We start from the raw sequence: 57,047 nt of genomic DNA, 5'->3' as shown, positions 1-57,047 counted from the left end.
AGCACGATGGCGGCGGCCGCGGCCTTCACCGACCAGCTCGGGTGGCCGCTGACCGCGTTCATGACCCCCGACGCCCACGTGTTCTTCGCGGGGACCTACTACCCGCCGACCCCCGTGGGTGCGCACCCCGCGTTCCGTCAGGTCCTCGGTGCGGTGCTCGACGCCTGGCGTGACCGACGGACAGAGGTGCACGCGAACGCATCGGCGATCGCGACGGCGATCCGGCAGGGGACGGCGGCGGCGACCGACGACGGTGGTGACGGCCGCGGCGGGGACGAGCCGAGCCTCCCGTCCGTCGACGCGATCCGGGGCGTGGTGGACGCACTCGCCCAGGGTGAGGACCCCGTCCACGGTGGATTCGGCGGCGCACCGAAGTTCCCGTCCGCGCCGTTGCTGGAGTTCCTGGCCGACGTCGCCGCCGATGGTGACGACGTCGCGGTGGGACTCCTCGAGCGGTCGCTCCTGGTGATCGCACGGTCGGAGCTCACCGATGCCGACGGTGGCGTCTTCCGGTACGCGACCAAACGCGACTGGAGCGTGCCGCACTACGAGCGGATGCTCTACGACAACGCGGGGCTCCTCGCGATCGCCCCACGAGACCAGGCGCGGGGCATCGCGGACTTCCTGCGCGACACGCTCCGTCGTGCGGACGGCGCCTTCGTCGCGGCGCAGGACAGCGAGTCGACGATCGACGGCCGCCGGGTCGAGGGCGAGTGGTACCGACTGCCCCTCGGCGAGCGCACGCGGTTCGACCCGCCTCCCCTCGACGACCAGGTCCTGACCGGGTGGAACGGCCTGGCGATCCGGGGCCTGGCGATCGCCGGTGCCCGGCACGGGGACGACGAGATGCTCGACCTCGGCCGCGCTGCTGCGGACGCCGTGCTGGCCGCCCACGTGCAGGACGGCCACGTGGTGGTCCGGTCGAGCACGCCTCGGGGCGTCTCGAGCGCACCGCCGACGATCGAGGACGTCGGGCTGCTCGCGGAGGGGCTCCTCGAACTCGCGCTCGTGACGGGCGAGGACCGGTACGCGTCGGCCGCACGGTCCCTGGTCGACGACGGGCTCGCGGGCGCCCTCGACGTCGACCCGGTGCTCGCGGCCTCGGGCACGGCGACCGGGGAGCAGCCGCAGACCGCACTCCGGTCGGGGACGATCGCGCTCGCGAACGCCAGCGTGCTGCTCGGTGCGCTCACCGGTGACGACCGCTACCGCTCCGCCGCAGGTCGTCTGGTCGCCGACCGCGCGCGCACCGGGACGACGCGGCCGCTCGGGCACGCGGACGCCCTCGGGGTGGCACTCAGCCTGCAGCGACCGTCACGGGAGGTCGTCGTGGTCGCTGCGGACACCCGGGTCCTCGGCGAGCTCCGGGCGATCGCGGCCACCGCGCGACGCCCCGGCTCCGTGGTCGTCGCCGTCACGCCGGAGCAGGCGCGCGCCTGGTCGGACGCCGGGTTCTCGCTGCTCGACGGCCGCGACGCGCTCGACCCCGCGGCGTACGTCTGCCACGACCACGTCTGCGCCCTGCCGGCCCGTTCGACCGAGGAACTGACCGCGCAGCTCGCGTCGAGCTGACCGCGGGCGGTATCCTGGAATGCTCATGTCTCCCACGCCGCTCGTCATCACCTACCCGCCCGAGCTGCCGGTCTCGCAGCGGCGGGACGACATCGCCGCGGCCATCCGCGACAACCAGGTCGTGATCGTCGCCGGTGCCACGGGTTCCGGCAAGACGACCCAGCTCCCGAAGATCTGCCTCGAACTCGGTCGCGAGCACATCGGGCACACCCAGCCGCGCCGCATCGCCGCCCGCACGATCGCCGAACGCGTGTCCGAGGAGCTCGGCGGCGAGCTCGGCGACCTGGTCGGGTACCAGGTCCGCTTCACCGACAAGGTCAGTGCGAACACCCGGGTCAAGCTGATGACCGACGGGATCCTGCTCAACGAGATCCACTTCGACCGCGACCTGAAGCGCTACGACACGATCATCATCGACGAGGCCCACGAGCGCTCGCTGACGATCGACTTCCTGCTCGGGTACCTGAAGCGGCTGCTCGTCCGGCGCCCTGACCTCAAGCTCATCATCACGAGCGCCACGATCGACCCGCAGTCCTTCTCGGCGCACTTCGACGACGCCCCCATCATCGAGGTCTCCGGACGCACCTACCCGGTGGAGATCCGGTACCGCCCACTCGTCGCCGACCAGCCCGCCGCCGACACCGACGCCGCAGCCGACGCTGACGACGACGAGACCGACTCGCGGACGGCCGACGCCGGCAGCAGCGCCGACGACCGTGACCAGCTCACCGGCATCACGGACGCGCTCGACGAACTCGCACGCGAAGCCCCCGGCGACGTCCTCGTGTTCCTGTCCGGCGAGAACGAGATCCGCGACGCCCAGGACGCCATCGAGGGCAAGCACTACCCCGGCACGGAGGTCCTCCCGCTGTACGGGCGGTTGTCCGCCGCCGACCAGCACCGGGTCTTCCAGCGCAGCGCCACCCCGGGCGTCCGGCGCCGCGTCGTGCTCGCCACGAACGTCGCCGAGACGTCGCTGACCGTCCCCGGCATCAAGTACGTCATCGACACCGGCACGGCCCGCATCTCCCGGTACTCGCCGCGCGCCAAGGTGCAGCGGCTGCCGATCGAGGCCATCTCGCAGGCCAGTGCGAACCAGCGCTCCGGCCGCGCCGGACGCACCAGCGCGGGCATCGCGATCCGGCTCTACTCGGAGGACGACTTCGACCGCCGCTCGGAGTTCACCGACCCCGAGATCCTGCGGACGAACCTGGCCGCCGTGATCCTGCAGATGATCAGTCTCGGCTTCGGCGACATCGAGGCCTTCCCGTTCCTGCAGCCGCCCGACTCCCGCGGGGTGAAGGACGGCCTCGACCTGCTCCGCGAGCTCCGCGCGGTGGACGCCGGCGGCGCGATCACGAAGTCCGGACGGCAGCTCACCCGCCTGCCGATCGACCCGCGCCTCGGTCGGATGGTGCTCGAGGCCGGCAAGCAGGGCGTCGGCCGGGAGGTCATCGCGATCGTCTCGGCCCTGAGCATCCAGGACCCGCGCGAACGACCGCTCGAGAAGCGCGCCCACGCCGACCAGCTGCACGCCCGCTTCGCGGACCCGACCAGCGACTTCCTCACCCTGCTCGGCCTCTGGAACCACATCCAGGACAAGCAGGACGAGCTGTCCTCCAGCGCGTTCCGACGCCTGTGCAAGGCCGAGTTCCTCAACTACCTCCGCATCCGCGAGTGGCAGGACCTGTACCGCCAGCTGTCCCGCGCCGCCAAGCAGGTCGGCGTCCACGTGGACAACGAGCGCAGGGACGACCCCGACGCCGTCCACCGCGCACTCCTCGCGGGGCTCCTCAGCCAGATCGGGCTGCGCGACCGAGAGAAGCGCGACTACCTCGGCTCCCGCAACACCCGGTTCGTGCTGTTCCCCGGCAGCGTGCTCGCGAAGAAGCAGCCAGACGCCGTGATGGCCGCCGAGCTCGTGGAGACCAGTCGGCTGTTCGCCCGGACGGCGGCGCGCATCGACCCGCTGTGGACCGAACAGCTCGCCGGTGACCTGCTCAAGCGCACCTACGGCGAACCGCACTGGGAGAAGAAGCAGGGGGCCGCGGTCGCGTACGAGCGGGTGACCCTGTTCGGCGTGCCCATCGTCCAGCGTCGACGGGTGCAGTACGCCCGCATCGACCCCGTGCACTCCCGCGAGCTCTTCATCCGGCACGCCCTGGTCGAGGGCGAGTGGGACTCGCAGCAGGCCTTCGACCGCGCCAACCGGACGCTCCGCAAGGAACTCGAACAGCTCGAGGAACGCACGCGGCGCCGCGACATCCTGCTCGACGACGAGACCGTCTACGAGTACTACGACGCCCGCATCCCCGCCGAGATCGCGACCACCCGCGACTTCGAGGGCTGGTGGCGCCGGACGCGGCGGGACCAACCCGACCTGCTGACGATGCGGCGCGAGGACCTGCTCGACGAGTCGGCAGCCTCCGCCGCCGAGGACGACACCGAGTACCCCACCCAGTGGCGCTCCGGCGACAACCGACTGGCGGTCCGGTACCGCTTCGAGCCCGGCGCCGAGGACGACGGCGTCAGCGTGCAGGTCCCGCTCGCGCTGCTCCCCCGCATGCGCGAAGAGGGCTTCGACTGGCAGGTCCGTGGGCTCCGCAAGGAACTCGTGAACGCGTTGATCAAGGCCCTGCCGAAGCAGATCCGCAAGAACGTCGTCCCCGCGGCGGACTGGGCGGAGAAGATCGTCGACGAGCTGCCGGACGACGCCCCCACGACACCGACCGAGAGCTTCCGGGCGACCCTCGCCAAGACCATCCAGCGCATGACGTACGTGCCGGTCACCGAGCAGGACTTCGACATGACGCGGGTCCCCGCGCACCTGCTGCCCACCTACGCCGTCGTCGACGAGCGCGGTCGTCGGGTCGAGGCCGGCAAGGACCTCACGGCCCTGCAGACCAAGCTCAAGGACCGCACGCAGGAGAGCGTCGCGCGGGCGACGCAGCAGGGTGGACGACGCTCCGGGGCCGCGAAGGTCGCAGACGCCGCTCCCGCCGGCCGGCTCGAACGCTCCGGGCTCGTGGCCTGGCCCGACGCGGACCTGCCGGAGGTGCTCGACACCAGGCAGGCGGGTGGCGTCATCCGCGCCTACCCCGCCCTGGTCGAGGAGGGCTCCGGCCCGAAGGCCACCGTCGGCGTGCAGCTCCTGGCGACCCCGGCCGACCGAGCGGTGCGCATGCCCGCCGGTGTCCGGCGCCTGGTGATGCTCGCGGTGCCCTCGCCGGTGTCCTACATCCAGTCGCACCTGACGTCGCAGGAGAAGCTCGCGCTCGCGGCCAGCCCCTACCCGTCGACGGCGGCGCTGTTCGACGACGTGCTCGCGGCGGTGGTCGACGCCGGCATCCGCGCCGCTCACCCCGACGGACTGCTCTACACGCGCGCCGCGTTCGAAGCCGTCCGCGACTCCGTGTCCGCCGGGGTCGTCGACACGATGTTCACCGCCGTGTCGGAGGTCGCCGCGGTCCTCGCCGCCCAGCGGAAGGTCGAACGCGCGATGAAGCAGGCGACGTCCATGGCGTTGCTCCCCGCGCTGAACGACATGCGGCAGCAGCTCGAGCGCCTGGTGTTCCCGGGCTTCGTCGCGGTGGCCGGGCTCGACCGCCTCCGCCGGATCCGCGTGTACCTGCAGGGGGTCGAGGCCCGCGTCACGAAGCTCCTGCAGAACCCCGGGCGTGACGCCACCTGGATGCGCGAGGTCTCGGTCGCGACCGGCCGGTACGAGGACGCGGGCGGCACGTTCCCGCCGGCCGTCGGCGCACACCCGGAGCTCGTCCACGCCAGGTGGATGCTCGAGGAGTTCCGGCTCAGCCTCTTCGCGCAGGAGCTCGGGACCGCCGAGACCGTCTCGCTGCAACGGATCACGAAGGCCCTGTCCGCCGCCAGCACCTGAGGACTACCCTCACCGGCATGATCGGCACCTTCGACGTCCTCGTCCTCGACTGCGCAGACACCCGCGCGCTCGCTCGGTTCTACGCGGAACTCCTCGGCGGCGAGGTCGTGGTGTACGACGAGGACTGGGCCGAGGTCGTGCTGCCGATCGAGGGCAACCGGCCGCTGCTCGCGTTCCAGCAGGTCGAGCACTACCGGGCGCCCGAGTGGCCCGGGCAGGACGTCCCCCAGCAGATGCACATCGACGTCAAGGTCGACGACCTCGACGTCGGCGAGGCAGCGGTCCTCGCGATCGGCGCCACGGCGACCGGGGCGGCGAAGGACAACGCCGGCATCGAGAGCTTCCGGGTGTTCCTCGACCCCGCCGGACACCCCTTCTGCCTGATCAACCCGACCGACTGACGCTGCCCGTACCCCGCCGCGCACGGGCCGGTCAGCCCCCGGTGGCATCGTCGCTGCCATGAGCACCACCGAGATCGACACCAGGTTCACCGAGCGCGTCGTCAAGCGCGCCGTCCAGAACGTCCGCGAGGGCGGCAAGCCCTTCGCGTGCCTCGTCGTCCGCGACGGCAAGGTCCTGGTCGAAGCCGCGAACCAGGTCGCGCAGTCCGGTGACGTGACGGCCCACGCCGAGATCTCCGCCATCCGTCTCGCCGCCGAGATGGGCATCACCGACCTCAGCGGCACGGACGTCTACGTCACCGCGTACCCGTGCCCGATGTGCCTCGGTGCGCTCTACTACGCCCAGCCCGACCGGGTCGTGTTCGCCGCGTCGCGGGAGCAGGAGTCCGAGCACTACGAGGACGGCAACCGGCTCATGACCCTCGACACCTTCTACGACGAGTACGCGAAGCCGATCAGCGAGCGCGCCCTGCACGCGGAGCAGGGGCCGAGCGAGGACGCCACCCTGCCGTTCCGCGAGTGGTCGGCCCGCCAGGACTGACGCACAGAGCCGGGCGAGCCGGTCGGAGTGCGACCCGCTCCCTCCGCCGTCCGGTCAGTCCGCCGTCGTGGTCGCGAGCCCCTCGACGACCTCGACGTGCGGCAACCCGGCCAGGACGGCGCCGGGCACGAACAGCTTCGCCCCGCGGACGCCCGCTCCGATGACGACCTCGGGTACCTCCGCCACGCGGGCGTCGACGTACACCGGCCACGACGACGGCAGCCCGATCGGCGTGATGCCGCCGTGCTCCATGCCGGTCATCGCCACCGCGTCGTCCATCGGCGCGAAGCTCGCCTTCCGCGCGCCGAGCAGCTGCTTCACGGTGCGGTTCACGTCCAGACGGGTCGACGCCAGCACGATGCACGCTGCGTACGTCAGGTCCTCGCCACGCTTGCCGACGACGACGATGCAGTTCGCACCGCCCTCGAGCGGGTAGCCGTAGGCCTCCGAGAACGCCGCCGTGTCGGCCAGGGCGGGATCGATGGGCGCGGCCTGGATCCGGCTCAGGACATCTGCGGGCAGGCGGACCAGGGCCTCCGCGACGGGGATCGCGAGGAAACCGGTGGCCACGAGGGCAGGGACACGCTCCAGACTCGGCATGCTTCCACCCTACGAGTGCCGCCCACATCGCCCAGTCAGCCGGTCAGCCGGCCGGTCCCGGCCGGTCTCAGCCGGTTCCGGCCGGTCGTGTCGGCCGACCAGCGGACGGGAGGCTCGTGACCAGCCCGCCCCGAGCCTCCCGTCCGGTGATGGGCCGGCCCCACCTCCGCCGACACCGCGTGGCAGGGTGGGCGCATGACCTTCGAGCAGCACGCACGCTCGTTCGGCGCCGCCGCCGACGCCTACGAGCGCGGACGCCCCGGCTACCCCTCGGCGGTCGCGGAGTGGCTCGCGCCGGACCCCGTGACGCTGGCCGTCGACGTCGGAGCCGGGACGGGCAAGTTCACGCGGACGCTCCTCCCCCGGGCCACCGAGGTGGTCGCGGTCGATCCGGACGCGGCCATGCGAGCGCGGCTGACCCACGTGCTGCCGGGCGTCCGAGCACTCGAGGGCACCGGCGAGGCGGTCCCGCTCGAGGACGCCACCGCCGACCTCGTGACCTTCGCCCAGTCATGGCACTGGGTCGACCCGACAGCGGGAGCGCTCGAGGCTGCCCGCATCCTCCGACCGGGCGGAGTCCTCGGTCTGGTGTGGAACATCCGGGACGAGTCCATCGCCTGGTCGGCCGACCTCGGCGCACTCATCATGCGACCGGAGTCGCGGATCATGCAGTACGACCGGCCGTTCGTCGGCGAGCCCTTCACCGATGGCGCCCATCGGACCTTCGCCTGGGTCGACGAGCAGTCCCGCGCGGACTTCCTCGACATGATCGCCTCGCGGAGCTACGTCATCGTGATGCCGGCCGACGAACGCCAGGCGCTGCTCCGTGCGGTCGAGGACCTGCTCGACCGCACGCCCGAGACCGCCGGACGTGCAATGGTCCCGGTGCCGTACGTCACGCACGTCCACCGGTACCGCCGCCCCTGACCGCCGCCGCGCTACGGTTGCTCCATGCGAGCGACCGTGCGGGACGTGGCAGCCCTCGCCGGGGTCTCCCCGAAGACCGTCTCCAACGTCATCAACGGCGGCGTGGTCGTGCGACCCGACACCCGGGAGCGCGTCGAGCAGGCCCTGACGCAGCTCGACTACGTCCCGAACCTGTCTGCGCGCGGACTGCGCAACGGCCGATCGGGTGCGATCGCGCTGACGTTGCCCGAGATGAGCAGTGCCTACTCCGCCGAACTCGCCCGGTGGTTCGTGGAACTCGCCCGCGACCGGGACTGGGTCGTCCAGCTCGACCAGACCGCAGCCGACCCGGAGCGGGAACGGCAGCTCGTGTCCCGCGCCCGGGCACACCTGGTGGACGGACTGATCCTCAACCCGGTGTCGCTCAGTGCGAGCGTGCTCGCGTCGACCGCCGGACTGCCCCCGACGGTGGTCATCGGCGAGGTCGAACCCGAGCACGTCGACCAGGTCCACGTCGACAGCAGTGCCGCAGCGCACGAGGTGACGACCTACCTGCTCGACCACGGACACCGGCGCATCGCCGTGGTGGGCGCCCCTGAGCCGGCCGCCGACGGCGCCCAGGTCACCGCCACGAGCGAGCGGCGGGTCAGCGGACACGACGCCGCCCTGCGGGACGCCGGCCGCAACCCCGACCCCGCGCTCCGGGTGCCGCTGCCCGGGTGGTCGACAGCAGACGCAGCCGGGGCCTTCGGCGTGTGGCTCGACGCCCTCGGGGACGCCCCACTCCCCGACGCCGTCTTCGCGTTCACGGACTCGATCGCGTTCGGCGTGCTGCACGTCCTGGCAGCGCGAGGCATCCGCGTGCCGGACCAGGTGAGCGTCGTCGGGTTCGACGACGTCGACGGTGCGGCGTTCGCGATCCCCGCGCTGACCACGGTGTCGTTCGACCGACGGGCCTTCGCGGACGCCGCCCTCGACCTGCTGACGGCACGGATCGCGGACCGCGACGCTCCCCCGTCGACCGTCGTGATCCCGCACCGGATCGTCGAGCGCGCGAGCGTCGCCCGGCGCTGATCCCGCACCGTGCGCGGGCGCTCGGCGCCTGACGCCCACGCCAGCCCCGCACCGTGCGCGGGCGCTCGGCTGGTGCGAGCTTCCCAACGTGGTGCGGCGCCACGACCGGACACGGGGTGGTCATCCTCGCACCAGACCGCCGGGCAGCCCGCGGACACCCCGCCGCAGCAGCAGCAGCAGGCAGGCTCAGCGCAGGTCGGCCGCCTCGAGCACGGCGTCGCGGGCCCGGGCATCGCCGAGGATCCGGAAGTGGCCCCCGACGGGCACCCGCACGTTCGTGGCCCCGGCGAGCGCGCTGCCCCCGGGGATGAGCGTGTCGAACACCCCGTACACCGAGGTGATCCGCCGGTTCGCGTCGAGCTCCCGCGCCAGCCCGGCGAGCACCGGGTCAGCCGCCCGGAACGCCCGCAGGTGCGGCACCGGCGCGAGGTTCGCGTAGACGGAACCGCCGAACGGGGTGGACACCGCGACCATCCGGTCCAGGCGCCCGTCGTGGTCCAGGTGCGCCATCGCGTACTTGCCGATCAGCCCGCCCTTGCTGTGTGTGACGAGCAGGACGTTCCGCAGATCGAGTTCCTCGATGGAGGACATCACCTCTGCGGCGGAGATCGGGACCGGTCGGAGGTTGTGCCGCAACGACGCGAGCACGTGCACCGGGTGCCCCCGGTCGTGCAGTGCGTCCATGAGCGGCCGCATGAAGTGCCAGGTCTCGTAGACGCCGGGGATCACCACGACCGGTTGACCGTCGCCGTCCCGGTAGTCGTCAGCCGTGGTCGGCCCGAAGCTCTGCACCTGCCAGCGGATCGCGTAGCACCAGTCGAGGACGGCCCACCAGGCCCGTCGCACCAGTCCCACCCGGACGGGAGGCTCGGCTCGGCCCGCGTGGACCTGCCCACCGCTCATCGGGTCGCCTCCAGTGCCTGCATCCGGCGGAACTCGTCGACGAGCTCCGCGAAGGCACCGGGTTCGTGCTCCTGCACGTGGTGCGCGCCCCGCAGTTCGGCGAGCGCCCCACGCTCCGCGACCTGGGCGAGCCGAGCGGTCCAGGCACTCCTGGCGATGGGGTCCCGGTGCCCGCGTACGACGAGGACCGGCACCCGGAGTCGCCCGACGGCCTCGCGCATCGGGTACCGCATCATCGGACGGAGCTGCCACCGGTACTGGCAGAGGCTCCTGAGGTAGTCGGTCACGAGGACGACGTTCATCCGCGCCGTCTCGAAGAAGCCGTCGACCCCGAGCGAGAGCGCCTGCTGCAGGAGGGTCCTCCTGTGGTCGTCGATGACCGGTCCGACGAGGACGACCGAGTCGACCTCCTCCGGATGGCGGATGGCGGCTTCGACCACGACCTGCGCTCCCATCGACTGCCCGACGAGGATGCTCTCGTGGACACCGCGGGACCGGACCGCCCGCATGACCAGGTCGGCGAGTTCGGGCATCTCCAGCCGACGTCCGGCGCCGGGCAGGCCACCGAAGCCGGGCAGGTCGACGGTGATGGTGCGGTGTTCCCGGGCCAGGGCGATCTGCGACCGGCCGAACGAGCGATGCGACATGCCGATGCCGTGCACCAGGACGACGGTCGGCTCGAGCGCGTCGTGACGACGGCCGGCCGGCGCGATCGTGCGGAGCCGGACGGGCATCCCGTCCACCGAGACCGTCTCCACCAGTGCGCGCACACCTCGACAGTACGCAGTCGATGCTCGCAGGGACCCGGCAGGTCCACCATCGGCTCCTCCAAGCCGGGCCACCTGGAATGCCCCCATGAGTGACACCCGCAACGACGACACCTCGACGAGCCAGCAGCACGACCAGCACGCCCAGCACACCCAGTCCGCGCAGTGGCCCGGCTCCGGGTGGACGCAGGCACCTGCCCCGGCGCCGGGACAGCCCGTCGGACCGACTCCCTGGTACGGCGCCGGGGCACAGTCCCCGCGCACCGGGAAGCCGCGTCCGCCCTGGTTCTGGCCGGTCATCGCGATCGCGATCGGACTCGCGGCGCTGCTGGCGGGCGGCGGCGTCGGGTTCGCGATCGGTCACGCGATCGCCACGCACCAGACGCACTCGACGCCCCAGATCCCGGGGCAGGGCACGAACCGGTTCCCGGGCCAGGGCGGCGGCACGAACCAGTTCCCGGGCCAGGGCGGCGGCACGGGGACGGACGGGAGCACGGGGACCGGCGGAACCGGGACTGACGGCACGGGCAGCTGAGCGCTACCCTCCGACCATGCGCAAGGTGACAGCGGGGCTCTTCACGTCGGTCGACGGCGTCGTGCAGGACCCCTTCAACTTCCAGTACGACAGCTTCGACGACGAGCTCGGCGCGGGCATGGGGACCTTCATGGCCCGTACCGACACGGTGCTCCTCGGGCGGAACAGCTACACGGAGTGGTCCGAGTGGTGGCCCGCCCACCCCGAGGACCCGTTCGGCCAGTGGATCAACCCGATCGAGAAGCACGTGGCCTCGACCACGCTCGGCGACGACCTGGCATGGGAGAACAGCTCCCGCATCCAGGGCGACGTGCACACCTTCGTGCGGGAGCTCAAGGAGCGGGACGGCGGTGCCATCGCGGTCTGCGGCAGCGTCACGCTCGTGCGCAGCCTGCTCTTCGCGGGGCTCCTCGACGAACTGCAGCTCATGGTGCACCCGGCGATCGCCGGCAGCGGTCGGAAGCTCTTCGAACCGACCGACCCGCCCACGCGCCTCCGACTGGTCGAGAACACCGTGACCAGCCGCGGCAACGTCGTGAGCACCTACGCGCCGCGGGCCGACTGACGGCGCTGCGCACATCCTCCGATCCGGCACCCGCAGGGGTGGACCGGAGGAGTGCGGAAGCGGCGTACCGTTGTGGTTGCCGTTGACCGCATCACCCACGGAGCTCACCATGCCGCAGGACCCTCGCCCGCACGTCGTCATCGTCGGCGGTGGGTTCGCCGGGATCGCCGCCATGCGCGAACTCGCCGACGCCCCGGTGCGCGTCACCCTCGTCGACCGCCACGTCTACAACATGTTCCAGCCCCTCATGTACCAGGTGGCGACGGGTGGCCTGAACGCCGGGGACGTGACCTACTTCCTCCGCAGCCTCCGCGCGCGGCAGGACAACGCCGAGTTCCGCCACGGACTCCTCACGAACATCCGACCGGACGAGAAGATCGCCGAGATGTCCGACGGGGAGGACCTGCACTACGACCACCTGGTCCTTGCGAACGGCGTCAACACGAGCTACTTCGGCACCCCGGGCGCCTACGAGTACGCGTACTCGATGTACTCCCGATCGCAGGCCCTGCGCATCCGCGACGAGCTCTTCACCCGGTTGGAGGAAGCGGCAGCCAACCAGGGCCCCGACGAGATCAGGATCGTCATCGTCGGCGGTGGCGCGACCGGCGTCGAGATGGCCGGCGCGCTCGCCGAGCTGCGCGACCAGGCACTCGAGGGCGCCTACCCGGAGATCGTCCGCGGGAACATCACCATCACGCTCGTGCACCGGAGCGGTGAGCTGCTGAAGCCCTTCGCGCCGCGGCTCCGTCGGTACGCGGCGAAGGTGCTGCGCAAGCGCGGGGTCATCCTCCGGCTCAACACCGGCGTCTCGGAGGTCCGCCGCGACGGCGTCATGACCGCGGACGGCGAGTTCATCCCCGCGTCGCAGGTCATCTGGGCAACGGGTGTCGCCGCGCACAAGGAGGTCTCGAACTGGGGCATGCCGCAGACGCACGGCGGCCGCATCCAGGTGAACGACGACCTCAGCGTGAAGGGGGTCGAGGGCATCTGGGCCGCCGGTGACATCGCCGCGCAGGACGACGCCCTCGCGCAGCTCGCCCAGCCGGCGCTGCAGGGCGGCAAGCACATCGCCCGGCAGATCGTCCGCACGCTCGAGGGCAAGCCGACCGAGCACCTCAAGTACCACGACAAGGGCACGATGGCCACGATCGGGACGAACGCGGCGGTGGCCCAGCTCCGCGGCGGCATCACGATGGTCGGCCCCGTCGCCTGGGCCGCATGGGTCGCGGTGCACATCGCGTCGCTGCTCGGAAACGGCAACCGCCTGTCGACGCTGTCCCACTTCTTCGTGCGCTACCTGTGGTTCATGCGGAAGCGCTCGATCCCGATCGTCGGCGACGTCCGCCCGGTGCGCCCGAACGGCGACCGCGAGCCCGAGCCCTGGCAGATGCAGAAGGCCGAGTAGCCCCGCGCGGGCGCCTGCCGCTTCGCCAGGCGACACTGTCGTTGTCGTACGACCTCGAGCTTGTCGTTCCGAGTCGCGAGGCGCTGGGTCGAACGTGACGGACGACAACGTCGCTGTCGTGCGACCTCGAGCTTGTCGTTCCGAGTCGGAAGCGGCGTGCGCTCCCCGCCACGCGGCGGACGGGAGGCTCGGTGCCGGGCCGCCACGAGCCTCCTGTCCGATGGATGGCTCGTGGCGCTCGCACCGTGCGCGCTCTTCCGGCCGGTGCGAGTTCGTGCACCCGGTGCAGCGCGAGGGACCCGCACCGTGTGCCCAACCTCGCACCGGGCGCCCACCGCCCGCCCGGCCGCGCCGCGCCTACCGCGCGGCGGCGGCGTAGGCGCCCGCGGCGATGTCCTCCGCGAGCGTGGGGCCGGTCGGCTCCCACCCGAGGAGCTCCCGCGTCGCGGCGGACGAGCCCGACATCTCCATGGCGAAGAACTGCCCGATGAAGCCGAAGTGGGCGACGGCGTCGGCCGGGTCCACCGAGGTGACGGGCAGCCCGAGGGCCTCGCCGATGGCCTCGGCGATCGCCCGCGTGGGGACGGCGGTCTCGGCCGAGGCGTGCATGCGGGTACCGGCGGGTGCCTGTTCGAGTCCGAGCCGGACGAGCCGCGCGGCGTCGGACCGGTGCACGGCGGACCAGGAGTTGGTGCCCTCCCCGACGTAGGCCGACACTCCGTTCCGCTCGGCCGCGGCGGTGATGAGCGCGATGAAGCCGTGGTCGCCCATGCCGTGCACGGTCGGGGCGAAGCGCGCCGAGATGGTCCGGACGCCCTGGTCGACGAAGTCGAGGGCGCGGTTCTCGCTGCCGCCGCGCATCGCCTCGGGTCCGCTGAACGGCGAGACGTCGGTCTCGACGGCCGGTCGGTCCTGCGCGAGCCCGGCGATGCCCGAGGCCACGACGAAGGGACGATCCGTGCCGACGAGCGCGGTGCCGATGGTCTCGACCGCGGCTCGCTCGGCGGCGTTCGTCGCGGCCGCGTTCGTCCAGTCGTGCTTGTTGGCGAGGTGAACGACCGCGTCCGCGTCCGACGCCCCGCGGCGGATGGCGTCGAGGTCGTCGAGGTCACCGCGGAGCGGGGTGGCACCGGCGGCGGTGACGGCAGCGGCGGACGCGTCCGAGCGGGCGAGTCCAGTGACGTGGTGACCGGCGGCGACGAGCTCGTCGACGGTGGCGGAGCCGATCCAGCCGGAGGCTCCGGTGAGGAATACGTGCATGGGGTGTCCTTCCAGGACGAACGAGATCGAACGGGGGCGACTCGACATGCGATGTCACCGACTGACATCACCGTAGCACCCGATGTCATGCACTGCCATCAGTAGACTCTCCCCATGGCACGTTGGCAACCCGGCACCCGCGAGCGCCTGCAGGCCGTGTCCCTGCACCTCTTCGCCGAGCAGGGGTTCGAGCGCACCACCGTCGCCGAGATCGCCGCCGCAGCCGAGGTCACGGAGCGCACCTTCTTCCGGCACTTCGACGACAAGCGCGAGGTCCTGTTCGCCGGACAGGAGGACTTCGTCGCGATGTTCCTCGACCCGATCGCGACCGCTCCCGACGACACCCCCACGCTCGAGCTCGTCAGCCGGTCGCTCGAGGGCACGACCGCCCGCTTCGCCGACGAGCGCCGTGCCTGGTCGCGGATGCGCCAGCCGATCATCGAGGCCGAACCGTCCCTCCGCGAGCGCGAACTCGGCAAGCTGGCGACGCTCACCGTCCGGATCGGCGAGGCCCTCCGCACGCGGGGCATCGAGGAACCCGGGGCCACGCTCGCAGCCGAGATGACCGTCACGGTGTTCCACCTGTCGTTCCAGCAGTGGATCGCGCCGGGTGAGGACCGCTCCCTGCAGGCCCTCACCCGGGAACGCCTCGACGCCCTGACCGCCCTCGTCGCACCGTCGCCGAACGGACGTACAGGTCGATCTTGAGGTCCCTCTTGGGCGGACGGAGCATCCTGGCAGGTCAGGAACCCGACCCCTGACGAGGAGGCGACGTGTCGACGAGCACGCTCGCGCAGGCCACGACCGCAGGCACAGCCGCAGCCGCACCCGCGACCGCCGGCCCAGCAACCAGCACCACCGCCGGCACGATCCAGGCACCGACCGCAGCGCACGGCCCCCTCGCCCACCGTGCCACGGCCCTCGACGGACTCCGCACCGTCGCGATCCTCGCCGTCATGCTCTACCACCTGCACGTGGCCGGCTTCATCGGCGTCCAGGTCTTCTTCGTGCTCTCCGGCTTCCTCATCACGTCGCTGCTCCTCGGCGAACAGCGACGCACCGGCCGCATCCGCCTCGGCAGCTTCTGGCTGAAGCGCCTGCTCCGCCTGTACCCGGCCCTCCTGGTGATGGTGGCCGCGGGCATCGCGCTGTGGTCATGGGTCGGCGACTACAAGGGCGCCTCGTTCTCCGCCGGAGAGGCCGCACTCATCGCCCTGACCTACACCGGCAACCTGTTCCGCTCGTTCTGGGACACCACGCAGGGCGTCTTCGGGCACACCTGGAGCCTGTCGATGGAGGAGCAGTTCTACCTCGTCTGGCCACCCGTGCTCGTGCTCCTGTTCGCGGTCCGGGCCCACCGTCGAGCGCTCACCGTCGGTCTCGGCGTCGTGGTCGTCGGCGCGTCCGTGGCGTCGTGGGCGAGCTACCGCACCCCGGGTGGCGGAGCGACGCCGGACGTCTACTTCTCCCCCGTGCTCGGCCTGGTCCCGCTGGCGACGGGCTGCCTGCTCGCCCTGCTCCTCGACGACGAGCGGGTCCGGACGTGGGCGGCCGGGATCGCCGGGCACGTGGGCACCTGGGTCGGTCTCGGGCTCCTCGTGGCCGTGCAGGTCGCGATCGGCGACGACTGGGGCCAGCACGCCTGGACGTTCGGCCTGCTGCTCCCCGCCACCGGCATCGTCTCGGCACTGCTGATCGGCGGTCTGGTCTCCGTCCGGACCCCGGTGTCCGTGGCGCTCTCGTGGCGTCCGGTGGCCTGGTTCGGTCGCCGCGTCTCGTACGCCGCGTACCTCTGGCACCCGCTGGTCATCGCCCTGCTCGGCACCGTGGTGTCCGGCATCGCCGGTGCGTCCGCCTGGATCTGGCTGCTCGGCACCGCGATCCTGGTCGCCGTCGGTGCGGCCTACGCCGTCGAGGTGCCGATCGAACGGCTCCGCCGCCGCTTCCGGGAGGCGCGGCGCCTGCTGGCAGCGGAGCGGGCCGCCGCGCAGGTGGCCGACTGAGGCGATCGCGCGTGGCCGTCACGACGGCCGGACCATGACGAACGGGAGGCACGGTGCCAGCTGGCACCGTGCCTCCCGGCATGTGGTCCGCGTCAGCGGCGGTTCGTGCCGTCCTCGTCGAGGTCGATCTCCTCGTGCGCGACGTCCTCCGACACCTGCTGCTGCTCGGTGACGGTCTCGGTGCCGAGCCGGACCCGCTCCACGGGCACGGTCTCCTTGTCGACGACGACGTGCTCGGCGTTGAGGGTGACCTCGTGCTCCTCCTCGGAGAGCGCCGGCCCGTCCGTGGCCGCACCGACGTTGGCGTCGGTGATCGGCTCGGTCTCGAGGCGGACCTCCTCGTGCTGCACCGGCACCGTGACGGTCTGCTGCTCCGTGACGATGTGCTTCCGGAGCCGCGCGCGCCCGGCGGCGACCCGCTCGGTGCCGACCTGCAGTCGCTCCTCGGAGCGGGTCATCGCGTCGTCGGTGTCCGGGCCGGAGGTGTCGTGCCCCGCCGAGGCGGTCGTGCCGCTGCCGACGAGGTCGGCGTCCGTGCCGGACGTGGTGCCGGTCGTCGCGCCGTCGACGTCGGAGGCCGTGCCGTAGCCGGCTGCTCCGCCGACGACACCATCGTCCGTCGAGCCGGTGGAGGACGACGTCGTGCCGCCGCCCAGGCCGTAGTGGTCGAACAGGCGGTCCTGCTCGGCGTCGGACAGGTCACCGTCCGCGTCGATGCGCGGCGCGTCCTTGATCTGGTCCTTGTCGTAGCCGAGGCGCAGCTCGTCGCCGGTGATCGTGGCGCCCTCGAGCGGCACGAAGGACTCGGACGTGCCGAACAGGCCGGTCGAGATGCTCGCGAAGAGCGGCTGCCCGCTCGTCTGGTCGACGTAGACCTGCTTCACGGTGCCGACCTTGTCGCCGCTCGGGTCGATGGCCTTCGCGTCGAAGATGCTGTTCACGTTCGTGGTGTCGATCATGGTGTTCCCTTCGTGGTCGTGCGGTTCGTGCGTCCTCCCGGCGTCAGGGCACCGGGAGGTGTTCGGGTGGGGTCGGCGTCAGCGTCGTCGTCAGCGACCGAGGCCGACGCGGTCGACCTTGCGGTGGTACCGCATGCCGGCGAGGCCGCCGAGCACGGCACCGACGAGGCTGATGACCGCGACGACGATCGCCGTGATGATCCCGGCCGCGGTGAGGGTGCCCTCGTCGACCGGGATGCGGGGGAAGCTGTTGAGGTTCCCCAGCACGTTGAACTGCGCCCCGGCGACCGCGGTCACGATGGCGACGACGATCGCGATGACGACGGCCCAGATCCAGACGGCGACGCCCTGCTTGGCTCCGGAGAACCGCGCCATCCGCCCGGCGACGTAGCCGCCGCAGAAGTAGGCGACGAACAGGATGACGGCGAGGGCGATCGCACCGACGATGCCGACGACGTCCCCGTTCTCCGAGACCTGCTTCGCCGCGTCCGCCGCGTCGCCGCCGTTCTGGCCGAGGCCGACGCCGGCCCCGACGGCGCTGAGGACCGCGGTGAGGATCACCGCCGTGCCCGTCGCCGTCAGCCAGCCGAAGAAGGCCGAGCCCCACTTGAAGCCGGAGAACTCCTCCTTCTCGCGTGCCAGCACGTCCTCGCGCTGGGTCGCGCCGCGGTCCGCGGCCACCGCCCGGTTCGGCGGTCCGTCGATGCGGTCGTCGTCGGGTCGTCGTGCTGCGTGGTCTGCCGTGCTCATGCTGTCTCCTGGTGCTGCTGGTGGTCCCCTCCGCCGTGAGGCAACTCCAGGGCACGTGTGCAGCCGAGCAGGTGGGACCGGGGGCCGCGCTCCGGGGACACACGGGCGACCGGGATGCGCGGTCCGTAGGCTGCGGGGGTGACCGACGAGCGGACGGACGTCCTGGTGGTGGGCGGTGGCCCGGTCGGGGTGTTCCTCGCGGCGCTGCTCGCGCAGTCGGGGCTCGACGTGCAGGTGTGGGAGCGGCGGGACACCACGCCGTGGGGCTCGCGGGCCATCGGCATCCACGCACCGTCCCTCGACGCCTTCGCCGCGATCGGCGCCGACGTGCCGGTCCTCGCCGAGGCCACGCTCGTGCGCCACGGCGTCGCCCGCAGCCGCGGTCGGACACTCGGCACGCTGTCGTTCGCGCGGGCGTCGGACACGCACCCGTACGTCGCCACCCTCGACCAGCACCGGACCGAGGGCATCCTGCGTGACCGGCTCGCGGCCTGGTCACCGGGCGCGCTCCGGACGGGCACGAGCGTCACCGCGCTGCACCGGCACCGCGACCAGGTGGACGTCGAGGGCACCGGTCCCGACGGTGCATCGATCGCACTGCGAGCCGGGTTCGTCGTCGGTGCCGACGGCGCCCGCAGCACCGTGCGGGACCTGCTCGGGATCGACACCGTCGGTCGCGACTACCCCGACCGCTACGTCATGGGCGACTTCGCCGACCCCGAGCCCACGTCCGCTCGCTCGACGGCGCTGGTCGACGTCGGACCCGAGGGCGTCGTGGAGTCCTTCCCGCTGCCCGACGGCCGCCGTCGCTACGTCGCACTCGTCGGCCGTGGGACCCCGGCGGACGACGAGGTGGACGCGGCCGCGCTCGCCAGGACCGTCCGCGAGCGCACGGGAGCCGCAGTCGACCCAGACACCTGCTCGATGCTCAGTGGCTTCCGGGTCCGTCGCCGCGAGGCGCTCCGCGTGGGGATCGGCCGCGTCGTCCTCATCGGCGACGCGGCGCACGAGATCAGCCCGATCGGCGGGCAGGGCATGAACCTCGGCTGGCTCGACGCCGCCGACCTCGCTCCCCTGCTGACGGACGGCGTCCGCACAGGCGGCGCCGGACCGTGGCCCGGCTACGCACGTCGCCGGCAGGCGGTCGCCCGCCGGGCCGCGCGCCAGGCCGAGGCCAACATGGCGGTCGGTGGCCGCGCCGTGGGGCCGGCCATGCTGGCTCGTGAGGCGCTGTTGCGGACGGCGCTGGGCCTCCCGACCGCCGACCTGTTGGCGCGCCTGTACGCGATGCGGTGGGCCTGAGGCCCTCAGGCGACGAGCCGCGCCCCGGCGAGCCCCAGCTCGACGACGAGCACCAGCGACGACACGATGACCAGCCGGAACAGCACGCGGGTCGGTGGACCGGTGAGCACGAGACGGACGCCGACGACGGCGAGCACGACGACCACGACCGTGCCGGTGACCGCGAGCACGACGCCGAGGCCGCGCACCGGGTCGTCCCCGCCGAGCTGGCCGACCAGGACGAGTCCGGCGGCCACCACGAGCGCCGCGAACGCGACCACGCCGGCGGCGTGCAGCCCGAGTCGGTGCGGGAACCCGCGCACACCGGTCGCCTCGTCGTCGACCAGGTCCGGCAGGACGTTCGTGCAGTGGATCGCGACGCCGAACACCGCGCCGGTCGCGATCGCCCACGCGGCGGGGAGCTGCGCGTCGGCACCGGCCGACACGGCGACCACCGGGAGCAGCCCGAACGCGACGACGAACGGCGCCACGGACCAGACGGAGCGCTTCAGGCCGGCGTCGTAGGCCCAGCCCGCGGCCACGAGCACGAGGTGCGCGACCGCAGCGACCGGCCCGAGGAACAGGGAGAGGACGACGGCGACGCCCGCGCTGACGAACGCCGCGTTCCGGACCGTCTCCTTCGCGATCAGACCGCGGGCGACAGGCTTGTCCGAGCGGCCGACGGCCCGGTCGCGGTCGGCGTCGATCCAGTCGTTCGCCAGGCCGATCGACAGCTGCCCGGCGACCACCGTCAGCGCGACCAGCACCACGAGCCACACCGGGTGGCCGACTGCGGCGGCGATGACCGCGGCGAGCACCGTGACCGTGACCGTGGGCCCGGGGTGCGACGAGGCGAAGAGCAGGCGCGCCGGTGACGTCATCGGGCCAGCCTACGGACGGGCTGCCGTGTGGGACGCCGATCGCCCTGGGGGCGGTGGGCGGTGGGCGGCGGGCGCTGCGTGGACAACCTGGGCCGGACGGCCGCGGGGCGCGCCTAGCCTCCGACGGGCGGCGCCCGGGGTGGGTCCCGTGGGGAGGACCACCATGACGACGACCGCGGCCGGAGCAGCACGACGGGACGGGTTCCTGCGGCGCATCACCTTCGCGTGTGCGTGGGGCGAGGGGCTGGACGGCTTCGACCTCGGGCTGATCAGCGTCGCGCTGCCGGCGATCACGGCGGCGCTCGGCCTCGACCCGGTGCTCGCCGGACTGATCGGGGCGAGCTCGCTCATCGGGATCTTCATCGGGGCCCCGCTCGCCGGGTGGCTGACGGACCGGTTCGGGCGGCGGCGGGTGTTCACGATCGACGTGGTGGCGTTCATCGTGCTCGGGCTCCTGCAGGCGTTCGTGCAGGACGGCTGGCAGCTGTTCGTCGTGCGGTTGCTGCTCGGGGTGGCCATCGGCGCGGAGTACTCGATCGGCGCCGCGATGCTCGCCGAGTTCGCGCCGGCGAAGGACCGCGGTCGACGCCTCGCCGGGCTGCTGGTCACCTGGTACGCCGGGTACCTGGTGGCCGTCGTCACCGCCTACGCGATGATCGACCGGGCCGGGCTGTCCTGGCGGTGGGTGCTCGTCACGAGTGCGCTGCCGGCGGTGGTCACGGCGGTGGTCCGGATCGGGTTCCCGGAGTCGCCGCGCTGGCTGCTCTCCCAGGGGCGCGGTGACGAGGCCCGGGCGGTGGTCCGCGAACGGCTCGGCGGCGACGCGTACTTCCAGCAGGAGGACTACGCGGCCGAGGACCAGCGCAGCGGCGGCTACCGCGCGCTGTTCGCCCCGGGCAACCGCAGCCGGCTCGCGTTCATCTCGCTCTTCTGGGCGTGCAACGTCGCGCCGTACTTCGCCATCTTCACGTTCGCCCCGACGGTGCTCGACGCGCTGCGCCTGGGCAACGAGGCCGCCGGGACGATCACGGTGAACGCGATGGCCGCCGTCGGTGCCCTGGTCGGGATGCTGACCATCGAGCGGCTCGGGCGGCGTCGACAGCTCATCCCGCCGTTCTGGATCATGGCGGTGGCGCTCGTGGTCGTCGGCGCGTGGGGGTCGGCACCGGCGTTCGTCGTCGTGCTCTGCTTCGCCGTGTTCTCGTTCATGAACGCCCTGCAGGGCAACCTGACCGCCGTGTACCCGATCGAGGTCCTGCCGACCGAGGTCCGCTCCACCGGTGTCGGCTTCGCTGCCGCGTGCAGTCGGGTCGGCGCGGCGGCCGGCACCTTCCTGCTGCCCGTCGGCATCGCGACGATCGGCATCGGGCCGTGCCTGCTCATCGCCGCGGGCGTGTGCGTCGTCGGCGCGGTGCTCTCCCAGCTCATGGCGCCCGAGACGACCGGACGCGGCCTGCACGAGACCAGCACGGCACCGCTGCGAACGACGGTGTCGTAGTGGGCTTGACACCGTTGGCTAATGGTCGTAGCTTATGGCTACACCCATTAGCCAGGAGGCCGACATGCTCGAACACATCACCACCGCCGACGGGACCATCGCCGTGGACGTCACCGGCGCCGGGCCGCTCGTGGTCCTCGCACACGGCATGGGCGACAGCCGCCACTCGTACCGGTTCGTCGTCCCGCAGCTCGTCGCCGCCGGCTACCGCGTCGCGAACGTCGACATCCGTGGCTGCGGCGACTCGAGCGCCACGTGGCCGTCGTACCAGCGCACGGACATCGCGCGCGACCTCGTCGCCGTGGTCCGCCACCTCGGCGGCCCGGCCGTCGTCGTCGGACAGTCCATCAGCGGTGGGGCCGCCACGATCGCCGCGGCGACCGCTCCCGACGTGGTCGTCGGCATCGTCGAGCTCGCCCCGTTCACCCGGAAGCAGGGCGTCGACCTCGTCGGGCTCCTGCGGAACAAGCACCACCGTGCCGGCACCCTGCAGCTCGCGAAGGTCATGACGACCGGCAGCCTGGCCGGCTGGATGGCCTACCTGGACGTCGCCGTCCCGACGAAGCCCGCCGACTGGGCCCAGGAGCGCGCCCGCATCGAGACCACCCTGCAGCAGCCGGAGCGCATGGCGGCACTCCGCGCCATGACGAAGACCTCCCCCGCCGACGCCGGCACTCACCTCGCCGACGTGCGCTGCCCCGTGCTCGTCGTCGAGGGCAGCGCCGACCCCGACTGGGCGGACCCCCGCGCCGAGGGCGTCCGGGTGATCGGCGACCTGGCCGAGGGCCTCGGTGAACTGGCGGTCATCGACGGCGCCGGGCACTACCCCCACACGGAGACGCCTGACCAGGTGGTGGCCCTGCTGCTGCCGTTCCTCCGTCGGACGCTCGCCACGGACGCGACCGAGAGCACCGACACCACCGACACCACGGGCCCCCGTGCCTAGGGCAGGCCTCGACCCGGCGACCGTCACCGAGGCCGCTGCGACGCTCGCCGACGAGATCGGTCTCGCGCAGCTGAGCATGAGCGTCGTCGCCGAACGACTCGGCGTGCGCTCCCCCTCGCTCTACAAGCACGTCGACGGGCTGCCCGACCTGACCCGCCGGGTCGCGGTCCTCGCGGCGAACGAGCTGGGCGACGAACTCCGCGAGGCCATGCAGGGGCTCGCGGGCGTGGACGCGCTCGGGGCCGCCGCGCAGACCGTGCGGCGCTACGTGCAACGACACCCGGGCCGGTACGCCGCGACCGTCGGCACGCGTCCGACCGGACCCGACGACCCCCTGGCGACGGCGCTCGAGCGCAGCCTCGCGTCCTTCGCGGCCGCCCTCCGCGGGTACCGGCTCGACCCGGCCGACGAGGTGCACGCGATCCGCATGCTCCGGAGCGTGCTGCACGGCTTCGCCACGATCGAGGCCTCCGATGGCTTCCGCATGGGCACCGACGTCGACACGAGCTTCGCGTGGATGATCGACTTCGTCGACCGGGGGCTGCGCGCGTCCACGGATCGGTGACGCGCGCGCCGGCCGCGGTGCGCCCGCGCGCACCTCGGTGCGAGGTTGCACACCCGGTGCGTCACCATGGGCCCGCACGGTGCGATCGAGCTCGCACCAGCTGGACGATCGCGCACGGTGCAGGGCGCACGACCGACGGCGCGCGGTGCACGAGCAGCGGGCGGCGCGACGTCGTCCGTCACACCGCCCGCCGCCACGGCGCACGCGTCAGCCGCGCGACCGACCCCGTCGGATCCGCCGCGTCAGCAGCAGCCCTCCGGCCGCCAGCAGCGCCGCGGCGAGCAGCCCCATCGGCAGCAGGTCCGCGCCGGTGAAGGCGAGCGCCCCGCCGGGCCGCTGGTCACCAGCACCGGACCCCGCCCCCGCCGGACCGGAACCGGCGCCGTCAGCGACACCACCGCCTCCAGGACCGGGCGCTCCAGCACCGGAGGTGGGTCCGGCACCGGGAGCCCCGCTCGCCGGAGCCGTCGGAGCAGGCTCAGCCGCCGTCACCGTGAAGGCGGCGCGAGCCACGACGGCACCGTCCACCGACGCCGTCACCCCCACCCGCCCGGAGGCCGTGGTCGCCACCGGCAGGTCGGCCGAGAACGCACCGTCAGCGTCCGTCCGCACGGTCACGCCGCCCACGTCGGGCTGCGTCGCGAGCACCACGTCGCTGGACGCGGGGAACCCGCTCCCGGTGACGGTCTGCGTCGCGCCGGCCTCGACCCGCGGGTCGGCGACCTGCAGCGTCGGGGTCACCACGGCCGCGGTGGAGAACCGCACGACCGTGCGCTTCGTCACGGACCGCTCGGCGACCGGAACCGTCAGGGTGCGCGTGTCGGCGTCGTAGGTCCACCCCGTCTGCGCGACGGCACGACCGTCGACGGTGACCGTGGTCGGACGGTCGGTGTCGGTGAACGTCGCGGTCCAGCTGCGGTCCCGCACCTGGCCGGCGAAGGACCCGTCGGCCGGGGCGACGTCGAGCTGCCCGCCGGCGGTCTGCTGCGTGTACCGGACCGCGGTGGAGGCACTGCCCGCCGCCGCCCGGCTCGTCGCGTCCGCCGTCGTGGTGGCGTCCAGGGCCGTGCTCGCACCGGTCCCGCCGGTCGCGGTGTCCTCACCGGCGTCCTCGTGCAGGGCGAACGAGCCGTCTGCCCCGGTCGCGACCCGGAGGGTCACGGCGTCGAGCGGTCCGGAGCCGTCGTTCGCGACGTGGTGCGATCTGGTCGGGACGATCCCGCCGCTCTTCACGAACACCGGCATCGCGTCGAGTCCGGTCGTCACCTGCGCGGTCGTGCCGCCCTGGTGGGTCTCCCCCGTGAACCAGTCGGTCCAGGAGCTGCCGGCCGGGAACCACACCGAGCGGGTGGCCGTGCCCGTCGAGTCGTTCGCGGTCGTGACCGGGGCGACGAGGACGTCCGGCCCGTACAGGTACTCCGAGCCGGCCATGGCGTAGGACTGCTGCGCCTCGGGGTACTGCAGGTAGAGCGGCTGCAGGATCGGGGTGCCGGTCGCCGTCGCCCGGGCGGCGAGCGTGTACGTCAGCGGGAGCAGGTCCTCGCGGAGGTTCAGGAACTGCTTCGCGGAGGCGTCCGCCGCAGCCGGGTACTGCCAGGGGAGCCGGTCGCTGTGGTTGCTGTGCAGGCGGTCGATCGGCTGGAAGGTCCCGAGCTGCACCCAGCGGGCGTAGAGGTCTTCCGGCAGTTGGGTCGTCCCCGGCTCGGCGCCCGTGATGCCGTACTGGGCGCCGTTGTGGCCGCCGATGTCGTGGCTGATGGACGCCAGGCCCGTCGCCGCGGACTCACCGGGCGTGTACCCGACCTCGGCGAGCAGCATGTCCCACGACGACGTGGTGTCGCCGGTGAAGTGCACGGTGGTGCGCTTGTCCGCCCAGGGCCCGGTCGGCACGGGCTGCGGGTTGCCGTAGCCACCAGCGGTCAGCGACCCGTACGCCCGGGAGAACGCGAGTCCGCGGCCGCCGAGGGCCTCGTTCGTCGCCTTCGCGTACTGCTGGTTGATGAAGGCGTCGGGGGTGACGCCGTTGGCCGAGTACTTCGAGACCTCGCTGCAGCACCAGTCGAGCCACCACATGTCGACGCCCTTCGGCTGCATCGCCGTGTGCAGGTCGAAGTAGGCCTTGAGCTGGTCGGGGTCGGACCAGTCGAACAGCCAGCGGTCGCCGTCGCCCTTCGTGAGCTTGCCCTTGGCCGTGGCCTGCGCCTGGGCGAACCGCGGGTCGCTGCCCGAGATCGACGGGTGGATGTTGAGCGTGTTGTGGATGCCCTCGGCGTGCCAGTCGGCCAGCAGGCTCGTCATGTCCGGGATCCGGGCCGGGTCGACCGACCAGCCGTCCCACTTGCTGTCGCCCTCGTTCGTCGGGCTGCCGACCTTGTAGTCCGTGTCGATCGCCATGACGTCGACGGGGACCTGCTCGTCCTTGAACTGCTTCGCGATCGCGAGGTAGTCCGCCTGCGAGCGGTCGTAGTACTCGGAGTACCAGACGCCGTACGCCCAGCGGGGCAGCAGCTTGGTCGGCCCGGTCAGCACGGCGAGCTCCTGCAGCGCGTGGCGGTAGTCGCTGCCGTACCCGAAGACGTACCCGTCCTGGTACGGCTCGCCGCCGTGGTCGCCCGCGGGCGTGACGGTGTCCGTCGCCTGGTCGTACCCGGCCGACGCGCTGTCGTCGAGGAGCGACCACCCGTCCTGGTAGAGCAGGCCCGGGTTCGTCTTCACCGACCCGTTGGCGGTGTCGAGGTCGCGTCGGTAGCCGCCGAGCGGGGCGTGCGCGGCGAGGACCGGCGACGCCGAGTCGACCGCGGCGACCGTGTCGAAGTTGACGTTGCAGTTCGCCGCGACGGTCGGGCAGCCGAGGACGACGTCGTTCGCACCGGCGGCGAGGTGCACCGGCACCTGCACGGTGTTCCAGTAGTCCCAGCCGCTCGTCGGCGGCAGGGACGCCGTCGTCGTGGCCTGTCCGGCCGGGGCCGCGGTCAGGGTCGGCGTGGCGGTGCCGCCGTTGGCGTAGCGGACCTGCAGCGTGTAGTCGCCCGCGGCCGGCACACCGGTGACGTGGGTGGTCATCGCGGCACCCGCACGCTCGAAGCCGGCGACGAAGCCGTCACCGGCGAAGCCGTTGTGGTTCGTCGCCGCGGTGGCGGGAGCGGTGAGCGTTGCGTCCTCGGCCTGGCAGACCGCGCCGAACGCGCAGTCCTGTCCGGCGACGGTCGTGGTCGGTGCCGGGTACGCGGCGCCCGTCGCCACGAGGGCGAGGCTGTCGACGTTCACCTGGCCGGAGTCACCCGCGGCGCGCTCGATGCGCACCGTGTGGGCGCCGGCGGGCAGGGCGACCGCCGTGGCGGCCGTGGTCCTCCAGTCGTCCCAGCTCGCACCGGGAGCCAGGCTGATCGTCCTCGCGGCACCGCCGTCCACCGTGACGCTCAGCGTGCGGGTGGTGACCTTGCCGTCACCGCCCTGCGAGTTCGCGTACCGGAGCGCCAGGTCGTACGAGCCGGCTGTCGCAGCCGTGGTGGTGAACGTCATCGCGTTGCCGACCGACTCGAAGCCCGCGGCGAACCCGGCACCGGTGTACCCGGCGTGGTCCGTCGCGAGCGACAGTCCCGTGAGTCCGAGCGCCTCGGCTTCGCAGAGCACCCCGATCGCACAGGACGGGGTCGGCGTGGACACCCACGGCGTCCCGGCGACCCGCTGCCCCGACGGCAGGGTCAGCGTGGTCTGCAGGGTGTCCTGCGTGAACGCCCCCGATCCCTCCTTGTACCGGACGGTCATCGCCCCGGTGTCGAGCGTCAGCCAGCCGCCCTGCTCGGTCTTCGTGAACGTCGTCGGCGCGAAGTCGTCGCGACCGATGACGTTGAAGGTGCTGCCGTCGGTGAACCGGCTGTCGCCGGCGTACTCGGTGCGGATCAGCGTCGGGGAGAGCACCTCGAAGCGGGCCTGCCCGGACTGGACGGTGCGGGCTGCGGCGGTGGCGCTGGCGGTGTCGGCAGTGGCGGGCAGGGCCGCGAGACCGAGCAGGCCCAGCACGGTCGTGCCCACCACGGCAGCGGCGGCGGCGCGCTGCCGCCCCCGGGATCGGACGGAGAAGGGACGCAACAGGGAACTCCTCGTGGACGGCGTCGTCCATCGGGCCGGGGTCGGCCGGGCGTGCGGAGGGTCCTGATCGACGCTCCGTTTACAACGCTGTAAACCATAGGACTCCCAGCTCGTCCACGGAAGAGGCACTGCGGGGAACGACCACGGCGATACGATCGGCATCACGGGAACGGAAGTGGCGGATGACGGACATGGACCCTCGGCACCGAGCCGGGCAACGGCCTCGGCACGACGTCGAGTCGCTCGTGGACGCCCTGGCCGCGCGGATGGACGGTGACACCGCGTCCGTGCGCGCCGCCGTCCTCAGCGTCCTGCACAGCCGCGAGCAACAGCACCTCGCCGAGATGGAGCTGCGCCGCGGCATCTTCGACCTCGCCGACCTCGGCGTCTCGCAGCGGGACATCGCCCGGCTCGCCGGCATCTCGCAGCCCGAGGTCTCCCGACGCCTGACCCGGCGAGCGCTCACCGCGTCGCGGCCGTCCCCGCGCGAGGTCATCTCCCAGCGCCAGGCCGGCCTGATCGACTCCGACACGATGGTGCGCGAGCTCTCGACGATGGCGATGACGCACCGGACACCCGCGCGCGACTCCGGCTACGACAGCGCCGCGGCCCAGACCGGCACGGCGAAGGAGCTCGCCGCCGCGTTCCAGGACGGCCTGATCAGCGAGGGCGAGTACGAGACGGTCCGCCGGGCGATCGCCGGGCGCCAGGGCCGGGTCCGCCGCCCGTGAGCGACGCCGACACGAACGACCGCCCCCTCCGTGACCGCACCGCGGACCAGCTCGCCGCGTTCCTGCGGCAGGCCTGTCTCGACGATCCCTGGTCCGACGAGCCCGGAGCGAGCAGCCGGCTCCGGTACGCCCCGGACGGCTTCCTCTACACGGCCGAGCGCCTGCGCCTGCACGAGGAGCTGCTCGCCGCCCACGCCGACCGGACACCGACGCCGAGCGACGACGGCACCCTGGCGGTCGTCGTCACCGCCGGCCCGCCCGGGGCCGGCAAGTCGACCGCGCTGACCCGGATGCCGGAACTCGACGACTACCGCCACGTCGACGCCGACGACTTCAAGGACGCCCTGCTCGTCCGAGCCGCGGCGGACGGGCTGCTCGACGGGTGGACCGGCCACGAGCTCGTCGACGGCCGCCCGGTGCAGCCGCGGGAGCTCGCCGGCTACGTGCACGCCGAGTCGACGGCGGTCGCGGACACCCTGCGTCGTCGGTCCCTGCGCGACGGCGAGAACGTCGTCGTGCACGGCACCCTGTCGAGCGTCGACTACCTCGACGACCTGCTGTCCGAGCTCGACGACGCCGGCTACGACCGCCTGAAGATCGTCGACGTCGAGGTCCCCTTCGACGCCGCGCTCGAACAGGCCACCGAGCGCTGGTGGCAGGTCCGCGACCTCGGCTCGGACCCCCTCGGCGGGCGCTTCGTCCCGGAGTCCGCGATCCGCCGGTACTACCCGGACGGCTCCGGTTCGCTCTGCCGGTCGAACGCGTCCGAACTCGAGCGTCGTGCCACAGACCTCGGCTGGCACGTCACGGTCGAGCGGATCGGCTGACCACTGCGGCAGTGGCACCCCCGAACTGGGGCGAACCCGGCCCCGTCGGCCCGCCTACGGTGAGTTCCGCGCGATCACCCGCGCCCCGACGAGAGGGTCCGATCGTGACCAGCAACGCAGCATCCCCCCGCACCACCGCCGGCTCGACCTGGACGCAGCGCGGCGCGCTGCTCTTCGGTGTCGTCTTCCTCATCGTCGGCATCGCCGGGTTCATCCCGGGCCTGACCATGGACATGGGCACGATGTCCTTCGCCGGCCACGGGTCGATGGCCCTGCTGCTCGGCCTGTTCCAGGTCTCGATCCTGCACAACATCGTGCACCTGCTCTTCGGCATCGTCGGGCTCGTCGCATCGCGCACGGCGAGTGGTTCGCGCCTCTACCTGCTCGTCGGCGGCATCATCTACGCCGTGCTGTTCGTCTTCGGCCTGTTCACCGCCGGCATGACGAGCGGCGCGAACTTCGTGCCGCTGAACAGCGCCGACAACGTCCTGCACGCGTTCCTCGCCGTCGCGATGATCGTGCTCGGCATCGTCCTGCCGCGTCTCGGGACCAGCCGCACCCGCTGAGTCCGCGCCGCACGCGGAAGGGCACGTCGATCCGTCGACGTGCCCTTCCGAGTTCCCGGCCGCGAGTGTCCGCACGTCGACTGCCGCTGAGATCGCACTTCGTGTCGCGTCCCAGCGTGACGTCGCGACACGAAGTGCGATCTCAGCGCCTGCGGACCGCCGCCGCGCCCGCCTCGGGCACCGCCGCCGCGCCCGCCTCGGGCACCGCCGCCGCGCCCGCCTCAGGCTCCGCCGCCGCGCCCGCCTCGGGCACCGCGTCCTCCCCGTCGGGGACCGCCGCGCGGCGCCGCCGCCCGAGCACCCCCGACGCCAGCGCGATCCCCACCAGGATCACGACGCCGCCGACGGGCTCGTTCCACCGCACCCGCTCCCCCAGCACGAGCACGCCGAGCACCACCCCGACCACCGGCGTCAGGTACGTCACGGTCGACGCCCGCGCCGCACCCCAAGCCTGCACGAGCCCCGTGTTCCACATGTAGGCCAGCCCCGTGCCGAGGCAGCCGAGCGCGACCATCGCAGCCACGATCCTCCAGTCCAGGTGCACCGCGCCCGTCGCCGTGAACGGCGCGACCACGAGCAGCAGCGCCGCGCCCAGCGTCAGCTGGACTGCCGTCAGGGTGACCGCGTCGTGGCCGCTGCCCGCGACGAACCGGCGCATGTAGGCCAGGCCGAATCCGTAGCAGGCGGTCATGCCGAGCAGCGCGAGCTGGCCGGGCACCGTGGCGAGCACGGCCGGGTCACCGATGAGGCCCCACGGCCCGACGAGGACCAGCACCCCGAGGATCCCCACCAACACCCCCACGAGCTGCCGACCGCGCAGGCGTTCGGCCGGCAGCAGCAGGGGCAGCGCGAGCAGCACCATGATCGGGGTCGTGGCGTTGTAGATGCTCGCCAGGCCGCTCGGCACGCTCTGCTCCGCCCACGCCACCAGGCTCGACGGCACCGCGTTGAGGAACACCGCGAGCACGAGCAGGTGCCCCCAGAGCGCCAGCGACCGCGGCCACCTCCGCCGGGTCGTGACCATGATCACGATGAGCGTCAGTGCGCCGAGCAGCACGCGTCCGAGCGCGACCTGCTGCGGCGAGAGGCCCTCGAGCCCGATCTTCATGAAGAGGAAGCTCGAGCCCCAGGTGAGGGCGACCAGGACGAACAGGAAGGCGTTCATGCCGCTAGTGTCGAGCCATCGCTCGGCATGAGGCAACGCATCCGCTTCATGCTCCCATGAGGGAGACGCATGAACATCACCATCGCCCAGCTCCGTGCCCTCGTCGGGACCGTCGACTCCGGCTCGTTCACGGCGGCCGCCGTCACCCTCGGCGTCGGCCAGTCGGCCGTCTCACACGCCGTCGCCGGCCTGGAGCGCGAGGTGGGCGGGGCCGTCCTCCGCCGCGGCGGCCCCGCCGCACCCACCCCGCTGGGTGAGCGCCTGCTCGGTCACGCTCGCAGCGTGCTCGCCTCCGTCGACGCCCTGGAGGCCGTGGTCCGGCCCGGCACAGCGCGCGGCACCGTGCGCCTCGCCGCCGTCCCCACCGTCTGCCAGGGCCTGCTGCCGCGGCTCCGCGAGCTGTGGGCGGTGACCCTGCCGGACGTCGACGTGCAGGTCTACGAGGGGGACGACGACGAGATGCCCGAGTGGCTCGAGGCCGGCACCGTCGACGCCGCCGTGCTCGTCGACCCGGCCGTGGTGCCGGACGGCGGGGTCGTCGTGGCGACGGACGAGATGGCCGCCGTGGTGCGCCGGGACCATCCCCTCGCCGACGCGACCGCGCTGACGCTCGACGACCTGCACGAGGACGGACTCGTGGCGGGCGGCGGCGGCTGCGAGTACCAGATCCAGCGGATGCACGAGATCGCCGGGCAGCCCTTCCGCTACGCCCACCGGGTGCGGGAGATGAGCACGATGTTCGGGATGATCCAGCGGGGCGAGGGCGTCTCGATCGTGCCGACGCTCGGCCGCGTGATGCTGCCGGCGGACCTCGTCATGGTGCCGACGCTCCCCCGGCTGGAGCGGACGCTGGTGTTGAGCGGGCCGTCCTCGCGGGCGTGGCACCCGTTGGCGCGGGCGTTGGTCGACGCGGTCTGACGGGCGGTCGGTGGGGCCGGTCGTCGCCGGGTCACGTCCGGGCGGCGTGCGGGCCTCGACGGGTTGGATGGGGTGATGCCCGAGACCTACGTCAAGACCTTCACCCACCCGAACGAGGCCGCCGCCGAGGCCGCGGGGCTGGAGTGGCTCGCCGAGGCCGAGGACGCCGGCGGCACCCGCATCGCCCGGGTGCTCGGTCGTCCGCGGCCGACGGTCCTCGAGCTCGAGTTCGTCTCCGACGCCGCACCGACGGCGGCCCAGGCGGAACGCTTCGGCCGGTCGCTGGCACACACCCACGCCGCCGGGGCCGCGCACTGGGGAGCGCCGTCACCCGGGTTCCCGGCGAACGGCCCGATGCGGATGGGCCGCTCCCGCACGCCGTTCGTCCCCGCGTCCGATGCGCCGGCGACCTGGGGCGAGTTCTTCGCGGAGTACCGGATCCGCGACTACGTGTCACGCATCGTCGACGCCGGCGGGTACGACGGGTCCGAGGCCGCCGTGTTCGAACGCGTCTGCGCCCGACTCGAGGACGGTTCGCTCGGCTCCCCCCAGCCGGCACTCGTCGGGGACGGTCCCGCGCGGCTGCACGGCGACCTCTGGGCGGGGAACGTGCTGTGGCCGCGGGACAGCTCCGAGCCGACGGGCGCCGTGCTCATCGACGCGAACCCGCACGGCGGCCACGCGGAGACCGACCTGGCACTGCTGGCGCTGTTCGGGCTGCCCCGACTCGAGACGGTCGTCGCTGCCTACGATGCCGAGTCCCGGCTCGCGCCCGGGTGGCAGGAGCGCGTCGAGCTGCACCAGCTCGCGCCGCTGCTGTTGCACGTGGTGCTGTTCGGCGGCTCGTACACCGACGCTGCGCTCCGGGCAGCGCGGCGCTACGCCTGACGCGCTCGTGCCTCGCACCGTGCGGGTTCTCCCGCGCCGTGCGAGGTCGTGCACCCCGTGCGGCCCTGCAACCTCGCACCGGGAGCACAAGCGCGCACGGAGCCCGATCCGCTTCCGCTTCCGTCAGACGACCGTCCCGCGCGATGATGACCTCACCCCGCTGACGAGGAGGCAGGCGATGAACCGCTTCGGTCAACTCCCGGACCGCCCCAGCCCGGATGACCTCGTGGTCGAGGTCCCGGCGTTCGAGGACGACCGCCCGCAGCCGGAGCCCGCACCACCGGCCGCTGCGCCGGAGCTCGTCGCGGCCACCGAGTTCGCCCGTGCGTCCCACGCGCCGCCCACGATCCGGAGCACGCAGATGCGCGCAGGAGTCTGGATCGCGGGCGTCCCGATCGCTGCGCTCGTCGTGATCGCGGTCGTGCAGGTGCTGTTCGCCGGCTGACGGGCCGCGGCGTCCGCTCACGACGCCACAGCGCCTCGGCTCCGACCGAGCGTCGCACTCGCACCGTGCGCGCTGCTCCACACCGTGCGAGGTTGCGCACCCCGTGCGGCCGTGCAACCCCGCACCGGGTGCGCAAGCTCGCACCAAGCGCTCCAGGAGCGTGAGTACCGTGGCGTTCCCGAGACACGGACCGTACGTCCGCCGCTCACCATCTGCGAAGGAGCAGCGCATGACCGACACCAACGCATCCGACAGCACCGCACCCGACACCCACGCGCACGACAGCACGCCGGACCCCGAGGGCACCGAGAAGCCCGGCGGTCTCGGCGGGGACGGCACCATCCCCGACCACCCCGAGGGCGTCGCAGCTGGCTTCACCGAGGACGGCTCGCACTTCAACCAGGAAGAGGACGAGGGCGCCGAGTAGCCCTGGCGACTCCGCACCACCGGAACCGGTCCCAACCGCGCAGATCCGCGGCTCGGACCGGTTCCTGCTGTCCCACGCCGAACGGCACCAGCCACGACGCGCCACCGCCCACCCGACGGTGTTGCGCCCGCGGTATACCAGCCCGTAGCATCGCCTCACCGCACCACCCCCACAGGGCCCGACTGCCACCCACCGGTCTGCCCGCGGCGAGCGCTCCACCGTTGCAGCCTCCGTCGTCCGCTGCTGGCACCCGCTCCACATGGACACGCTCGTGAACCCCTCTCCCTTCGGTCTGTACGACCCTGCCCGCGAATCCTCCGCCTGTGGCGTCGGCTTCATCACCCGTCTCGACGGGACCCCGAGCCAGGACGTCATCCGCAAGGGCGACGAGGCGCTCTGTGCGATCCCGCACCGCGGTGGCAAGTCCTCCGAGGGCGTCGGCGACGGCGCGGGCGTGAGCATCGACCTGTCCGTGGAGTTCTTCAGCGCGCTCACCGGCGAGCCGCTCCGCGCCGGCCACTTCGGCGTCGCGAACTGCTTCGTCCCGACGGACCCGACCGACCGTGCCGCAGCGGAGCGCACCGTCGCGGACGCCGTCACCACCGAGGGCTTCGAGCTCCTGCTGGTCCGCGACGTCCCCGTCGACCACACGGTCGCGCGCCCCGAGGCCGAGCAGTACCAGCTCCCGATCGTGCAGTGGGTGTTCCGCGCCCCCGAGGCCTGGTCCCGCGCCGACGTCGACGCCGCCGCGAACCGCGCGCTGCTCGCGATCGAGGCCGTCTCCTACGGTCAGGCCGCCGAGCAGCACCTCGAGCACGCCGCCCTCTCGCCGCTGTCGCTGAGCGCCCGCACGCAGGTCCTCAAGGGCCGGCTGAACTCCGGCGAGGTGATCGGGTACTTCACCGACCTCCGCGACCCCCGGCACTCGGTCCGCACGCTGTACTTCCACACCCGCTTCTCGACGAACACCGAGCCGCACCCGACGATGGCGCAGCCGTTCCGCCTGATGGCGCACAACGGCGAGCTCAACACGGACCGGAAGAACCGGCTCTCCGACGAGGCGCTGGCGCGTGCCCGCACCCGCAGCATCGTGCGCCCGCCCGGCCAGTCCGACTCGAGCCGCCTCGACCAGACGCTGCAGAGCCGCGTGTTCGACGACGGGCTCGAGATCGTCGAGGCCGTCGTGACGCTCATGCCGCCGGCGTGGGAGAACGACCGCACCCTGACGCCCGACGTCCGCGCGATGCTGGAGTACTTCTCGCTGTACGAGGAGAAGAACGACGGCCCCGCCGCGGTGATCTTCAGCGACGGCGACGTCGTGGGCGCCCGGCTCGACCGCCTCGGGCTCCGGCCCCTGCGGACGGTCCAGACGTCCGAGTACCTCATGGTCTCGTCGGAGTCCGGCCAGGTGACGTTCCCCGACGACGAGGTCGTGCACCGCGGCCGGATCGAGGCCGGCGGCATGCTCGTCGTCGACCACCGCACCGGCAGCCTGATGCGCACGGGTGAGGTGCTGGCGATGCTCGCTGCCCGCCGTGACTACGAGACCCTCCTCGACGCGGCCCGGGTGAACCTCGACGACCTGCCCGCCCCGGACTACGACCGCACCACCAACACCCTCGGCTACGACGGCGACCTGTCGCTGCAGGGCCGCTACGTGGCGTACTCGCTGAACCAGGAGAGCTTCCGGTTCATGCTCGACCCGATGCTGCAGAACGGCTCGGAGCGGATCTCGGCGATGGGCTACGGCAACGCCATCAACGCGCTCAGCGACACCGAGGGCGGCATGGCGAAGTACTTCTCGCAGCGCTTCGCCCAGGTCACGAACCCGCCGCTGGACTCCATCCGCGAGGCCGACGGCATGAGCATGCGCGTGACCCTCGGCAGCAAGCCCGACGGGACCGGCAGCGCCACCGGGAGCGGCACCGCCACCGGGAGCGGCACCGCCACCGGCACGACGACCCGCCAGCTCGTGGTGCAGTCCCCGATCCTCGGCCACCTCGACATGGTCCGCCTGCGCGACCAGGACGTCGTGCCGCTCGAGCGCTTCGACATGCTGTACACGCCCGTCCGCGACGACGAGCAGGCCAACGCCGACGCGATGCGCGCCGCCGTGCTGCAGCTCGCCGAGGACGTCGCCCGGTTCGCCGAGCGCACCGGCGGCATCGCGGTCGTCACGGACCGCGAGGTGTCCTCCACCCGCGCACCCCTCCCCGTGATCCTGGCGGTCGCGGCCGTGAACCAGCGGCTCATCGAGACCGGGCTGCGGCTGCGGGTCTCCGTGGTCGCCGAGTCCGGCCAGCTGCCGTCGTCGCACCACGTCGCGACGGCCCTCGGCTTCGGTGCCGCGGCGGTCTACAGCCTCAGCGCACGCCTGCGCGCCGAGGAGAAGTACCCGGCAGCGCCCGCGCCGGCCGGGGAGCTGACCGCGACGGACCTCGCGCTGAAGCAGTTCCGGAAGGCCGCGGAGAAGGCGCTCGCGAAGACGATGGGCCGCGTCGGCCTGTGCACCGCCGAGAGCTACATCGGCGGCGAGTTCTTCGAGCCGAACTACCTCGACACCCGTGACGACCTGTTCGCCCGGGTCTTCCCGCACATGCAGGCCCCGGTCGGCGGCGTCGGCTTCACCCGCATCGCCCAGGCGGCCACGGACTGGCACGAGCGCGCCGTCGCCGTGCAGGGCGACGCCCAGGTGCCGCTGCTCGGCCTCTTCAAGGAGCGCTCGGACGGTGCCGGGCACTCGTTCGGCGTGGCGTCCGTCCGCGGCTTCGGCGGCATGACGGAGGAGCGCCCGTCCTTCGAGCGTGCCGGCGACTCCGAGGCACTCCGCCTGCTGACGCTCGGCCAGCTCGACGACGCCTTCGGCATCACCGACGCCGCGTACCGCAACACCGGCTACGACCGGCTCAGCACGGCCGAGATCGACGCCTTCCGCATCACGCCCGGCTACCGCACGTTCCTGCAGACCACGCACGAGGAGCGCTCCCGTCGCCCCTCCGCGCTCCGCGACGTGCTCGCCCTCCCCGCGGACGTCACCGGCATCGACACGGCAGAGGACTTCGCCCGCGAGCTCGGCCGCTTCTCCCTGACCGGCAACAGCAGCGTCACGGTGCGAGGGCTGCTCGGCTCGCGTCCGTCTGCTGACGACAGCCGGTCGGGAGGCCCGGCACGGTTCCGTCTGGAGCTCACGTCGACGGCGTCGCTGGGTGCACTGCGCCACCAGGCCCTCGCGGACGGGCTCGGCCTGCTCTTCCCCGGCCAGGTGGACGTCGACTCCGTCGACGCCGACCAGGTGACGCTCCGCGCCGCCGGCTCCGCCGTGGACCTGCTCGGGCTGCTCGAGAGCGCCCCGGGGAGCGTCGAGCTCGACGAGGTCCAGCCGGCACACGAGATCACGAGGACCCTGGCGTCCGGGGCGATGAGCCACGGCGCCCTCGTCGCGACCGCGCACGAGGCCGTCGCGCACGGCACGAACATGGTCGGCGGGATGTCGAACAGCGGCGAGGGCGGCGAGCACCACACCCGCTACGGCACCATCCGCGGCTCGCGCATCAAGCAGTTCGCCTCCGGCCGGTTCGGCATCTGGGCGGGCTACCTCGCCGACCCGATGCTCGAGGAGCTGGAGATCAAGATCGGCCAGGGCGCGAAGCCGGGCGAGGGCGGCCAGCTGCCCGCGGCGAAGGTCACGGTCGACATCGCCGCCGCACGTGGTGGCACCCCCGGCGTCGAGCTCATCTCGCCGCCGCCGCACCACGACACGTACTCGATCGAGGACCTCGCGCAGCTCATCCACGACTGCAAGGCCGCCCGCGTCCGGGTGATCGTGAAGCTGGTGTCCTCCGAGGGCATCGGCACGATCGCCGTGGGTGTCGCGAAGGCCGGCGCCGACGTCATCAACGTCGCCGGGAACACCGGCGGCACGGGCGCCGCGGCGGTCACGAGCCTGAAGTACGCCGGCCGCTCCGCGGAGATCGGCGTGGCCGAGGTGCACCAGGCCCTCGTCGCGAACGGTCTGCGCCAGAAGGTCGTCCTCCGCTGCTCGGGCGCGCACCAGACCGGCAGCGACGTCGTCACCTCGGCGCTGCTCGGCGGCGACTCGTTCGAGTTCGGCACCACCGCGCTGATGATGCTCGGCTGCGTGATGGCGAAGAACTGCAACGTGAAGTGCCCGGCGGGCCTCACCACGAACGCCGAGGCGTTCGAGGGCGACCCCCGCGCGCTGGCGCAGTACCTGCTGAACATCGCCCACGACGTCCGGCAGATCCTCGCCCGCCTCGGCCTGCGCTCCCTGCGCGAGGCCCGTGGCCGCACCGACCTGCTCCAGCTCCTCGACCACCCGGCCAGCGTCGGGCGGCTCGACGTCCGGGCGCTGCTCACGCAGGTGCCCGAGAAGGTCGTCACGGACCCCGAGTACCTGGAGAAGGACTACGCCACCGACGACGCGCTCATCGAGCGGGTCCGCGAGGCCCTGCTCGTCCGGCACGAGCACAGCGTGACGATCGACGGCGTGCTCCTCGGCAACGCGGACAAGTCCGTCGGCGGCCAGCTCGGCATCGACCTGGAGCGCGTCCTCAACCACGAGCTCGGTGCCGACGCCCTGCAGGGCGCCCCCGCCGTTTCGACCGACGACCGCGGACGTCGTCGGCTCGTCGACGGTGCCGTGACGATCCGCACGAGCGGCTCCGCCGGCCAGTCCTACGGCGTCTTCAACAACGACGGCGTGACGCTCGACCACACCGGCACCGCCAACGACGGCGTCGGCAAGAGCCAGAGCGGCGGGCGCATCGTCGTCCGTGCGCCCGGCGGCGGCAGCACCGAGCGCGGCGGCAACGTCCTGGTCGGCAACTTCGCGCTGTTCGGCGCGACGGGCGGCAGGACGTTCGTGCAGGGCGAGGCGGGCGACCGCTTCGCCGTCCGGAACTCCGGCGCGACCGCCGTGGTCGAGGGCGTCGGCGACTTCGGCTGCGAGTACATGACCGGCGGTGCCGTGTTCAACCTCGGCGGCTTCGGCAAGGGCCTCGGCAACGGCATGTCCGGCGGCTTCCTGTACCAGTACGACCCGTCCGGTCGGGTGGTCGAGCGCGCGAGCACCGACTCGCTGCTCGTCTTCCCCGTGCTCGACACCACCCGCGGCACCTTCCACGAGGACGCCGCCCGCCTGCTGCTCGAGTGGCACCTCGAGGCGACGGGCTCCGAGCTCGCCGCCCGGCTGCTCGCGGACTGGGAGACCACGCGGACGCACGTCTTCGTCGGCATGCCCCGGGCCCTCCTGCTCACCCAGGACGCCGACGCGATCCTGGCCGGTTCGACCCGGAACGAGCTGCTCGACGAGCTCGCCGTCTCGACCGCGACGGACAAGCTCCGCACGTTCAAGCTCGACTACCGGGATCGCCGCACGGTGCTCGGCGGCCGTGCCCCGGCGCTCGGCGACCAGGGCGGCGACATGTTCTCGCTCCTGTCGTCGTACACGGTGCTCGGCGTCGCCCAGGACCTGGCGCTCGAGCGGGTCCCCGGCGCCGCCGGCCCGGCCGACCCCCGCGTGCTCGAGGCCGTCCGGAACCTGGTGCTCACCGAGGACTTCTTCGTCAAGCAGCGCGTCGTGAAGTACCTCCGCGGCACGCTCGAGCGGTTCGCGGACGACCAGCTCGCGACCCTCATCGCGGTGAAGCGACTCGACGACCACAAGCGTGCGCTCACGCAGCGGAACAACCGCAGCATGGACGCACCCGGCACGACGGGCTGGATCATGCACCAGAACGCCAAGAACGACGGCCGCCTGCACGAGGCCCGCTTCAACGAGCTCCTCGCCACCGCGGCACTCGAGGACATCGCCCGCCGCGCACCGCAGGCCCCGGCCGAGGCGGTGACCGCGTGAACGTCCTGCCCCCGACCGGTCAGCTGATCCCGGTCGACGCCCCGTTCTCCGCCGCGCAGGAGTCCTGGCTCGCCGGGTTCATCGCGGGCATCGCCGCCGCCGGCACCGCCGCGGCCCCGAGCACGCCGACGACCACCGTCGACGTGCTGTTCGGCACGCAGACCGGCACCGCGGAGTCCCTCGCCGACCAGCTCGTGGCCGGTGCGACCGCCCGCGGGCTCGGCGGCCGGGCACGAGCGCTCGACGACGTCACGCCGGAGCAGCTCGCGGGGATGTCGCACGTGCTCGTCGTCACGTCGACGTACGGCGAGGGCGAGATGCCCGACAACGCCGGCCTGTTCTGGGACGCGCTCCAGGCGAGCACCGTGCCCCGCCTCGAGGGCCTGCAGTACGCCGTCCTCGGGCTCGGCGACACGAGCTACGACGAGTTCTGCCAGGCCGGCAAGCTCCTCGACACCCGGTTCGAGCAGCTCGGCGCCACCCGGGTCCACGACCGCGTCGACTGCGACGTCGACTACGAGGACCCCGCCGCCCTCTGGACCGCCGCCGTCCTCGACCGGATCGCCGCCGAGACCGGGGCTACCGGCGGCACCGGCGCGACCGGGCCGGCGACCACGGGCACGACCGCGGCCGGCGGGGCGGGGTCGACCCGGGCCTCCCGTCCGGGGTCGCAGTGGACCAAGCGCAACCCGTACCCGGCGCGCCTGGTGGAGAACCGCCTGCTCTCCGACCCGCGCAGCGCGAAGGAGATCCGGCACTACGAGTTCGACCTCGGCGACAGCGGCATCACGTACGCGGCCGGTGACGCGCTGGCCGTGGTGCCCGTCAACGACGACACCCTGGTCGACCACCTGCTCGAGCACCTCGGTGCCACGGGCGACGAGGTGTTCGACGGCCGGTCGGTCCGCGAGCTGCTGCGCACGGAGCGCGAGGTCAGGGCGCCGTCGAAGGACCTGATCGCCGACCTCGTGCAGCGGTCACCCGCCAGCGAGCTCGCGGCGGTGGTCGCGCACGGCGACAAGCAGGAGCTCGACCGCTGGCTCTGGGGGCGCGACGTGCTCGACCTGCTCCGCGACGCCGGTGACACGGCTCCGGGACTCGACGAGCTGCTGCCGTTCCTCCGGCCCCTGCAGGCGCGCCAGTACTCGATCTCGTCCAGCCCGCTCGCGCACCCGGACCGGATCCACCTGACCGTGGCGTCCGTGCGGTACGGCGACGACCACCGGAAGCACTCCGGGGTCGCGTCGACGCACCTGGCCGACCGGGTCGAGGTCGGCGACGAGGTCGGCGTGTACCTGCAGCCGAACGCCGCGTTCGGCGTGCCGGCGGACGGCGAGGCCCCGCTCATCATGGTCGGGCCGGGGACGGGCATCGCGCCGTTCCGCGGGTTCCTGCACGAGCGTGCCGCGAGCGGGGCGACGGGGCGCAACTGGCTGTTCTTCGGTGACCAGCACCGCGACACTGACTTCGTCTACGCGGACGAGCTCGCCGCGCTGCAGGCCGACGGGGTGCTGACGCGACTCGACCTGGCGTTCTCGCGCGACCAGGCCGAGAAGGTCTACGTCCAGACGCGGATGCGCGAGCAGTCGCGGGAGCTGTACGCATGGCTCGAGGACGGCGCGACCTTCACGGTGTGCGGCGACGCGTCCCGGATGGCGAAGGACGTCGAGGCGGCACTGCTCGACGTCATCGCGACGGAACGCGGTCGTGGGACCGACGACGCGGTGGACTACCTGGCCGACCTGCGGCGGGCGAAGCGGTACGTGCGCGACGTGTACTGAGCACGCGGCACGGTCGCGATCGTGAGGCGGGCGCGGTCGTGAGGCGGTCGCCGTCCCCGGGTTCGGAACCCGAATCCTCTGCCGGGGACGGCGACCTCATCACTCGATACGCGCGGGAACCCCCTGATCCAGGTCTCCCGAGGCCCACGCGGCGCCCTGAGCCGGCGCAGGTCCGCGCATCGGGCGATGGGGCCACCGTACGCGATGGTCCTGATGGCGCGGAACCCGTTGACGAAGAAACTTCATGATGGTAGGAAGCTACGACTCGTCGGAGCCCGGTGCCACGGCGCTCGACCACGGCGAGTCGTCGGCCACGCTGGTGTCGACCGGCTCCGGCGTGAGCACGAGTCCGGACCCGGACGACGCCGAGGCGTAGAGCTGTTCGAGCCACGACCGGTTGATCGAGGGCGTGCGGCCGCCGGCGAAGCTGAAGTGCAGGCTGACGTTCGGGTGCAGCCAGATGCTGCTGCGACCGTCCCCGTGGGTGACGTCGTCCTTCCACGAGAACACGAAGCGGTGGTCGCGCCGGAGCAGGTTGACGATGACGATCTGCAGGTGCGTCAGGGCCCGGTCGTCGATGTGCAGGTCGAGTGTCTCGCCAGCGTAGATGAGCTGTCCCATGCGCCCTTCTACTCCCTGCGCGGTGTGGTCGCGTGCGGTATGTCCGGTTCCGTGGTTGTCCCGGGCGCACCGGTGGCCTCAGCCGAGCGACGCTGCACAGCGGCTGCCAGCTGCCGGCTGCCGGCTGCCGGGTGTCGGTGGTTCGACGAAGGCATGGACGTTGCCGGTGTGCTGACCGTGGCGGATCGGGCCGATGCGGTGGCGGACCCGTAGGACGGCCGCGCTCGGGCGGGGGCCGCCGGGGTGTGCGATTCGAGATCGCGCGGTGACGGATCCGGTCCACGATCGTCGGGCTTCCGCGGCCGGATTCGTCAGCTGGCGATCCGGAAACAGCCCGTCCGGACGGGGCCGATGCCGTGCGCGTCAGTTGAGTGCGGCGCCCCACCCGGTGACCTGCGCGTCGAACCAGGCGGCGTCGCGGTTCCGCTCCCAGCCATGCCCGGTCGGCTCGCTGACCGCCAGGGTGACGACGCCCGGGTGCTGCGCGGCGAACTGCTCGCTGAGGCGGAACGGCACGGTCGGGTCTCCCGGCGAGTGCACGACGAGCGTCGGTGGCAGGTGGTCGAGCGGCGGTGCGGTCGGGTCGCGCACCCACGACAGCGCCCGGACGTCGACCGCCGACCGCAGCCCGACGAGTCGGCAGAGTCCCGGCGTGGCCATGCTGCTGAGCGCCAGGCGGACGACAGGGCCGGGCAGCCCGGAGCGTGCGGCGGCCGTCTGCACCGTCGTCGCCCAGTCGAGTGCGGGAGCGACCAGCACGGTCCCCGCGATGCGTTCCCGGTGCGCCGAGTGCACGAGGAGCTCGCGGGTGATCGTCGCGCCCATCGACCAGCCGACCAGGACCAGGCGCTCCGCTCCGTGGGCGACGGCGTGGTCGAGGGCGGCCTCGACGTCCGGCCACTCCCGGGCGCCGAGGTGCGAGGCCGGGGTGTCCGACGGGGCCTCGCCGTCGCCGCGGAACGACGGCACCAGCGAGGTCCAGCCGAGAGCGGTCACCGCGGGGACGGTGCGGAGCGCGGTGACCCGGGTGGTGCGGATGCCGTGCACGTGCACGGCCCAGGTCCGGGACGCGGCGGGTGCGACGGGTGCGACAGAGACGACGGCGCCGACGGCACCGGCCGCAGCGGCGGCTGGCGGGGAGATCTGCCACGCGGGGGCCGGCCCCAGCGCCGTCGGGATGGCGACCTCGTTCCACGGGGTGCCGAGCACCGAGGGGTCGCGCAGCATGTGGCCCGTCCAACGGACCTCGGTGGGCTGGGCCCCGACGGAGTCGAGCATGGTGCGGCGGACGGTCCCACGCGCCTCGTCGACCTCGAGCACCGACCCGACGACGGTGTGCCCGCCGTGGCCCGCGCCGTCGCCGTCGCCGTGCCACAGCCCGAACGTCCCCTCGCTCCGGGTCTCATCCGACAGCGGCAGCGTGATCGACCCGGTGTCGACGGCGAGCACCGGCGTCCAGCGCTCCCGCCCGGGCAGCACGACCCGCCCCACGACGAGCCGGACGACGACGAGCAGGCCCAGCAGCAGGAGCAGCACGAGCACGACGAGCACGAGCCCGAGCACGCCGAGCGCCGTCACCACTGCACCCCGCTCATCCGACCAGGCTCCGCGCCAGCACGGACTCCGCTGACCGCAGCTGCCCTGCCTCCGCCGGACTCAGCGTCTGCCCCTGCACCTCGGCGTCGCGGATCGCGATCACCAGGTCGTAGGCGCGCACCCGCGGGTCCCCACGCCGGCCCCGGCCGCGCAGACCGTGCCGTCGGGCGATGCGCTCCAGCCGTCGGCCGTGTCGCACGTACTCGGCGTCACGGCTCCACCGGCGCATGGTCAGCGACGCCATGGCGGCGACGATGAGCACGATCCCCACGTAGAAGGGCGGGTCGAACAGGAAGCGCAGCACGACCCGGGTCGGCTCGTCGAACAGCCCGAAGTGGTCGGCCGCCATCGAGAGCAGCTCGTCGACGCTCGCCACCAGCACGAGCACCAGCCCGACGCGGAACACCACGAGCGCCCCCGGGCTCCGCAGGACACCGCGCACCAGGGTCGACGCCGCGAGCGCCCCGACGACGCACATGTAGATCGTCCCGTACAGCCAGGCCGGCGTCTGGTGCAGCTCGTCGATGAGGAACGTGAACACCGTGCCGCCGCGGTCCTGGATGAACAGGAACGGCACCGTGAACGCGGCCAGCATCACGACGATCGAGAGCGGCCGCGCGAGCAGGGGCCGCTCGGGCAGGTCCTGGGTGCTCGCGCGGAGCATCAACCAGAACGCCGTGGCCGCGAGCAGGTTCTGCGCGAGGTTGATGACGTTCGTGCCGCCGAGCAGCGCGTCGAGGTCCCGCTGGGGCACCACGCTGCCGAGCGTCAGGAGCCCGAGTGCGCCGACGCCCGTGGCCGCCCAGGTCGCGCGGCCCTGGGGGTTCCGCCACACGTGCCGTGCCCGCAGCAGGAAGATCAGTGCCGCGCACCAGAACGTGGCGGCGTGGAGGACGACCACTACCCGTAGGTCCGCTCGTCGGCGTCGACGGTGCCGGCGAGCAGCACCTGCGCGAGGTCGTACGCGAACGCCTCGGCGAAGTGCTCGTCCGCGCCGTCGGCCCCGAGCAGGTCCGGGCGGTCGTCCAGGGACCGCTGGCACACGTGGCCGCCGGAGACCCAGGTGTCGAAGCCGAGCTGCGTCGTGGGCGGAGCACCCGTGTCGCCGCGGACCAGGTGCCCGAGCTCGTGCAGCACGCAGTGCATCCGGTACAGCGGCGGCGCGGTGGTCGGCACGAGGACCATCGCCGCGTGGTCGTGCTGGGCCACGAGGGCGGTCAGGCCGCCCCAGCTCGGCCCGTCGACGTCGACGACCCGGACGGGTTTGCCGACACGACCCGCGACGGCGTCGACGACGTCCGACAGGCGCGGGGCCGGCGGTAGCGACGCGACGAGGTCGCGGACCTGGTCATGCATCGTCTTCCCCTCGCAGTCGTCAGGACAACGATACGGGAGGCTCGGGGTGCTCCCGTCCCGCGGCTCAGGCCGCGGGGGTGGTCGCCTCGTAGCGCCGTGCGCCGCCGAGGACGCCGGCGAACCGGAACGGGGCCGCCGTCACGCGGGGGCGGTCGACGTCCTGGCTCGTCGCGGCACCGTCGGCGTGCAGGGCGCGGTAGGCGTCCACGGTCAGCGGCACGCGGGCGTCGAGGTCGGCGCGGACCGTTCCCTGGCGACGGTGGTCGCGGTACCCGGGCCGCACGATGCCGGTGATGAGCTCGCCGACGCTGCCCGAGCCGTAGCTGAACATCCCGATGCGGGTGCCGTCGAGGTCGTCGTCCAGGTCGAGCACGGCCGCGAGCGCGATCCAGAGCGACGCCGTGTACGTGTTGCCGACCTGCCGGTTGTACGTGAAGCCGGTCTGCAGCTCGGTCTCGTCGAACGGCACGCCCACGTGCTGGGTGAGCTTGCGGTGGGCCTTGAGCGCCATCTTCGTGAAGGGCTGGTGGTGCACGAAGCGGTCGATCGTGTCGTACGCCGGACCGCCGCGCGACGCGAGGTCGTCCCAGGCGCCGATGAAGGCGTCGACGTAGGCGCTGACGGAGAGCCGCCCGTCGACGAGCGCGGTGGAGCGGTCGTTCGGCCGCCAGAAGTCGTCGACGTCCGCGGTGAACAGCCCGGAGAGCGGCTCGATCTCGATCAGGTCCGGGTCGGCGGACACCAGGACCGCGACCGCACCGGCGCCCTGCGTGGGCTCGGCCGCGGTGTCGACGTCGTAGCGGGCGACGTCGGCCGCGATGACGAGCACGCGCTCGTCGGGGTTCCGCGCGATGATGCCGAGCGCGAGCTGGAGCGCCGCGGCCCCGCCGTAGCAGGCCTGCTTCAGCTCGACGACGCGGACGGCCTGCGGCAGGCCGAGCAGCCCGTGCACGAAGACGCCGGCGGCCTTGGACTGGTCGATGCCGGACTCGGTCGCGAACAGCACCGTGCGGATGCCGTCGGAGCCGTGCCGGTCGATGACCTGCTTGGCCGCGGCGGCGCCCATCGTGACGATGTCCTCGTCGGGTGCCGGCACGCTGAAGGCGTCCTGCCCGATGCCGACGTGGTACTTCGCGGGGTCGACGCCGAGCCGTTCGGCCAGGTCGTCCAGTTCGAGCACGTGGTGCCCCGTCGCGACCGCCAGGTCGTGGATGCCGATGACGCTCATGCTGCGTCGCCGCCCTTCGTCGATCCGGCACGTTCCATGGCGACGTGCGCCGCCATGAGTTCACCGGGGTTGGTCTGCGCGGCGAGCAGGGACAGCTCGCCGCAGAGCACGGTCGCGGCGCAGAGGCCGGCGAGTCGTCGTGCGTTGAGGCCGGGCTCGCGGTCCTCACGGCAGCCGAGGCGCACCAGCGCGTCCTCGACGACGGGCAGGTCGTTGCCCTTGCCGTTGCCGACCGTGCCGACGATGAGGTGCGGCAGCGAGCAGGAGAAGTACAGGTCGTCGCCGCGGGCCTCCGCGAAGGTGATGCCCTGCGAGCCCTCGACGATGTTGGCGGCGTCCTGTCCGGTGGCCAGGTAGAAGCCGAGGAGCATGTTGGCGTAGTGGGCGTTCGCGGAGCGCAGGGCCCCGGCGATCGTCGACCCGACCAGGTTCTTCGCGGTGTTCAGCTCCACGATCCGCTCGGTGGAGGACTTGAGGAACCGCTCGACGACCATGCCGGGCAGGACGATCTCGGCGATCGTGTGCCGCCCGCGCCCGCGGATGCCGTTCACCGCCGTGGCCTTCTTGTCGGAGCAGAAGTTCCCCGAGATCGACACGTACGACAGCTCCGGCTCCCACGCCAGGATCGTCGGCAGCAGCCTGTCCGCGGCCTGCGTCACCATGTTGTGGCCCGAGGCGTCGCCCGTCGTGAACGCGAAGCGCAGGAACAGCAGGTCCCCGACGATCTCCGGGTGCACCTCGATGAGCTTGGCGAACCGGCTCTGCCCGACGACGACCTGCTCGAGCTCGGCCTGGCGCGCCAGGATCCGTCCCGTGGCCATGTGGGCGGCGGCGGCGCTCGAGGCCCGCACGACGACCGAGCGGGTCATCCGCTCGTCGACGACCGTCGCGACGATGCCCCCCTCGACCATGCGGGAGATGCGGGCACCGCGGCCGACGGACGGCCACAGCGGCGACTCGTACGTGGCGAGCGGGACCTCGTGTTCGCCCTCCACCGCGTTGCCGCTGACCCGGATCGGTCCGACCCAGCGGGTCGGGATCGGGGTCTGGGTGGTGGTCTTGTCAGCGGTGTGCATCGAGGGGGCCTTCCGGGGGTTGCACGGCGATGGTGAGGTGCCGGATGTCGTGGGCCTCCCACTCGCGGAGGATGCTCGGGATGTCGCCGTCCGCGGGGACGAGCGCGATGCCGCAGTCGCCGCCGCCGGCGCCGGACGGCTTGGCCGCCCCGCCGGCACGTTCGACGACGTCGCAGAGGGTGGTCAGGCGCTCGGTCTCGATGCTCGAGCCGACGGAGTCGCCGAGTCGCTGCATGAGTCCGCGGGCCCGACGGAGCGCGTCGAGCGTGCGCTGGGCGTCGCCGGTCTGGAGGCCCGTGGTCAGGTCGTCGACGCAGCTCCGGCTGTCGTCGAGGAACGTCGCGTAGCCGCCGTTGCGGTGCCGACGCACGGCACCGACGAGCTTCGTGGTGGACGCCGGCGACCCGGTCCAGCCGACGAGCAGCCGCAGGTCCTCGGGCTCGGGCAGGCGTTCGACGTCGAAGCCCTCCCACGCGGCGGCGTCGTGCAGGATCTCGGACACGGTGCGGGTCTCGAGGTGCTCGGCGAGGCGCTCGCGGTCCGGTGCGCTGTAGCGGAGCCACCCGCCGAACGTGCTCGCGGCGAGGTCACCGCCGGACGCGCGGGGGTTCACCCGGATGGTGGCGAGCAGGGCGGTCTGGAAGCGCTGGCGCTGGGTCAGCCCGAGGCCGTAGAAGCGGTCGAGGGCGCCGACGGTCGCGACGGTCACGGCGGCGGACGACCCGAGGCCGAACTTGCGGCCGCTGGCGTCGTCGAGCTGGCTCATGATGCGCAGGTCGTGGAAGCGCGGTTCGATCCCGAGCTCGGCACGGAGCTTCTCGACGAGGTCGATCGTCGCCATCACGTAGTCGTACGGGTGGTGCTCGCGGTCGAGCGCCAGGCCGTCCTCGGCCCGGGTCCACGTCAGCGGCAAGTGTCCGTACTCCTCGGAGTGCACGCTGCCGGCGCCGTGGCCCTCGGCGACGGTGGCCGTGATGGCGCGGTCGAGGGCGATGAGCACGGACGGCTGCCCGGGCTCGACGACGGCGTACTCCCCTGCGACGAACAACTTGCCGTGGGCGCGGAACTCGATCACTCGGCGGACTCCTTCTGGACGGGCTGGCTCCCCGTTCCTTCGGAGCGGACCACGCGCGCGGCGGGTCCCGTACCGGACTCGATGACGTCGCCCAGGTGCCCGAGCGCGGACGCCACGGCACCCCGGTCCTCGGGCTTCGTGAGGACGACGACGTTGGGCCCGGCGTCGGCGGTGGCGTAGGCCTCGAGGCCCGATGCGCGCAGCTCGGCGACGGCGTCGAACACCGCGACGCTGCGGGCGGTGAGGTAGCGGATGGGCGGGAACGAGCCCTCGATCGTGGCGTGCATGCGGAGCGCGTTGCTCTCGGTGAGCTCGCCCACGCGGGTGAAGTCCCCCGCGGCGCAGGCGTCGAGCATGTCGGTGACGGTCTGGGTCGTCGAGGTCACCCACGCCGGGTAGAACGGCGACGTGGCGATCGTGCGGCGCATCGCCTCGCGCGAGCCGATCTCCTTCGGGCCGTGGTTGATCGTCACGACCACCATGGCCATCGGCGGCGCCGGGATCGTCTCGGCGAACGAGCCCTGGTCGTCACCCGCGTGCCAGACGGACACCCCGCCGGGGATCGACCGCGTGGCCGACCCCGATCCGCGCCGGGCGAGCCGGGACAGGTCGCGCTCGGACAGCTCGAGGCCGTAGGCCGCCGCCGCCGCGGTGGCGAGCGCCGCGAAGCCGGACGCGCTCGAGGCCAGGCCGGCACCCGTCGGCACCGTGTTCGTCGACTCGACGGACGCGCGCGCGTCGCTCCCCGCCAGCTCACGGACCAGGTCGAGGAACCGCTCGACGCGTGTCAGGGGACCGTCGTCGACGACGCGACCGTTCAGGACGAACGCATCTCCCCCCGGGCTCGGCCTGCCCGCCGCTTCGCGACGGTCAGGTACCGGCCGGCGTGGGCCCAGGGCCTCCAGGCTGTCCTGCAGGGTGACGGAGGTCGTCGTCGGGAAGACGTCGAGGCCCATCGAGACGCTGCCCGTCGCGGGCAGCGCGAGGTCGGCGTCCGCCTTGCCCCAGTACTTCACGAGGGCGATGTTGGGGTGCGCGACGGCGGTGGCGGTCATCAGGCACGGTCTCCGATCCGAGTGGTCCAGGTGGCGGTGGCACCGGCGGCACGGAGCGCGTCGGCGATCCGGACCGCGTGGTCGCCGTCGGCGGCGAGTGTGAGGACGCAGCCGCCCCGTCCACCGCCCGTGAGCTTCGCGCCGAGGGCGTCCGCGCTGCGGGCGGCGCCGACGAGGCGGTCGAGGTCGTCGCTCGACACGTCGAGGGTGGTCAGCAGTGCGTGCGCGGCGTCCATGGTGGCACCGAGTGCCTGGGCATCGCCGTCGACCAGTGTCCCCCGTGCGCGTCGGGCCAGGTCGCCGATCTGTCCGATCACCGCATCGACCTCGGCGGGGGCCCGGTCGTGGTGCTCGCGGACGGCTGCGACCGCGCCGCGGGTGTGGCCGGGCACACCGGTGTCGGCGACGACGAAGACGAACTCCCCGGTGACGTCGACGGGCTCGATGTGGCCGTCCTCGAACCAGACGGGCAGGTCCGCGACGACCCCGCGGGCGTCGAGTCCGGACGGCCGACCATGGGCGACGCGCTCGCACTCCTGGATCAGGTCGTGGTGGGTCTGGGCGTCGAGGGTGACCCCGAGGGCGTCGGCGACGGCGGCCGTGACCGCGGCGGCGACCGCGGCGCTCGAGCCCATGCCGCGGGCGGTCGGGACGTCGCTGTCCACGCGCACGTGGAAGTGCTGGTCCGTGACGCCGAGGTGCCGCAGGGTGGCGGTGACCGCCGTCACCGTCGGCATGACCGCGGCGGGGGCGAGGTCGAGCGGGCCGGTGTGCACCGCGGACTCGAGCCCGTGGCCGCTGCTGCCCGGGGTCGGGGTGACCGTGGCCGTGACCCGGACGTCGTTGACCGGGAGCACGAGGGCGGGTGCGCCGTACACCACGGCGTGCTCGCCGATCAGGATCGTCTTGCCGTGGGACGTCGACGAGCCGACTCGCGGGGTCGTGGTTCGTGCCGAGGCTGGGTGGTTGCTGGTCATCGTTGGTCCCGTCAGCCTAACGGCCTCGCTGCACGACCGCTCAGCAGGTGCTCGGGAAGGTTGTGCGCAACCCGGTTGTGTGCGACGGTGGAGTCATGCCCGTGACCGACGAGATGGTGTGCTTCTCCCTCTACGCAGCGACCCGCGCCACCACGCAGGCCTACCGCTCGATGCTCGAGCCGTGGGGGCTGACGTACCCGCAGTACCTCGTCCTCGTCACCCTGTGGGTGGAGGGCGACCAGACCGTCTCCGGCCTCGGGGAGCACCTGCAGCTCGACTCCGGCACCCTGTCGCCGCTGCTGCGCCGCATGGAGCAGTCGGACCTGGTGCGCCGTGAGCGTCGCAGTGCCGACGAGCGCGTCGTGACCGTCACCACCGGCGAGCGCGGGCGTGCCCTCCGGGGCGAGCTCGCGGACATCCCCGGGCGGATCGCCGCCGGCACCGGGCTGCCCGACGAGCGCGCCGCCGCCGAGCTCATCCAGACCCTGCACCGTCTGACCGAGACGATGCACGCCGCCGCAGCGCCCGCCACGGCGCCGACGCCGGCGCCGGCCACGGCGCCCGCGCCGGGCACGGCGCCCGCGCCGTCCCGAGTCTCGCCCTGACGGACGTCCTGCGGCCTCCGTCGGCCGCGAACTGCCCGCCCAGCCGAGACTCGGCCGCGCGCCCACCCACGGACCACTGACCCCACGAAGGAAAGGAACCTCCACCATGGACGTCCTCTACACCGCAGAAGCCATCTCCACCGGAGAGGGCCGGAACGGCCACGTCGCCACCAGCGACGGCCGCGTCGACCTCGACATGGCGATCCCGAAGGACATGGGCGGCTCCGGCAACGGCGCCAACCCCGAGCAGCTCTTCGCCGCCGGCTACGCCGCGTGCTTCCACTCCGCACTGCAGGGCGTCGCCCGCTCGCAGAAGGTCAAGGTGACCGACTCGTCCGTCGGCGGTCGCGTGCAGATCGGCCCGAACGGCCAGGGCGGCTTCCAGCTCGCCGTCATGCTCGAGGTCGTCATCCCGGGCATGGACCACGACCAGGCCCAGGCCCTCGCGGACGCCGCCCACCAGGTGTGCCCGTACTCGAACGCGACGCGCGGCAACATCGACGTCACCATTACCGTCTCGGAGGACTGACCCATGACCGACTCCACCATGCGCGCAGTCGTCCACGAGACCTTCGCCGAGCCCGCCGACGTCCTGACCGTCGCCGAGCGCCCGGTCCCCCAGCCCGCCGCCGGCCAGGTCCTGGTCCGCACGGTCCTCTCCCCCATCCACAACCACGACCTGTGGACCGTGCGGGGCACCTACGGCTTCAAGCCCGAGCTGCCCGCCCAGTCCGGCACCGAGGCGCTCGGCGTCGTCGAGGCCCTCGGCGAGGGCGTCACGAACCTCACCGTCGGCCAGCGCGTCGCCGGTGGGACCTTCGGCGTGTGGGCCGAGTACTACGTCGCGGACGCGGCCGGGCTCATCCCCGTGCCCGAGGCCATGGACGACGAGTCCGCCGCCCAGCTCGTCTCGATGCCGTTCAGCGCCATCAGCCTGCTGCACTCGCTCGACCTGCACGAGGGCGACTGGCTCATCCAGAACGCCGCGAACGGCGCCGTCGGCCGCATGGTCGCGCAGCTCGCCGCAGCGCGGGGCGTCAACGTCATCGGGCTGGTGCGTCGCGCTGCCGGTGTCGACGAGCTCCGCGAACAGGGCATCGAGCGCATCGTCGCCACGGACGCCGAGGACTGGCAGGACCAGGTCACGGCCCTCACCGGTGGCGCACCGATCGTCGCGGGCGTCGAGTCCGTCGGCGGGAAGGCCGCAGCCGACATCGTCTCGACCCTCGCCGAGAACGGCACGCTCGTCGTCTTCGGCGCCATGGCGTCGCCGATGATGGAGATCCCCTCCGGTGCCGTGATCTTCAAGCAGGTCACCGTCAAGGGCTTCTGGGGCAGCGTCGTGTCGCGCACCATGCCCGCCGACACGAAGCAGCAGCTCTTCGGTGAGCTCATCCAGCGCGTGCTGGACGGGTCGCTGACGCTCCCCGTCGCCGAGACCTTCGTGTTCGAGGACGTCCGCGACGCGGTCCGCGCCTCGGACACCGCCGGTCGCGTCGGCAAGGTGCTCCTGCGCCCGTAGCGTCTGGGACTCCGGACGGGAGGCTCGGGGCCAGCGGGCACCGAGCCTCCCGTCGTTCCCGGGGTGCGGTCCGGTGCCTGCTGCTCGGTGCCCTACTCGGCGTCGGGCCGCTGGTCGCGGAGGACGTCCCCGAGGGTCGACATCTCGGCGCCGTGGTCCGTGTACCGCCGGACCGTGCGGCGCGCTGCCGTGCGGGCGGCGCCGCTCAGGCGTTCGTTGCGGCGAGCGGCATCGGCGACGCGACCCGCGTGACCCGCCGTCGAGAGCAGCACGTTCGCCAGCGCTCGGCCGGGGCCCGGGTCGGGGACGCCGCCGACGGACCACGCTGCCCGGACCTGGGCGTCCGGGGACACCCCGCGGCGGGTGCCCATCCGGCGCCAGTCCGAGAGGACTCCCTCGGTGCGGTCAGCGGCCCGGTCGGCCTCGTCCACGCGGCTGTGGTCCTGCGGCGCCGACGCTGCCGACTCGGCCCGGTCCCGAGCGGCGGAGTCGTCACCGCCGGCAGCGGCGATGCGGGCGGCGTGTGCGGCTGCGGCGGCAGCGATGACCTCGGACCTGTCCATGCGACGACCGTACCGCCGACGCCCGACGCCCGCGTCCCGGCTCCTTCGTCCCGGGCGTCCTGTCACTCGGCTCCTGCCACCTCCGCAAGACACCGGTGTCTCGGAGCGAGATCCAGGCACGCCAACGGGATGCGGAGCACCGCGGGCGCGTTTGTATGTCACATGGAATTGCAATGACGGTCGATGTGACATAGAACTACGGCAGAAGCGCGGTGCGACACCCGCGTCCATCGCCCGCCGACCCCGAGAGGAACCTCGTGACCCGCACCGCGACGTCGCTCCGCCGCATCGATCCCGGAGCCCTGCACCTCGTGCCCACCAACCCGACCGACGTCACGGCCGAGGTGGTCCGCGCCCTGGTCGGCGACGGAGCCCGACGTCCCCGCCCAGCCGCCACCCCGAGGACCGGCGCCGGAGTGCCCCTGTGAGCGCGCGCACGCTGTCCGACGCTCGGCGCGACCCCGCTGCGTGGCGGCGTCACGGCCTGACGCCCCCGTGGGAGGTCGACGCGCTCGTCCTCGAACGCACCGCCGCTCCGCACGCCCCCGAGCCCCGGTACAGCGACTTCTTCGTCCGCCCGACGCCCTGACGCGGCTGTGCCTGCGCCTGCGCCTGCGGCTACGGCTGCGGTCAGGCCGCCAGGTGCGTTCCCAGGACGTCCTCGACCTTCGTCCACGTGTGGTGCCCGTAGCGGTCGTTGTCCACGTGGTGGAGCTCGGCCTCGCCGCTGAACATGCTCACGAAGTACTGCATCCCCTGCCACGCCGGGAAGGGCTCGTCCGGGTCCTTCGACAGGCGCCGCCCGACCTTCGCCATGCCGGAGAGCGTCGTCGCCGTGCCCGCCCACTGCAGGCGGAAGGGCGTGCCGGTCAGACGCGACATGGTGTCGGCGACGGTGCGGGCGGTGACCTGGTCCCCCGCGACCTCGACGACCCGCGGTGCGTTCGGGTCCAGGGCTGCCGCGGCGGTCACGCGCGCGACGTCGTCCTTCGTGGTGAAGTCGAGGACCTGGTCGGCCGAGGACCAGAACAGCACGCGGCGTCGGTCGAACAGGATCATGGGCGCCTGCCCGGTGAGCATGTCGGCGAACGCCCCGTTGAGGATCGACGTGGCGCGGATCGGTGCGGCGTCGAGCGTGGCGGCGAACTCGCGGCGCAGCTCGAAGTTCCGGTTCGTCCCCGGGGTGATGGACCGGTAGTCGGCGGAGTAGTCGGACGGGATGAACCGGGCGACGCCGGCCTCGACCGCGGCGGCGAGCAGCGCCGTCTGGGCGTCGACGATCACCGAGCGCGTGCCGCTGACCGCGGAGACGACGACCTCGACGTCCGTGAGCGCCGCCACGAGCGCCGCGTGGTCGGTGTAGGCCGCGGTGACGACCTCGACGCGGTCGTCGCCGCCGTACTGCTCGGTGGCGGAGGAGCTGCCGGGGCGCGTGAGCACGCGGACCCGGGTGTCGTGGTCGAGGAGTGAGCCGACGATGCGGCCCCCGAGGTCTCCGGTGGCGCCGGCGACGAGCACGGTGGTTGTCATGTCCTCGACACTACGGACGCAGCGACCGCGTGGCACAGGGCGGCAGCCACAGCGCGCACAGCACGGCGCGGCGCGGCGCGTGACGTCAGCCCGCGAGCCGCCGCAGTCCCTCGTCGATCGACACGGCGGGTTCCCACAGGAGGCCCTGCCGGGTGCGCCGCTGGTCGAACCAGTGCGACGTCGACAGCTGCTCGGCGAGGAACCGCGTCATCGGCGGCTCGTCCTCACCCGGGCGGACGCGCCAAACGGCCTCGACGAGGGACCCGGCCGCGCGGGCGACACCGGCGGGGACGTGCCACCGCGGGGTCGGGACGCCGGACGCCCGGCAGATGCCGTCGAGCAGGTCGGCCACCGGTCGGGGCTCCCCGTTCGTCACGACGTACGCGGTGCCGTGCACCTCGTCGGCGTCGGCGCGGTCGAGCGCGGCGACCATCGCTGACGCGGCGTTGTCCACGTAGCAGGAGTCGATGAGCGCCGCACCGCTGTCGAGCAGCGGGAGTCGCCCTCGCGCCGCACGGTCGACGATCCGCCCGACGAGCTGCGTGTCCCCCGGCCCCCACACCAGGTGCGGCCGGACGGCCACGACGGCGAACCCGGGGGCGTCAGCGGCGAGGGCGAGCAGTTCCGCGGCGGCCTTCGTGCGGGCGTAGTCCCCGCGGGCGTGGGCGGGCGACGCCGGTGCGGCACCGTCGCCGGAGATCGACGACCCGGTGTGCGCGACCGACGGCGACGACACGAACACGAACCGGGACACCCCGGCGGCCCGCGCTGCTGCGAGGAGCGTCCGCGTGCCCTCGACGTTCACCCGCTCGAAGTCGGCGGGGTCGCCGGCGAGCGAGACCTTGGCGGCGAGGTGCACGACCGCTTCCACGCCGTCCACCGCACGTGCGACCGCGGCGGCGTCGGTCATCGTCCCGAGCACGTCCGAGACCCCGGCGACACCCGACGGGCGCCGCTGGAACGTCCGGACCTCGTGGCCGGCGTCCCGCACGGCCCCTGCCACGGCGCGACCGAGGAACCCGCTGGAACCCGTGACGAGGACCTTCACGGCCGGACCATCCGCCCGCCGCTGAGCACCGACGTCGCCCAGCGCGCCAGACGCGTGCGGTCGACCTTCGAGTTGTGCCGGATGTCCGTCGGCAGCACCGGCACCACGAGCACCGCGGCGACGGGTACCCCCGCTGCTGCGCGCACGGCCGCAGCGAGGTCCGACGGCGCCAGGCCCGGCTTCCGCGCTGCCGGCACGGTCTCGACGACCGCGACGACCTGCTGCGTGCCGGAGGGCCCGATGCCGGCGACGCCGACCCGTCCCACGCCCTGCACCCGTTCGATGCGCTGCTCCGGCCCGACGGGAGTCAGCACTCCGGCGGGCGTCGTCACGACGTGCTGGAGCCGGCCCTCGACCCAGAGCTGCCCGAAGGCGTCGAGGTGGCCGACGTCACCGGTCCGGTGGCCGCGCGGGTCGGACAGCCCGAGCCGCGACGCACGGTTCGTCCGCCACAGCCGGTCGTACGCCTGGCGCACGTGCGGCGCGGCGACCACGATCTCCCCCGTGACGTCGGGCTCGTCGGTGAGGGCACCGGTCGGCGACCCGGACGCGGACAGCGGCGCGATGCGCACCTGCACGGACGCTGCCGGTCGGCCGACGCAGACCCCACCGGCGCCGGCGCCGTCACCGTCAACGTCGCCGACCGATGCGGCAGCGCGGATGGCGGGCAGGTCGACGTCGGTCATGAGCAGCCCCTCGGTCATGCCGTAGGGGGTGTGCGCGCTGGCGTTCGGCATCAGCTCGGTCGCCGCGGTCAGCAGCGCCGCCGAGACGGGAGCGCCCGCCGACAGGAACAACCGCACGCGGCCGAGCGCCGCACGCTCGGCTGCGTCCAACGCATCGGCGGTGGCGACCACGTTCGCGAGCGCCGCAGGCGACAGGAACACCACGGTCGCGTCCGCAGCCGACACGGACGCAGCAACGGCCGACGCGGTGAGCGTCCGCGGTGCCGTGACGTCCATGTCCGGTGCGACCGAGCGGGCTCCGAGCGCGGGTCCGAGGAGCGCGAACGGGGCGAAGCCGGCGACGAGCCCCGTGCCGACACCGATGCCGTACTGCGCCGAGAGCACGTCGCGCACGGCTCCGAGCTGCGCGTGCGTGTAGACGACGCCCTTCGCGGGACCGGTCGAGCCGGACGTGAAGAGCACGGCGGCCGGGGTGTCGGACGGCGGGGCGTCCGGCAGCGCGGTGCCAGCGGCGAGACGACGGGCACCACGGCGCGCGACCCCGGCGAGCTTGTGCTCGACCCGGAGCGCCGCGCGTGCGGGAGTCGGCAGCGCGAGCGTCGCGATCCGTCGACCGGGCCAGCCGAGCGCCCGGGCCGCGGCCAGTCCGGGCAGCGCGCCGATGACCCAGTCCGGCCGTGCGCCCTTGACGGCGCGCGTGAGGCCCCGCAGCCCGAGTCCGGCGTCCGCCACGACCACGGTCGCGCCGATCCTGATGGAGGCGTACAGAGCGGCGGTCAGGTCGGCTCCGGGCGTCACGAGCAGCGAGACGCGGTCACCCGGTCGGACGCCGACATCGAGCAGACCGGCGGCGACCTCGTCGACGCGTCGCGACAGCAGCCGCCAGCTGATCGTCCTGGTGCCGCCCGGTGCCGCCATCTCGACGAGGGCCGCCTCGTCCGAGTCGCGGAGGGCGTCCAGCGCCGCCCAGAGGGGTCGAGAAGGCTCGGCCGGGAGGCTCGGCTCGGCTCCGGCGGACACGTGGCCCCCCGGTAGACGGTCGCCCAGCCAGTCGAACACGGTGCCGGCGACGTCGGCGTCCTCG

General features: G+C 73.0%; 51 protein-coding genes (2 of these 51 cut by a window edge). 29 read left to right on the top strand and 22 right to left on the bottom strand.

Translation table 11 applies throughout. The features are described from left to right. The 4 genes in view from OXR63_RS02405 to OXR63_RS02390 are tightly spaced (at most 58 nt apart) and all read left to right on the top strand, a layout consistent with a single transcriptional unit that may run on beyond the window. Nucleotides 1-1,572, top strand: the 3' portion of a protein-coding gene (locus OXR63_RS02405) for a thioredoxin domain-containing protein (RefSeq protein ID WP_267419802.1). 270 nt of this gene lie to the left of the window's left edge; 1,572 of the gene's 1,842 nt are visible here — the last part of the coding sequence; its start codon lies beyond the left edge, outside the window; the stop codon is at nucleotides 1,570-1,572. A gap of 25 nt (nucleotides 1,573-1,597) precedes the next feature. Further along, entirely contained in the window at nucleotides 1,598-5,467 is a 3,870-nt protein-coding gene (hrpA, locus tag OXR63_RS02400) for an ATP-dependent RNA helicase HrpA (RefSeq protein WP_374116051.1), read from the top strand. Nucleotides 5,468-5,484: 17 nt separating this feature from the next. Next, entirely contained in the window at nucleotides 5,485-5,868 is a 384-nt protein-coding gene (locus tag OXR63_RS02395) for a VOC family protein (RefSeq protein WP_267419800.1), read from the top strand. 58 nt (nucleotides 5,869-5,926) lie between these two features. Next, nucleotides 5,927-6,409, top strand: a complete 483-nt coding sequence (locus OXR63_RS02390) for a nucleoside deaminase (protein WP_267419799.1) — start codon at nucleotides 5,927-5,929, stop codon at nucleotides 6,407-6,409. Between the two features lie 54 nt (nucleotides 6,410-6,463). Here OXR63_RS02390 and OXR63_RS02385 read toward each other — a convergent pair whose 3' ends face one another. Further along, the gene (locus OXR63_RS02385; protein WP_267419798.1) at nucleotides 6,464-7,009 is read right to left on the bottom strand and encodes a YbaK/EbsC family protein; all 546 of its coding nucleotides are present in this window, start codon (nucleotides 7,007-7,009) and stop codon (nucleotides 6,464-6,466) included. Between the two features lie 195 nt (nucleotides 7,010-7,204). Here OXR63_RS02385 and OXR63_RS02380 point away from each other — a divergent pair, with 195 nt between their 5' ends. Together OXR63_RS02380 and OXR63_RS02375 are read left to right on the top strand one after the other, a co-directional pair. Beyond that, a complete protein-coding gene (locus tag OXR63_RS02380; RefSeq protein WP_267419797.1) occupies nucleotides 7,205-7,936 on the top strand; it encodes a class I SAM-dependent methyltransferase in 732 nt (243 codons plus the stop codon). Nucleotides 7,937-7,960: 24 nt separating this feature from the next. Continuing rightward, a complete protein-coding gene (locus tag OXR63_RS02375) occupies nucleotides 7,961-8,989 on the top strand; it encodes a LacI family DNA-binding transcriptional regulator (protein WP_267419796.1) in 1,029 nt (342 codons plus the stop codon). Between the two features lie 186 nt (nucleotides 8,990-9,175). On the opposite strand, the gene OXR63_RS02370 is transcribed toward OXR63_RS02375, so the two are convergent. Next, on the bottom strand, nucleotides 9,176-9,892 hold the full coding sequence (locus OXR63_RS02370) for an esterase/lipase family protein (RefSeq protein WP_267419794.1): 717 nt from the start codon (nucleotides 9,890-9,892) through the stop codon (nucleotides 9,176-9,178). After that, the gene (locus OXR63_RS02365) at nucleotides 9,889-10,662 is read right to left on the bottom strand and encodes an alpha/beta fold hydrolase (protein ID WP_267419792.1); all 774 of its coding nucleotides are present in this window, start codon (nucleotides 10,660-10,662) and stop codon (nucleotides 9,889-9,891) included. Before OXR63_RS02365 ends, OXR63_RS02370 begins: the two co-directional genes overlap by 4 nt. An 85-nt stretch (nucleotides 10,663-10,747) precedes the next feature. Here OXR63_RS02365 and OXR63_RS02360 point away from each other — a divergent pair, with 85 nt between their 5' ends. The 3 genes from OXR63_RS02360 to OXR63_RS02350 all read left to right on the top strand — a co-directional run bounded on the left by OXR63_RS02360 (nucleotide 10,748) and on the right by OXR63_RS02350 (nucleotide 13,167). Then, a complete protein-coding gene (locus OXR63_RS02360) occupies nucleotides 10,748-11,194 on the top strand; it encodes a hypothetical protein (RefSeq protein ID WP_267419790.1) in 447 nt (148 codons plus the stop codon). 16 nt (nucleotides 11,195-11,210) lie between these two features. Then, entirely contained in the window at nucleotides 11,211-11,759 is a 549-nt protein-coding gene (locus OXR63_RS02355) for a dihydrofolate reductase family protein (RefSeq protein WP_267419788.1), read from the top strand. Nucleotides 11,760-11,841: 82 nt separating this feature from the next. Further along, on the top strand, nucleotides 11,842-13,167 hold the full coding sequence (locus tag OXR63_RS02350; protein WP_267419787.1) for an NAD(P)/FAD-dependent oxidoreductase: 1,326 nt from the start codon (nucleotides 11,842-11,844) through the stop codon (nucleotides 13,165-13,167). Between the two features lie 357 nt (nucleotides 13,168-13,524). Here OXR63_RS02350 and OXR63_RS02345 read toward each other — a convergent pair whose 3' ends face one another. Then, entirely contained in the window at nucleotides 13,525-14,427 is a 903-nt protein-coding gene (locus OXR63_RS02345; RefSeq protein WP_267419786.1) for an SDR family oxidoreductase, read from the bottom strand. 114 nt (nucleotides 14,428-14,541) lie between these two features. Here OXR63_RS02345 and OXR63_RS02340 point away from each other — a divergent pair, with 114 nt between their 5' ends. Continuing rightward, nucleotides 14,542-15,135: a TetR/AcrR family transcriptional regulator gene (locus OXR63_RS02340; RefSeq protein WP_267419785.1), complete on the top strand. Its 594-nt coding sequence runs from the start codon at nucleotides 14,542-14,544 to the stop codon at nucleotides 15,133-15,135. A 65-nt stretch (nucleotides 15,136-15,200) separates the two neighbouring features. After that, nucleotides 15,201-16,430, top strand: coding sequence for an acyltransferase family protein (locus OXR63_RS02335; protein WP_267419784.1), 1,230 nt, complete (start codon nucleotides 15,201-15,203; stop codon nucleotides 16,428-16,430). Between the two features lie 92 nt (nucleotides 16,431-16,522). Here OXR63_RS02335 and OXR63_RS02330 read toward each other — a convergent pair whose 3' ends face one another. Both OXR63_RS02330 and OXR63_RS02325 read right to left on the bottom strand, forming a co-directional pair. Continuing rightward, complete coding sequence (locus tag OXR63_RS02330; RefSeq protein WP_267419783.1) at nucleotides 16,523-17,389, bottom strand: YsnF/AvaK domain-containing protein; 867 nt, start codon at nucleotides 17,387-17,389, stop codon at nucleotides 16,523-16,525. A 90-nt stretch (nucleotides 17,390-17,479) separates the two neighbouring features. Then, the gene (locus OXR63_RS02325) at nucleotides 17,480-18,139 is read right to left on the bottom strand and encodes a hypothetical protein (RefSeq protein ID WP_267419781.1); all 660 of its coding nucleotides are present in this window, start codon (nucleotides 18,137-18,139) and stop codon (nucleotides 17,480-17,482) included. A gap of 138 nt (nucleotides 18,140-18,277) precedes the next feature. On the opposite strand from OXR63_RS02325, the gene OXR63_RS02320 reads away from it, so the two are divergent. Then, nucleotides 18,278-19,441: an FAD-dependent oxidoreductase gene (locus OXR63_RS02320; RefSeq protein WP_267419780.1), complete on the top strand. Its 1,164-nt coding sequence runs from the start codon at nucleotides 18,278-18,280 to the stop codon at nucleotides 19,439-19,441. Nucleotides 19,442-19,446: 5 nt separating this feature from the next. Here the strand turns inward: OXR63_RS02320 and OXR63_RS02315 are convergent, their stop codons facing one another. After that, entirely contained in the window at nucleotides 19,447-20,301 is an 855-nt protein-coding gene (locus OXR63_RS02315; protein WP_267419779.1) for a UbiA family prenyltransferase, read from the bottom strand. Nucleotides 20,302-20,464: 163 nt separating this feature from the next. Here OXR63_RS02315 and OXR63_RS02310 point away from each other — a divergent pair, with 163 nt between their 5' ends. The 3 genes from OXR63_RS02310 (at nucleotide 20,465) to OXR63_RS02300 (ending at nucleotide 23,310) form a co-directional block, all read left to right on the top strand. Then, nucleotides 20,465-21,799 carry an MFS transporter gene (locus OXR63_RS02310; protein WP_267419778.1) on the top strand — a complete coding sequence of 445 codons (1,335 nt, stop codon included), beginning with the start codon at nucleotides 20,465-20,467 and terminating at the stop codon, nucleotides 21,797-21,799. Between the two features lie 64 nt (nucleotides 21,800-21,863). Continuing rightward, nucleotides 21,864-22,745 (top strand): alpha/beta fold hydrolase, encoded by an 882-nt coding sequence (locus OXR63_RS02305; protein ID WP_267419777.1) that lies wholly within the window; start codon nucleotides 21,864-21,866, stop codon nucleotides 22,743-22,745. After that, nucleotides 22,738-23,310, top strand: coding sequence for a TetR/AcrR family transcriptional regulator (locus tag OXR63_RS02300; protein WP_267419775.1), 573 nt, complete (start codon nucleotides 22,738-22,740; stop codon nucleotides 23,308-23,310). The genes OXR63_RS02305 and OXR63_RS02300 overlap by 8 nt, the downstream gene beginning before the upstream one ends. 207 nt (nucleotides 23,311-23,517) lie before the next feature. Here OXR63_RS02300 and OXR63_RS02295 read toward each other — a convergent pair whose 3' ends face one another. Continuing rightward, entirely contained in the window at nucleotides 23,518-27,402 is a 3,885-nt protein-coding gene (locus OXR63_RS02295; protein WP_267419774.1) for a TIM-barrel domain-containing protein, read from the bottom strand. Nucleotides 27,403-27,584: 182 nt separating this feature from the next. Between OXR63_RS02295 and OXR63_RS02290 the strand changes: the two genes are divergently transcribed. The 3 genes from OXR63_RS02290 to OXR63_RS02280 all read left to right on the top strand — a co-directional run bounded on the left by OXR63_RS02290 (nucleotide 27,585) and on the right by OXR63_RS02280 (nucleotide 29,526). Next, on the top strand, nucleotides 27,585-28,133 hold the full coding sequence (locus OXR63_RS02290; RefSeq protein WP_267419773.1) for a hypothetical protein: 549 nt from the start codon (nucleotides 27,585-27,587) through the stop codon (nucleotides 28,131-28,133). Then, the gene (locus tag OXR63_RS02285) at nucleotides 28,130-28,960 is read left to right on the top strand and encodes a zeta toxin family protein (protein WP_267419772.1); all 831 of its coding nucleotides are present in this window, start codon (nucleotides 28,130-28,132) and stop codon (nucleotides 28,958-28,960) included. Before OXR63_RS02290 ends, OXR63_RS02285 begins: the two co-directional genes overlap by 4 nt. Before the next feature lie 104 nt (nucleotides 28,961-29,064). After that, a complete protein-coding gene (locus OXR63_RS02280) occupies nucleotides 29,065-29,526 on the top strand; it encodes a DUF4383 domain-containing protein (RefSeq protein ID WP_267419771.1) in 462 nt (153 codons plus the stop codon). A gap of 142 nt (nucleotides 29,527-29,668) precedes the next feature. Here OXR63_RS02280 and OXR63_RS02275 read toward each other — a convergent pair whose 3' ends face one another. Continuing rightward, nucleotides 29,669-30,691: a DMT family transporter gene (locus tag OXR63_RS02275; protein ID WP_267419769.1), complete on the bottom strand. Its 1,023-nt coding sequence runs from the start codon at nucleotides 30,689-30,691 to the stop codon at nucleotides 29,669-29,671. A 69-nt stretch (nucleotides 30,692-30,760) separates the two neighbouring features. On the opposite strand from OXR63_RS02275, the gene OXR63_RS02270 reads away from it, so the two are divergent. From OXR63_RS02270 to OXR63_RS02245, 6 genes are all read left to right on the top strand, one after another. Then, a complete protein-coding gene (locus OXR63_RS02270; protein WP_267419768.1) occupies nucleotides 30,761-31,609 on the top strand; it encodes a LysR family transcriptional regulator in 849 nt (282 codons plus the stop codon). A gap of 75 nt (nucleotides 31,610-31,684) precedes the next feature. Next, nucleotides 31,685-32,497, top strand: coding sequence for a fructosamine kinase family protein (locus OXR63_RS02265; protein WP_267419767.1), 813 nt, complete (start codon nucleotides 31,685-31,687; stop codon nucleotides 32,495-32,497). A gap of 178 nt (nucleotides 32,498-32,675) precedes the next feature. Further along, on the top strand, nucleotides 32,676-32,942 hold the full coding sequence (locus OXR63_RS02260; RefSeq protein ID WP_267419766.1) for a hypothetical protein: 267 nt from the start codon (nucleotides 32,676-32,678) through the stop codon (nucleotides 32,940-32,942). A gap of 229 nt (nucleotides 32,943-33,171) precedes the next feature. After that, on the top strand, nucleotides 33,172-33,369 hold the full coding sequence (locus OXR63_RS02255) for a hypothetical protein (protein WP_267419764.1): 198 nt from the start codon (nucleotides 33,172-33,174) through the stop codon (nucleotides 33,367-33,369). 271 nt (nucleotides 33,370-33,640) lie between these two features. Continuing rightward, nucleotides 33,641-39,244: a glutamate synthase-related protein gene (locus OXR63_RS02250; RefSeq protein WP_267419762.1), complete on the top strand. Its 5,604-nt coding sequence runs from the start codon at nucleotides 33,641-33,643 to the stop codon at nucleotides 39,242-39,244. After that, on the top strand, nucleotides 39,241-41,025 hold the full coding sequence (locus tag OXR63_RS02245; RefSeq protein ID WP_267419761.1) for a sulfite reductase subunit alpha: 1,785 nt from the start codon (nucleotides 39,241-39,243) through the stop codon (nucleotides 41,023-41,025). The genes OXR63_RS02250 and OXR63_RS02245 overlap by 4 nt, the downstream gene beginning before the upstream one ends. A 258-nt stretch (nucleotides 41,026-41,283) precedes the next feature. On the opposite strand, the gene OXR63_RS02240 is transcribed toward OXR63_RS02245, so the two are convergent. The 9 genes from OXR63_RS02240 to mvk form a co-directional block, all read right to left on the bottom strand. Next, nucleotides 41,284-41,646: a DUF7882 family protein gene (locus tag OXR63_RS02240; RefSeq protein ID WP_267419760.1), complete on the bottom strand. Its 363-nt coding sequence runs from the start codon at nucleotides 41,644-41,646 to the stop codon at nucleotides 41,284-41,286. 363 nt (nucleotides 41,647-42,009) lie between these two features. Further along, nucleotides 42,010-43,224, bottom strand: a complete 1,215-nt coding sequence (locus OXR63_RS02235; protein WP_267419759.1) for an alpha/beta hydrolase family protein — start codon at nucleotides 43,222-43,224, stop codon at nucleotides 42,010-42,012. Between the two features lie 13 nt (nucleotides 43,225-43,237). Further along, entirely contained in the window at nucleotides 43,238-44,143 is a 906-nt protein-coding gene (locus OXR63_RS02230) for a hypothetical protein (protein WP_267419757.1), read from the bottom strand. After that, nucleotides 44,143-44,598 (bottom strand): hypothetical protein, encoded by a 456-nt coding sequence (locus OXR63_RS02225; RefSeq protein ID WP_267419755.1) that lies wholly within the window; start codon nucleotides 44,596-44,598, stop codon nucleotides 44,143-44,145. The genes OXR63_RS02230 and OXR63_RS02225 overlap by 1 nt, the downstream gene beginning before the upstream one ends. Before the next feature lie 64 nt (nucleotides 44,599-44,662). Then, a complete protein-coding gene (locus OXR63_RS02220; protein ID WP_267419754.1) occupies nucleotides 44,663-45,826 on the bottom strand; it encodes a hydroxymethylglutaryl-CoA synthase in 1,164 nt (387 codons plus the stop codon). Next, the gene (locus OXR63_RS02215; RefSeq protein WP_267419753.1) at nucleotides 45,823-46,902 is read right to left on the bottom strand and encodes a hydroxymethylglutaryl-CoA reductase; all 1,080 of its coding nucleotides are present in this window, start codon (nucleotides 46,900-46,902) and stop codon (nucleotides 45,823-45,825) included. Before OXR63_RS02215 ends, OXR63_RS02220 begins: the two co-directional genes overlap by 4 nt. Then, entirely contained in the window at nucleotides 46,889-47,977 is a 1,089-nt protein-coding gene (locus OXR63_RS02210; protein WP_267419752.1) for a phosphomevalonate kinase, read from the bottom strand. Before OXR63_RS02210 ends, OXR63_RS02215 begins: the two co-directional genes overlap by 14 nt. Beyond that, nucleotides 47,974-49,032 (bottom strand): diphosphomevalonate decarboxylase, encoded by a 1,059-nt coding sequence (gene mvaD, locus OXR63_RS02205; RefSeq protein WP_267419750.1) that lies wholly within the window; start codon nucleotides 49,030-49,032, stop codon nucleotides 47,974-47,976. The genes OXR63_RS02210 and mvaD overlap by 4 nt, the downstream gene beginning before the upstream one ends. Beyond that, nucleotides 49,032-50,009, bottom strand: coding sequence for a mevalonate kinase (gene mvk, locus OXR63_RS02200; protein WP_267419749.1), 978 nt, complete (start codon nucleotides 50,007-50,009; stop codon nucleotides 49,032-49,034). The genes mvaD and mvk overlap by 1 nt, the downstream gene beginning before the upstream one ends. A gap of 95 nt (nucleotides 50,010-50,104) precedes the next feature. Here mvk and OXR63_RS02195 point away from each other — a divergent pair, with 95 nt between their 5' ends. The 3 genes from OXR63_RS02195 to OXR63_RS02185 all read left to right on the top strand — a co-directional run bounded on the left by OXR63_RS02195 (nucleotide 50,105) and on the right by OXR63_RS02185 (nucleotide 52,136). After that, nucleotides 50,105-50,614, top strand: coding sequence for a MarR family winged helix-turn-helix transcriptional regulator (locus tag OXR63_RS02195; RefSeq protein ID WP_267419748.1), 510 nt, complete (start codon nucleotides 50,105-50,107; stop codon nucleotides 50,612-50,614). Nucleotides 50,615-50,720: 106 nt separating this feature from the next. Beyond that, nucleotides 50,721-51,143 carry an organic hydroperoxide resistance protein gene (locus tag OXR63_RS02190; RefSeq protein ID WP_071278111.1) on the top strand — a complete coding sequence of 141 codons (423 nt, stop codon included), beginning with the start codon at nucleotides 50,721-50,723 and terminating at the stop codon, nucleotides 51,141-51,143. Nucleotides 51,144-51,161: 18 nt separating this feature from the next. Next, on the top strand, nucleotides 51,162-52,136 hold the full coding sequence (locus OXR63_RS02185; protein WP_267419882.1) for a zinc-binding dehydrogenase: 975 nt from the start codon (nucleotides 51,162-51,164) through the stop codon (nucleotides 52,134-52,136). 92 nt (nucleotides 52,137-52,228) lie between these two features. Here the strand turns inward: OXR63_RS02185 and OXR63_RS02180 are convergent, their stop codons facing one another. Next, a complete protein-coding gene (locus tag OXR63_RS02180; protein WP_267419743.1) occupies nucleotides 52,229-52,699 on the bottom strand; it encodes a hypothetical protein in 471 nt (156 codons plus the stop codon). A 257-nt stretch (nucleotides 52,700-52,956) separates the two neighbouring features. Here OXR63_RS02180 and OXR63_RS02175 point away from each other — a divergent pair, with 257 nt between their 5' ends. After that, complete coding sequence (locus OXR63_RS02175) at nucleotides 52,957-53,127, top strand: hypothetical protein (protein WP_267419741.1); 171 nt, start codon at nucleotides 52,957-52,959, stop codon at nucleotides 53,125-53,127. After that, nucleotides 53,124-53,288: a hypothetical protein gene (locus OXR63_RS02170; RefSeq protein ID WP_267419740.1), complete on the top strand. Its 165-nt coding sequence runs from the start codon at nucleotides 53,124-53,126 to the stop codon at nucleotides 53,286-53,288. The genes OXR63_RS02175 and OXR63_RS02170 overlap by 4 nt, the downstream gene beginning before the upstream one ends. 41 nt (nucleotides 53,289-53,329) lie before the next feature. Here the strand turns inward: OXR63_RS02170 and OXR63_RS02165 are convergent, their stop codons facing one another. The 3 genes from OXR63_RS02165 to OXR63_RS02155 form a co-directional block, all read right to left on the bottom strand. Continuing rightward, nucleotides 53,330-54,229: an NmrA family NAD(P)-binding protein gene (locus tag OXR63_RS02165; protein ID WP_267419739.1), complete on the bottom strand. Its 900-nt coding sequence runs from the start codon at nucleotides 54,227-54,229 to the stop codon at nucleotides 53,330-53,332. Nucleotides 54,230-54,314: 85 nt separating this feature from the next. After that, entirely contained in the window at nucleotides 54,315-55,277 is a 963-nt protein-coding gene (locus OXR63_RS02160; protein WP_267419738.1) for an NAD-dependent epimerase/dehydratase family protein, read from the bottom strand. Further along, on the bottom strand, nucleotides 55,274-57,047 hold the 3' portion of the coding sequence (locus tag OXR63_RS02155) for an alpha/beta fold hydrolase (protein WP_267419737.1). 932 nt of this gene lie beyond the right edge of the window; only the last 1,774 of its 2,706 coding nucleotides appear in the window; its start codon lies off the right edge, out of view — the gene reads right to left on this strand; the stop codon is at nucleotides 55,274-55,276. Before OXR63_RS02155 ends, OXR63_RS02160 begins: the two co-directional genes overlap by 4 nt.

The sequence above is a fragment of the Curtobacterium sp. GC_Cur_3 genome, from assembly GCF_026544205.1.
In the GTDB taxonomy this organism is placed as follows: domain Bacteria; phylum Actinomycetota; class Actinomycetes; order Actinomycetales; family Microbacteriaceae; genus Curtobacterium.
This window is presented reverse-complemented; position numbering and strand designations above follow the sequence as displayed.

Bases quoted from the DNA above. Each gene is read 5' to 3' on its own strand.
- OXR63_RS02315 (WP_267419779.1), bottom strand. From the start codon at position 20,301: ATGACGTCACCGGCGCGCCTGCTCTTCGCCTCGTCGCACCCCGGGCCC.
- OXR63_RS02220 (WP_267419754.1), bottom strand. From the start codon at position 45,826: ATGAGCGTCATCGGCATCCACGACCTGGCGGTCGCGACGGGGCACCAC.
- OXR63_RS02330 (WP_267419783.1), bottom strand. From the start codon at position 17,389: ATGATCGACACCACGAACGTGAACAGCATCTTCGACGCGAAGGCCATC.
- OXR63_RS02275 (WP_267419769.1), bottom strand. From the start codon at position 30,691: ATGAACGCCTTCCTGTTCGTCCTGGTCGCCCTCACCTGGGGCTCGAGC.
- OXR63_RS02385 (WP_267419798.1), bottom strand. From the start codon at position 7,009: ATGCCGAGTCTGGAGCGTGTCCCTGCCCTCGTGGCCACCGGTTTCCTC.
- OXR63_RS02290 (WP_267419773.1), top strand. From the start codon at position 27,585: ATGACGGACATGGACCCTCGGCACCGAGCCGGGCAACGGCCTCGGCAC.
- OXR63_RS02390 (WP_267419799.1), top strand. From the start codon at position 5,927: ATGAGCACCACCGAGATCGACACCAGGTTCACCGAGCGCGTCGTCAAG.
- OXR63_RS02360 (WP_267419790.1), top strand. From the start codon at position 10,748: ATGAGTGACACCCGCAACGACGACACCTCGACGAGCCAGCAGCACGAC.
- OXR63_RS02355 (WP_267419788.1), top strand. From the start codon at position 11,211: ATGCGCAAGGTGACAGCGGGGCTCTTCACGTCGGTCGACGGCGTCGTG.
- OXR63_RS02380 (WP_267419797.1), top strand. From the start codon at position 7,205: ATGACCTTCGAGCAGCACGCACGCTCGTTCGGCGCCGCCGCCGACGCC.
- hrpA (WP_374116051.1), top strand. From the start codon at position 1,598: ATGTCTCCCACGCCGCTCGTCATCACCTACCCGCCCGAGCTGCCGGTC.
- OXR63_RS02310 (WP_267419778.1), top strand. From the start codon at position 20,465: ATGACGACGACCGCGGCCGGAGCAGCACGACGGGACGGGTTCCTGCGG.
- OXR63_RS02255 (WP_267419764.1), top strand. From the start codon at position 33,172: ATGACCGACACCAACGCATCCGACAGCACCGCACCCGACACCCACGCG.
- OXR63_RS02340 (WP_267419785.1), top strand. From the start codon at position 14,542: ATGGCACGTTGGCAACCCGGCACCCGCGAGCGCCTGCAGGCCGTGTCC.
- OXR63_RS02190 (WP_071278111.1), top strand. From the start codon at position 50,721: ATGGACGTCCTCTACACCGCAGAAGCCATCTCCACCGGAGAGGGCCGG.
- OXR63_RS02270 (WP_267419768.1), top strand. From the start codon at position 30,761: ATGAACATCACCATCGCCCAGCTCCGTGCCCTCGTCGGGACCGTCGAC.
- OXR63_RS02185 (WP_267419882.1), top strand. From the start codon at position 51,162: ATGCGCGCAGTCGTCCACGAGACCTTCGCCGAGCCCGCCGACGTCCTG.
- OXR63_RS02325 (WP_267419781.1), bottom strand. From the start codon at position 18,139: ATGAGCACGGCAGACCACGCAGCACGACGACCCGACGACGACCGCATC.
- OXR63_RS02375 (WP_267419796.1), top strand. From the start codon at position 7,961: ATGCGAGCGACCGTGCGGGACGTGGCAGCCCTCGCCGGGGTCTCCCCG.
- OXR63_RS02305 (WP_267419777.1), top strand. From the start codon at position 21,864: ATGCTCGAACACATCACCACCGCCGACGGGACCATCGCCGTGGACGTC.
- OXR63_RS02240 (WP_267419760.1), bottom strand. From the start codon at position 41,646: ATGGGACAGCTCATCTACGCTGGCGAGACACTCGACCTGCACATCGAC.
- OXR63_RS02180 (WP_267419743.1), bottom strand. From the start codon at position 52,699: ATGGACAGGTCCGAGGTCATCGCTGCCGCCGCAGCCGCACACGCCGCC.
- OXR63_RS02345 (WP_267419786.1), bottom strand. From the start codon at position 14,427: ATGCACGTATTCCTCACCGGAGCCTCCGGCTGGATCGGCTCCGCCACC.
- OXR63_RS02395 (WP_267419800.1), top strand. From the start codon at position 5,485: ATGATCGGCACCTTCGACGTCCTCGTCCTCGACTGCGCAGACACCCGC.
- OXR63_RS02225 (WP_267419755.1), bottom strand. From the start codon at position 44,598: ATGCATGACCAGGTCCGCGACCTCGTCGCGTCGCTACCGCCGGCCCCG.
- OXR63_RS02165 (WP_267419739.1), bottom strand. From the start codon at position 54,229: ATGACAACCACCGTGCTCGTCGCCGGCGCCACCGGAGACCTCGGGGGC.
- OXR63_RS02215 (WP_267419753.1), bottom strand. From the start codon at position 46,902: ATGCACACCGCTGACAAGACCACCACCCAGACCCCGATCCCGACCCGC.
- OXR63_RS02265 (WP_267419767.1), top strand. From the start codon at position 31,685: ATGCCCGAGACCTACGTCAAGACCTTCACCCACCCGAACGAGGCCGCC.
- mvk (WP_267419749.1), bottom strand. From the start codon at position 50,009: ATGACCAGCAACCACCCAGCCTCGGCACGAACCACGACCCCGCGAGTC.
- OXR63_RS02260 (WP_267419766.1), top strand. From the start codon at position 32,676: ATGAACCGCTTCGGTCAACTCCCGGACCGCCCCAGCCCGGATGACCTC.
- OXR63_RS02195 (WP_267419748.1), top strand. From the start codon at position 50,105: ATGCCCGTGACCGACGAGATGGTGTGCTTCTCCCTCTACGCAGCGACC.
- OXR63_RS02370 (WP_267419794.1), bottom strand. From the start codon at position 9,892: ATGAGCGGTGGGCAGGTCCACGCGGGCCGAGCCGAGCCTCCCGTCCGG.
- mvaD (WP_267419750.1), bottom strand. From the start codon at position 49,032: ATGACCGCCACCGCCGTCGCGCACCCCAACATCGCCCTCGTGAAGTAC.